45 protein-coding genes, 1 tRNA gene and 1 pseudogene are annotated in these 51,113 nt (G+C 73.8%); 20 read left to right on the top strand and 27 right to left on the bottom strand.

The features are described 5' to 3' along the window. Positions 1-326: 326 nt before the first annotated feature. Positions 327-920 carry a histidine phosphatase family protein gene (locus V2J85_RS37295; RefSeq protein WP_261951282.1) on the top strand — a complete coding sequence of 198 codons (594 nt, stop codon included), beginning with the start codon at positions 327-329 and terminating at the stop codon, positions 918-920. A 131-nt stretch (positions 921-1,051) separates the two neighbouring features. Here the strand turns inward: V2J85_RS37295 and V2J85_RS37290 are convergent, their stop codons facing one another. Beyond that, positions 1,052-2,527: an NsdA family TPR-like regulatory protein gene (locus V2J85_RS37290; RefSeq protein WP_330824054.1), complete on the bottom strand. Its 1,476-nt coding sequence runs from the start codon at positions 2,525-2,527 to the stop codon at positions 1,052-1,054. 244 nt (positions 2,528-2,771) lie between these two features. Between V2J85_RS37290 and V2J85_RS37285 the strand changes: the two genes are divergently transcribed. Further along, positions 2,772-3,239, top strand: coding sequence for a hypothetical protein (locus V2J85_RS37285; RefSeq protein ID WP_330824053.1), 468 nt, complete (start codon positions 2,772-2,774; stop codon positions 3,237-3,239). 142 nt (positions 3,240-3,381) lie between these two features. Here the strand turns inward: V2J85_RS37285 and V2J85_RS37280 are convergent, their stop codons facing one another. Continuing rightward, the gene (locus tag V2J85_RS37280) at positions 3,382-4,680 is read right to left on the bottom strand and encodes an NAD(P)-binding domain-containing protein (protein WP_330824052.1); all 1,299 of its coding nucleotides are present in this window, start codon (positions 4,678-4,680) and stop codon (positions 3,382-3,384) included. Between the two features lie 410 nt (positions 4,681-5,090). On the opposite strand from V2J85_RS37280, the gene V2J85_RS37275 reads away from it, so the two are divergent. Next, positions 5,091-6,116: a glycoside hydrolase family 26 protein gene (locus tag V2J85_RS37275; RefSeq protein ID WP_330824051.1), complete on the top strand. Its 1,026-nt coding sequence runs from the start codon at positions 5,091-5,093 to the stop codon at positions 6,114-6,116. A 17-nt stretch (positions 6,117-6,133) separates the two neighbouring features. Here the strand turns inward: V2J85_RS37275 and V2J85_RS37270 are convergent, their stop codons facing one another. The 9 genes from V2J85_RS37270 to V2J85_RS37230 form a co-directional block, all read right to left on the bottom strand. Next, positions 6,134-7,267, bottom strand: coding sequence for a GNAT family N-acetyltransferase (locus V2J85_RS37270; protein WP_261951287.1), 1,134 nt, complete (start codon positions 7,265-7,267; stop codon positions 6,134-6,136). Next, positions 7,264-7,962: a YveK family protein gene (locus tag V2J85_RS37265; RefSeq protein ID WP_330824050.1), complete on the bottom strand. Its 699-nt coding sequence runs from the start codon at positions 7,960-7,962 to the stop codon at positions 7,264-7,266. The genes V2J85_RS37270 and V2J85_RS37265 overlap by 4 nt, the downstream gene beginning before the upstream one ends. Before the next feature lie 8 nt (positions 7,963-7,970). Beyond that, positions 7,971-9,260, bottom strand: coding sequence for a glycosyltransferase (locus V2J85_RS37260; RefSeq protein ID WP_261951289.1), 1,290 nt, complete (start codon positions 9,258-9,260; stop codon positions 7,971-7,973). Next, positions 9,257-10,042, bottom strand: coding sequence for a polysaccharide deacetylase family protein (locus V2J85_RS37255; protein WP_330824058.1), 786 nt, complete (start codon positions 10,040-10,042; stop codon positions 9,257-9,259). The genes V2J85_RS37260 and V2J85_RS37255 overlap by 4 nt, the downstream gene beginning before the upstream one ends. Before the next feature lie 91 nt (positions 10,043-10,133). Then, positions 10,134-11,810: a lipid II flippase MurJ gene (locus V2J85_RS37250; RefSeq protein WP_419836868.1), complete on the bottom strand. Its 1,677-nt coding sequence runs from the start codon at positions 11,808-11,810 to the stop codon at positions 10,134-10,136. Beyond that, entirely contained in the window at positions 11,750-13,126 is a 1,377-nt protein-coding gene (locus V2J85_RS37245; RefSeq protein WP_330824049.1) for an O-antigen ligase family protein, read from the bottom strand. The genes V2J85_RS37250 and V2J85_RS37245 overlap by 61 nt, the downstream gene beginning before the upstream one ends. Continuing rightward, positions 13,123-14,622 carry an exopolysaccharide biosynthesis polyprenyl glycosylphosphotransferase gene (locus V2J85_RS37240; RefSeq protein ID WP_330824048.1) on the bottom strand — a complete coding sequence of 500 codons (1,500 nt, stop codon included), beginning with the start codon at positions 14,620-14,622 and terminating at the stop codon, positions 13,123-13,125. The genes V2J85_RS37245 and V2J85_RS37240 overlap by 4 nt, the downstream gene beginning before the upstream one ends. Beyond that, the gene (locus tag V2J85_RS37235; protein WP_330824056.1) at positions 14,619-15,758 is read right to left on the bottom strand and encodes a glycosyltransferase family 4 protein; all 1,140 of its coding nucleotides are present in this window, start codon (positions 15,756-15,758) and stop codon (positions 14,619-14,621) included. Before V2J85_RS37235 ends, V2J85_RS37240 begins: the two co-directional genes overlap by 4 nt. Before the next feature lie 125 nt (positions 15,759-15,883). After that, the gene (locus V2J85_RS37230) at positions 15,884-16,054 is read right to left on the bottom strand and encodes a hypothetical protein (protein WP_261951293.1); all 171 of its coding nucleotides are present in this window, start codon (positions 16,052-16,054) and stop codon (positions 15,884-15,886) included. A gap of 245 nt (positions 16,055-16,299) precedes the next feature. On the opposite strand from V2J85_RS37230, the gene V2J85_RS37225 reads away from it, so the two are divergent. Continuing rightward, the gene (locus V2J85_RS37225) at positions 16,300-16,650 is read left to right on the top strand and encodes a chaplin (RefSeq protein ID WP_261951294.1); all 351 of its coding nucleotides are present in this window, start codon (positions 16,300-16,302) and stop codon (positions 16,648-16,650) included. A 167-nt stretch (positions 16,651-16,817) separates the two neighbouring features. Further along, a complete protein-coding gene (locus V2J85_RS37220) occupies positions 16,818-17,678 on the top strand; it encodes a spermidine synthase (RefSeq protein WP_330824047.1) in 861 nt (286 codons plus the stop codon). A 33-nt stretch (positions 17,679-17,711) separates the two neighbouring features. Here the strand turns inward: V2J85_RS37220 and V2J85_RS37215 are convergent, their stop codons facing one another. Then, positions 17,712-18,281 (bottom strand): hypothetical protein, encoded by a 570-nt coding sequence (locus tag V2J85_RS37215; RefSeq protein WP_261951296.1) that lies wholly within the window; start codon positions 18,279-18,281, stop codon positions 17,712-17,714. A 109-nt stretch (positions 18,282-18,390) separates the two neighbouring features. On the opposite strand from V2J85_RS37215, the gene V2J85_RS37210 reads away from it, so the two are divergent. The 3 genes and pseudogenes from V2J85_RS37210 to V2J85_RS37200 form a co-directional block, all read left to right on the top strand. Continuing rightward, a complete protein-coding gene (locus tag V2J85_RS37210) occupies positions 18,391-19,083 on the top strand; it encodes a response regulator transcription factor (protein ID WP_261951297.1) in 693 nt (230 codons plus the stop codon). 13 nt (positions 19,084-19,096) lie between these two features. After that, positions 19,097-20,500 (top strand): sensor histidine kinase, encoded by a 1,404-nt coding sequence (locus V2J85_RS37205; protein WP_261951298.1) that lies wholly within the window; start codon positions 19,097-19,099, stop codon positions 20,498-20,500. Positions 20,501-20,826: 326 nt separating this feature from the next. Next, positions 20,827-21,729 (top strand): annotated as a pseudogene (locus V2J85_RS37200) (chitinase); the annotation flags it as partial. 93 nt (positions 21,730-21,822) lie between these two features. On the opposite strand, the gene V2J85_RS37195 reads toward V2J85_RS37200, so the two are convergent. Further along, a complete protein-coding gene (locus V2J85_RS37195) occupies positions 21,823-22,758 on the bottom strand; it encodes a helix-turn-helix domain-containing protein (protein ID WP_330824046.1) in 936 nt (311 codons plus the stop codon). 159 nt (positions 22,759-22,917) lie between these two features. Here V2J85_RS37195 and V2J85_RS37190 point away from each other — a divergent pair, with 159 nt between their 5' ends. Then, complete coding sequence (locus V2J85_RS37190) at positions 22,918-23,568, top strand: NAD(P)-dependent oxidoreductase (RefSeq protein ID WP_261951300.1); 651 nt, start codon at positions 22,918-22,920, stop codon at positions 23,566-23,568. A gap of 63 nt (positions 23,569-23,631) precedes the next feature. Here V2J85_RS37190 and V2J85_RS37185 read toward each other — a convergent pair. The 3 genes from V2J85_RS37185 to V2J85_RS37175 form a co-directional block, all read right to left on the bottom strand. Continuing rightward, positions 23,632-23,707, bottom strand: a tRNA-His gene (locus V2J85_RS37185). Positions 23,708-23,866: 159 nt separating this feature from the next. Further along, the gene (gene orn / locus V2J85_RS37180) at positions 23,867-24,520 is read right to left on the bottom strand and encodes an oligoribonuclease (protein ID WP_261951301.1); all 654 of its coding nucleotides are present in this window, start codon (positions 24,518-24,520) and stop codon (positions 23,867-23,869) included. Between the two features lie 5 nt (positions 24,521-24,525). Continuing rightward, positions 24,526-25,794, bottom strand: a complete 1,269-nt coding sequence (locus tag V2J85_RS37175) for a helix-turn-helix domain-containing protein (protein ID WP_330824045.1) — start codon at positions 25,792-25,794, stop codon at positions 24,526-24,528. Positions 25,795-26,817: 1,023 nt separating this feature from the next. Between V2J85_RS37175 and V2J85_RS37165 the strand changes: the two genes are divergently transcribed. Continuing rightward, complete coding sequence (locus V2J85_RS37165; RefSeq protein WP_261951304.1) at positions 26,818-27,339, top strand: universal stress protein; 522 nt, start codon at positions 26,818-26,820, stop codon at positions 27,337-27,339. Between the two features lie 315 nt (positions 27,340-27,654). Here V2J85_RS37165 and glmS read toward each other — a convergent pair whose 3' ends face one another. Together glmS and V2J85_RS37155 are read right to left on the bottom strand one after the other, a co-directional pair. After that, positions 27,655-29,481, bottom strand: a complete 1,827-nt coding sequence (glmS, locus tag V2J85_RS37160) for a glutamine--fructose-6-phosphate transaminase (isomerizing) (RefSeq protein WP_261951305.1) — start codon at positions 29,479-29,481, stop codon at positions 27,655-27,657. Positions 29,482-29,585: 104 nt separating this feature from the next. Next, entirely contained in the window at positions 29,586-29,873 is a 288-nt protein-coding gene (locus V2J85_RS37155) for a hypothetical protein (RefSeq protein ID WP_261951306.1), read from the bottom strand. 182 nt (positions 29,874-30,055) lie between these two features. Between V2J85_RS37155 and V2J85_RS37150 the strand changes: the two genes are divergently transcribed. Beyond that, entirely contained in the window at positions 30,056-31,648 is a 1,593-nt protein-coding gene (locus tag V2J85_RS37150) for a beta-N-acetylhexosaminidase (protein ID WP_330824044.1), read from the top strand. A 468-nt stretch (positions 31,649-32,116) separates the two neighbouring features. On the opposite strand, the gene V2J85_RS37145 is transcribed toward V2J85_RS37150, so the two are convergent. Genes V2J85_RS37145 through V2J85_RS37130 form a run of 4 tightly spaced genes read right to left on the bottom strand, consistent with a single transcriptional unit; the run spans position 32,117 to position 37,855 of the window. Then, positions 32,117-33,271 carry an acyl-CoA dehydrogenase family protein gene (locus V2J85_RS37145; protein WP_330824043.1) on the bottom strand — a complete coding sequence of 385 codons (1,155 nt, stop codon included), beginning with the start codon at positions 33,269-33,271 and terminating at the stop codon, positions 32,117-32,119. Between the two features lie 2 nt (positions 33,272-33,273). Then, the gene (locus V2J85_RS37140; RefSeq protein ID WP_330824042.1) at positions 33,274-34,215 is read right to left on the bottom strand and encodes a hydroxymethylglutaryl-CoA lyase; all 942 of its coding nucleotides are present in this window, start codon (positions 34,213-34,215) and stop codon (positions 33,274-33,276) included. Then, complete coding sequence (locus V2J85_RS37135) at positions 34,212-36,194, bottom strand: ATP-binding protein (protein WP_330824055.1); 1,983 nt, start codon at positions 36,192-36,194, stop codon at positions 34,212-34,214. The genes V2J85_RS37140 and V2J85_RS37135 overlap by 4 nt, the downstream gene beginning before the upstream one ends. Before the next feature lie 17 nt (positions 36,195-36,211). Continuing rightward, a complete protein-coding gene (locus V2J85_RS37130) occupies positions 36,212-37,855 on the bottom strand; it encodes a carboxyl transferase domain-containing protein (RefSeq protein ID WP_261951311.1) in 1,644 nt (547 codons plus the stop codon). A gap of 133 nt (positions 37,856-37,988) precedes the next feature. On the opposite strand from V2J85_RS37130, the gene V2J85_RS37125 reads away from it, so the two are divergent. From V2J85_RS37125 to V2J85_RS37115, 3 genes are all read left to right on the top strand, one after another. Next, positions 37,989-38,633: an SACE_7040 family transcriptional regulator gene (locus V2J85_RS37125; protein WP_261951312.1), complete on the top strand. Its 645-nt coding sequence runs from the start codon at positions 37,989-37,991 to the stop codon at positions 38,631-38,633. 120 nt (positions 38,634-38,753) lie between these two features. After that, a complete protein-coding gene (locus V2J85_RS37120) occupies positions 38,754-39,911 on the top strand; it encodes an acyl-CoA dehydrogenase family protein (RefSeq protein WP_330824041.1) in 1,158 nt (385 codons plus the stop codon). A gap of 8 nt (positions 39,912-39,919) precedes the next feature. Then, positions 39,920-40,783, top strand: coding sequence for an acyl-CoA thioesterase (locus V2J85_RS37115; RefSeq protein WP_261951314.1), 864 nt, complete (start codon positions 39,920-39,922; stop codon positions 40,781-40,783). Positions 40,784-40,951: 168 nt separating this feature from the next. On the opposite strand, the gene V2J85_RS37110 is transcribed toward V2J85_RS37115, so the two are convergent. Next, entirely contained in the window at positions 40,952-41,149 is a 198-nt protein-coding gene (locus V2J85_RS37110) for a hypothetical protein (protein WP_261951315.1), read from the bottom strand. Further along, positions 41,146-41,340: a hypothetical protein gene (locus tag V2J85_RS37105; protein WP_261951316.1), complete on the bottom strand. Its 195-nt coding sequence runs from the start codon at positions 41,338-41,340 to the stop codon at positions 41,146-41,148. The genes V2J85_RS37110 and V2J85_RS37105 overlap by 4 nt, the downstream gene beginning before the upstream one ends. A gap of 203 nt (positions 41,341-41,543) precedes the next feature. Here V2J85_RS37105 and V2J85_RS37100 point away from each other — a divergent pair, with 203 nt between their 5' ends. The 5 genes from V2J85_RS37100 to V2J85_RS37080 all read left to right on the top strand — a co-directional run bounded on the left by V2J85_RS37100 (position 41,544) and on the right by V2J85_RS37080 (position 44,882). Further along, a complete protein-coding gene (locus V2J85_RS37100; RefSeq protein ID WP_261951317.1) occupies positions 41,544-41,777 on the top strand; it encodes a hypothetical protein in 234 nt (77 codons plus the stop codon). Between the two features lie 435 nt (positions 41,778-42,212). Then, complete coding sequence (locus V2J85_RS37095) at positions 42,213-42,770, top strand: DUF3291 domain-containing protein (protein ID WP_261951318.1); 558 nt, start codon at positions 42,213-42,215, stop codon at positions 42,768-42,770. Positions 42,771-42,990: 220 nt separating this feature from the next. Further along, positions 42,991-43,251 carry a hypothetical protein gene (locus V2J85_RS37090; RefSeq protein WP_330824040.1) on the top strand — a complete coding sequence of 87 codons (261 nt, stop codon included), beginning with the start codon at positions 42,991-42,993 and terminating at the stop codon, positions 43,249-43,251. A 132-nt stretch (positions 43,252-43,383) separates the two neighbouring features. After that, entirely contained in the window at positions 43,384-43,848 is a 465-nt protein-coding gene (locus V2J85_RS37085) for a MerR family transcriptional regulator (RefSeq protein WP_330824039.1), read from the top strand. 8 nt (positions 43,849-43,856) lie between these two features. Then, on the top strand, positions 43,857-44,882 hold the full coding sequence (locus tag V2J85_RS37080; protein WP_330824038.1) for an aldo/keto reductase: 1,026 nt from the start codon (positions 43,857-43,859) through the stop codon (positions 44,880-44,882). Positions 44,883-45,193: 311 nt separating this feature from the next. On the opposite strand, the gene V2J85_RS37075 is transcribed toward V2J85_RS37080, so the two are convergent. Continuing rightward, a complete protein-coding gene (locus V2J85_RS37075; RefSeq protein WP_261951322.1) occupies positions 45,194-45,991 on the bottom strand; it encodes a phosphatase in 798 nt (265 codons plus the stop codon). 252 nt (positions 45,992-46,243) lie between these two features. Between V2J85_RS37075 and speB the strand changes: the two genes are divergently transcribed. Then, positions 46,244-47,236 (top strand): agmatinase, encoded by a 993-nt coding sequence (speB, locus tag V2J85_RS37070; RefSeq protein ID WP_261951323.1) that lies wholly within the window; start codon positions 46,244-46,246, stop codon positions 47,234-47,236. Between the two features lie 106 nt (positions 47,237-47,342). On the opposite strand, the gene V2J85_RS37065 is transcribed toward speB, so the two are convergent. After that, on the bottom strand, positions 47,343-49,613 hold the full coding sequence (locus tag V2J85_RS37065; RefSeq protein ID WP_330824037.1) for an SUKH-4 family immunity protein: 2,271 nt from the start codon (positions 49,611-49,613) through the stop codon (positions 47,343-47,345). Between the two features lie 40 nt (positions 49,614-49,653). Further along, the coding region (locus V2J85_RS37060; protein WP_330824036.1) for a nucleic acid/nucleotide deaminase domain-containing protein at positions 49,654-51,113 on the bottom strand (1,460 nt) is incomplete at its 5' end.

The following is a 51,113-nucleotide window of genomic DNA, read 5'->3' as shown; positions in this document are numbered from 1 at the left end:
GGGCGGGGCGCGGGAGGGGCCGGAGGCTCCCCCCGCCCCCTCCCCCTCTCCCCCTTCGGGGGAGGGGGCGGGGGGTGGGTTCGGGGGTGGGGGGAAGCGGAGGCGCAGCGCACGGCCCCGGCGGGCGAGCGCGAGGTGCCTGCGCCCTGACTGCGGACGACCTGCGCCCTGACCGCGTACGACCTGCGCCCCCGAGCACGGACGCCCTGCGCACCCGGCCGCGGACAAAACGCCCCCATGGGCGATGATGGAAAGCCCGCGGTCAATGCCGCCCGCGCCGATAGATGATGAGTACGTGGCCGAGCGATCGGCGAAAGGTGCGACCCATGGCAGCGCGCATAATCCTGGCCCGGCACGGGAAGACCGAGTGGTCCGTTTCCGGCAGGCACACCGGGCGTACGGACATCCCGCTGCTGGACGAGGGCCGGCGCGGCGCGAAGCTGCTCGGGGAGCGGCTGCACCACGCGCCCTGGGACGGCCTGCCGGGCGTCGAGGTCCGCACCAGCCCCCTGGTGCGCGCGAAGGAGACCTGCGAGCTGGCCGGTTTCGGCGACCGGGCGCAGGAGTGGGACGCGCTGATGGAGGTCGACTACGGCGCGTACGAGGGGCTGACGCCCGCCCAGATCAAGGCGGGGCGGCCGGGGTGGCTGATCTGGCGGGACGGTGTGCCCGAGGGCGAGACGCTGGCCGAGGTCTCCGCACGGGCGGACGAGGTCGTCGCCTGGGCGCGGTCGGCCGACCGGGACGTGCTGGTCTTCGCGCACGGGCACATCCTGCGCACCCTCGGCGCCCGCTGGCTGGGCCTGGACATCTCGTTCGCCGCCCGCATCCGGCTGGAGCCGACGTCCCTGTCGGTGCTCGGCTGGGCCTACGGGGAGCCGGCGATCGAACGCTGGAACGACACGGGCCACCTGGGCTGACCCGCCCCCTCCGATTCGCCCACCGGTGCGCGCGCCCGCAGGCCCGTACGACGGCCAGCCCGCACGTCCGCCGTCCGCCCGCCGGCACGACCGCGGGTCCGCACGACCGCAGCCCCTGCCCGTAGTGGGACCTAGCCCACCCCGACCACCTCCGCCGCCGCCTCGCCATCACCCGCCGCCTCACCATCCCCCGCACCCGCACTCGCACCCGCCGTCGCGTGCCGGGACAGGAAGTCGGCGACCGGGGGGAGGGTGTGGTGGGGGCGGAGGGTGTGGGCGGTGGTGGCGAGCAGGGTGCGGATGCGGGCGGAGCGGACCTCTTCGAGGAGGGCCAGGACGCGCAGGCCGGCCGCGGCGGCCTCCTCGGGGGCGCCGTCGGCGGCGAGGTCGGCGGCCAGTTCCGCGGTGAACAGCGCGATGTTGCGGGTGAAGTGCGGGTCCTGGAGGGCCACCGCGCGGTGCGCGTGCTCGGCGGCGCGTCCGGCGTCGCCGAGGGCCGACCAGCACTGCGCCGTGAGGCCCGCCAGTTCGGCCTCGCCGTAGAACGTCATCCACTCGGGGTCGCCGTCCCGCGGCCCGGCGGCGAACAGCCGCTCGGCACGGGCCAGCGCCTGTTCGCAGCCGGGACGGTCCGCCAGCCCCGCCCAGCCGCCCGCCTCGCGCAGCGCCAGCAGGGACAGCAGCCGCGGCGAGGCGAGGTGCTTGGCGGCCTGCTGCCCGGCCTGCGCGGCGCGCACCGCCTCGCGCGGGCGGGCGGCGTCCCGGGCGAGGAAGGCGGTGTTGCAGAACGCGTGCGCCTCCAGGGCGGCGTCGCCGCAGACCCGGGCGGTGGCCAGCGCCTCGGCGTAGTGGGAGCGGGCGTCGTCGAAGCGGCCGGAGTCGTGGGCCAACCAGCCGACGGAGATGGCGAGTTCACCGGCGCCGGTGTGCAGCCGGTCGGAGACCGAACGGTGCCGGACATCGGCCTCCAGCAGGTCGTAGGCGGCGCGCAGCGGCTGGGTGGCGCGGTGGTAGATGCCCTCCGCGCCGTGCCGGTCGTCCAGCAGCCGGATGTACCGGACGGCCTGTTCGACGGCGGTGGCCTCGGCGGCGCCGGCGCGGCCGCCGGCCGGTGGGCGCGGCGGGGGCACCCGGTCGGATGCGGCAGCGGCCTCGATGGGGTGCAGGGCGGCGAAGCCCAGGGCTGCCGCCGGGCCGCCGGTGATGAACGCGCGACGCAGCACGTCGCTCTCCTCGCAGATCTGGATACGGGTATCGCGGTGGTCGGGGTCGGTTGCCAGGGGCGCGGCGCTGACCGCCGCCGTACGCGCCCCCCGTCCGCGTACCGCCTCGCGCGGCGCGAAGCCCATGTCGGGCAGCGTCAGCCCGGGGAACATGTGCCGGAACACCCGCTCGTAGGCGTAGTTCGGACACCGGATCTCCCCGGACTCGACGCGACCCACATAGCGGGCGTCGCACGAGACCTGCTCACCGATCTCACGGGCGGACCGTCGGACCGCCGCCGCGAACTCGCCCGGGGACAGCCGGCCGCGCAGCTGTCGGAAGGCGGTGTTCGGGCGGGCGGGTACGGTACGGGACGACGCTGATCGTGCTGCTGGCGACGCCATGGCGGACCCTCACCGTGCCCTCTCCGTGCCATCTGTGTGGCGATGCCGCGTCTGGCGGTGCGGCGGGACGACCGTACCGGCTGTGACGACACCGATACGCACAGTTTGGCTACAAACCGGATATCTCACGCGTGATCTGCCATGAACTGCCATCCTTTGCAGCGTTACGCCGCCGTAGCTGTTGACACGCCCGACCGTTGAATTCGGTGTAAAGGGACTGCAGGTGCAGGAGGAGGGGTTTTCCGTGTGGGAGACCGGCGTGAGCAGGGGCGGCAACGGTTCCGCGGGCCAGGCCGGCGGCTCGCGGAGGCAGGTCGTGCCGGGCGGGACGGCCGCCGTTCCGGTGCAGCCCTGCGACCTCGTGACGGTGCCCGCCCGGCAGGGGCTGGAGGCCGTGGACATCCTGCGGCTGCGGGACGGGGTGGGCCCGGTGCTGCACGACGGGGCCTGCGACACCCTCGGCTTCCTCGTACCGCCGGGCACGGCCGCCGGCTGGGACGTGCCGGGCAGTGCCTGCACCCAGACCTACGGGCGGGGGGTCCTGCCGGGCGCCGCGGGCGGTGACGGCGAACCGGCCGAGCCGCCGGTGACCGGGACCGGCTGGCTGGTGCCGCCGGAGGGCGCGGGGGCGGCCGCCACGGACCCGGTCGTGCTGCGGGCGGCGCTCGGGGAGGCGGCGCGGACGATCGCGGCGGTCGACCGCTGTCAGTGACCCCCGCGGGGGAGCGTGGCGGAGCGACGGACCCACCGCGACGGAGACCCACAGCGACGGATGAACGACGTGCAGGGGCTGCCCGGTTGTGCCGGGCGGCCCCTGCCGTGTGCCGTTCCGGTGTGTCGGGCGGCGGGCCCGTCTAGACGGCGGGCTCGTCGGCCGGGGCGTCCGGGACCGGGCCGCCCGCGGGAGCCGGGGTGGTGGCCCCGGCCGGGCGGGGGATGGTGGCGGTGCCCTGCCGGTCGCCGAGCCTGCGCCGTACGCCGCGGACCACCCGTGCCGCGGTGAAGGCCGCGCCGTGGACGAAGCGCATCGACGGGCCGAAGGACGGCGCGGTCAGCAGGCCGGCGAAGAACAGGCCGGGCCAGGAGGACTCGAATCCGGGGCTCAGTTCGGGGGCACGGCTGCCGCCGATCGTCCGCAGGGTCGTGCGCACCCGGGGGTGGAGCAGCCGCAGCCGTCCCACGTCAGGGGTGAAGCCGGTGGCGGCCACCACATGGTGGGTGTCGAGGGTTTCGGTACTCCCCTCCGTATGGGTGAGATGGAGCCGCACGCCGTCGCCGTGCGGGACCGCGGCCCGGAGCCGGTGATGGAGCAGGAGTGGTACGGCGGATTCGAAGCGTTCGCGCAGCCACCAGGCGCCGGCCGGGGCCAGCGCGTTCTCGGCGAGCCGTACCCGGGTCGGCGACGGCAACCGGCGTACCGCCCAGGGGAGTTGGGACCACGCCCAGTTCGGCCAGCCGGTGCCGAGGGCGCTGTGCGGGTCGCGCGCGGCGCGCAGCCGGCCGCGGTCGAGGGGCTGCGGCGGGGCGTTCCAGCGCAGCCGGTCGGCGCGGGCGACGACGTGGGCGCGGGCGCCCTGCTCGGCGAGCAGGGTCGCGGTCTCCAGGGCGCCCTGGCCGGAGCCGATGACGGTGACGTGCCGGCCGGTGAAGCGGGACAGGTCGTGGTGGTCGCTGCTGTGCGAGGCGAGTTCGGCGGGCAGGTCGAGCAGCGGCCAGGGGCGGTGGGCGAACGGCGGCAGGCCGACGGCGAGGACGACCGTGCGGGCCGCGATCAGCTCGCCGGTGTCCGTCGCCACCCGGAAGCCGTCGTCGCCGTCCGGGCGGACCGCGGTGACGGTGGTCTCGTCGATCTGCGGTACGGCCCGTTCGGCGAACCACCTGCCGTACGCGGTGAAGGTGTCGAGGGGCAGCGGGACGCCGTGCTCGGCGGTCAGGTCGTGGGCGGCGCAGTAGCCGGCCAGGGTGTGGCCGCCGGTGGGGGAGGAGAGGCTGGAGGCCCAGGGCTCGGATTTGAGGAGCATGCCGGCGGGCATGTGGTCGCGCCACGAGGCCATCGGCCGGCCCAGGACCCGCAGCCGCAGTCCGGCCGCCGCCGCGTGTGCGGCGATCGAGAGTCCGTAGGGGCCGGCGCCCACCACCACGAGGTCGTACATGGGTGTCTTCCTGCTCTTTCTGGTTGCTGATTTCCGGTTGCGGGTTGCGGGTTGCTGGTTGCTGGTTACCGCTCGTCGGTCGTCGAAGGGGTTGGCGTCGAGCCGCAGCAGCACGACGGGCACCTCGGTGTCGAGCGGCGGGCCGGCCGGCGGCGTGCCGGGCGACGGCGTGCCGGGCGGGGCATGGCGCGGAGTCCTTCGCTTCGCTGTTCGACGGACCTTCGATGGGCCTTCCATGGGCGTTCGATGGACCGGGTGGGGGACCGGGGGGCGCCAATGGGCTACCGGAATGCGTTCCGGCGCGGCGTCCGGGCTATCTCCTTGGTGCCGTCTTGGGACGCGTCCTGAACGGCCGTCATGTGTCAGCGCACCGGACCGCGGGCGTCCGCGGAGGAGCCACCGGAGGCACCATGTCCCAGCGCAACCGGCGGAGGGCGGCAGCCACCGCGGCCGGCGCGCTGCTGGCGTGCCTGCTGGCCGCCGCCCCGGTGGTGTCCGCGGCCGGACCGCCGCCCCCGGTACCGCTGGGGGCGTTCCTCGGGTCCGACGCCCGCGGGGTGCGGCGGATGACGGCGCTCCGGCAGTGGCTCGGCGGCACCGACGTCCGGGTGGGCCACACCTACCTGCCCGGGAACAACTGGTCGGACATCGAGGGCGACCCGGCGTTCCTGTGGCCGTGGACGGTCTGGCGGCACGGGGCGCCCGGCCGGCTGTTCGTCCTGAACGTGCCGATGATGGCGCCCGACGAGGCGCGGCTGCCGGACGCCGAGGTGCGCCGGCTGCTCGGCACCGCCGCGGCGGGAGCCTTCGACGGGCACTTCCGCACCCTCGCCCGGCGCCTGGTCGGTGCGGGCCTGCCGGACACCGTGCTCACCCTCGGCTGGGAGATGAACGGCATCACCTACACCCACCGCTGCGCGCCCGAACCCGCGGCGTGGAAGGCGTACTGGCGGCGGATCGTCGCCGTGATGCGGGCGGTGCCGGGGCAGCGGTTCCGGTTCGACTTCGCGCCGAGCCGGGGGCGGGACGCGATCGGCTGGACCCTCTGCTACCCGGGCGACGACGTCGTGGACGTCCTCGGCATGGACTCCTACGACCAGCCGGCCGGGGAGAGCTTCGACGCGATGGTCCGCGAACCGTACGGGCTCAAGGCCCAGGTGGACTTCGCGGCTGCGCACCGGAAGCCGATCTCGTACCCGGAATGGGGCCTGTTCCGCAACGGCGACAACCCCGGCTTCGTGACCCGCATGCTGGACTGGATGGCGCGGCACCCGCCGCTCTACCAGACGATCACCGACTACTGCCCGCACGGCGTGTGGCAGTGCCGGGCCAACCCGCGCGCCGCGCAGGCGTACCGGCAGGTGCTGTACGGCGTGCCGGACGCGGCCGGGCCCACCGGGACGCCGCCGCCCGTTCCGGCGCGGCCTGTCGGATAAGCGGTGGTCCGGGGAGGTCATGGCCGGCCGGCGCCGCTCGCCCGTACGGCGCCGAGCCGGGTCCGCAGGCCGCGCAGCGAGGTCATCCGCCCGCGGGCCAGGCCGGCGGCCCACGTCCGGCAGGTGATCCGGGCGGCGTACAGCCCGAGCGCGGGCGCCTGCGCGCGCCGGGCCAGCAGCAGCCGCTGGTTGGTCACCGGCACCGGCCGCCAGTGCAGCTTGTACGGCTCGGTGCCGCGCAGCAGGCTCAGCGCGCCGCGGCCGGTGTCCACCACGTGGCGCGCGTCGTGGCGCATCAGCATCGTGGTGATGTCGACCTTCCGGACGCGGAGTTCGGGATCGGCGCCGTAGAGGTAGCCGCCGGCCAGGTCGGCGGACATCAAGAGGATGTCGGCGGCCATCACCCGGCCGTCCAGCCGGTACTCGGTCAGCACCGCGTCGCCGCTGCCGACCATCTCGCGGGTGGCGCGCGCCAGATGGGCGGCGAACCGGGGCCGCAGGTGCTCCGGCGTCACGCCCCGGCCCTGCCACTGCAGGCCGTGCAGCCGCAGCATGTTGCGCACCGAGGAGGGCACGTCCCCGGCCGGGACGGTGCGTTCCTCGATGCCCAGCGCGTCGAGCCTGCGGAGCTTGGCGCGGGCCCGGCGGGCCCGGGGCCCGGCCAGCCGGCCCACCAGGTCGTCCATCGGCATCCCGGGCAGTTCCAGGGTGACCGAGTCGGCGAGCCGGCGGCGCGGGCCCGGCCAGGCCGCGTACAGGTGCTCGGCGGCGGCGCCCGGCCGCACCTCGCGCAGGTCCACCAGCGCGCCGCGGGCCGCCCGGTGCACCCCGGCGGCGAGTTCCGCGGCCGCCGGCCCGGGGCAGGAGTCGTCCAGCAGGACGTCGGAGAAGTCCGAGATGGAGCCGCCGAGCGGCACCAGCACGGGCAGCGGACGGTAGGTCAGCATCAGCGGCGCCGCCGCCACCAGCCGCCCGCCGCGGCGCACCAGCACGATCCGCAGCCGCCCCGGCGTCCCGTACGACAGCCACCACGAGTGCAGCCAGGAGTGGCTCTGGAACGGGGTGGCCGCCCGGCAACGGCCGTGCAGCGCCCGCCAGTCGACGGCCAGCGCGGCGAACGCGGCCGGGTCGCGGCAGACCGTCGTGGTCATCGCACCGCGTCCTCGGCGGCCGGTACGGCGCCCGCCTCGACCGCGGCGTGGGCCGGGGCCGGGACCGATCCGCCGGCCCGTACCGCGGGGCGCCGCTCGCGCGGCCGGACCAGCAGCACCAGCCCGCCCAGCAGGCCGCCCGCCGCGCCGCCCACCGCGGTGGCCAGCGGCGCGGACGGCGAGACCGGGTCGTCCGGGGCCGAGGCGCGGGCGAAGACCAGCAGGTGGGCGCCGGTGCGGGCGGCGGTGCGGTTGCCGGTACGGGCCAGCGAGCGGGTCACCGCGTTGGCGAGGCCGGCGGAGCCGGCCGGGGTGCGCGCGGTGCCGGTGATCTCGATCATCGGGGCGTCCGGTGAGGTCGCCGCCCGGATGCCGCCGCGCAGCGTGCCGAGCGGCAGGCCGGAGTCCCGGTGCGCGTCGGCCAACACCGCGCCGCTGGTGGCGATCCGCCCGTACGCCTGGGCGAAGCCGAGCGCGGCGGCCGGGTCGGCGCCCTTGCCGGGCACCACGGCGACATAGCCGGTCGCGGCGTACCGCGGCGGTTCGACCGCCTGGTACACCGCCCCGCCGGCCGCGCCGAGCAGGGCGCACAGCGGCACCGGCCACCAGCGGGGCAGCGGGCCGAACCGGTCCCGCAGCCGGCGCAGCGCGCCCCGCGGCCGGCCGGTGGGGGCGTGGTTCACGGTCCCGTGCACGGCGCCGCCTACCGGTTGGTGAGCGTGGACGGGGCGGGCGCCGGGGACGGGTCCGGGAGCGCGACCACCCCGGAGGGGTGGCCCGGTCCGGCCGGTGCCGGCGCGGCGGCGCGCCACCGGGTCGCGGCGGTGGCCAGGGCCTCCTCGTAGACGTCCATCAGGGCCTCGGCGCTGCGGGCGATGTCGTAGCGGCGCACCACTGGCGGGACCGGTAGCCGGCCCGGTCCCTGCCGCCTCAACTCCCGTAGTGAGGTGGCCAGTTCGTGTACGCCGGGGCTGAAGCGCCGGGCGCCGGGGGCCTGGTCCTCGGGCAGTTCGTCGACCGCCGGGCAGCTGCCGTACAGGACGTGCAGCCCGGACGCCAGCGCCTCCAGGACGGCCAGGCCGAACGCCTCCTCGGGGGACGGGGAGACGAAGACGTCGATGGCGGAGAGCAGGCCGGGGATGTCCGGCCCGGCGCCGGGCGGTGGGGCGTCGGTGCCGCCGGTGCGGGCCCAGGCGTCGGCCCGGCCGGCGGCCAGCGCGCCGAACGCGCCGTCCCGCGCGCCGAGGAGATGGATCCGGTCGCCCGAGCCGAACTGCTCGGCCATCCGCCGCAGCATGTCCCGCTCCGGCCCCTCGCCGGCCAGCAGCAGGTGCACGCCGGGGAGCTGGGTCACCGCGCGGACCAGGACGTCGAACCGCTTGCCGGGCACCAGCCGGCCCACCCCGCCGACCACGAACGCGTCCACCGGCAGCCCGAGGCGGGTGCGGACCAGCGCCCGGGCGGCCGGGTCGAAGGCGAAACGGTGCGCCTCGATGCCGTTGGGGACGACGTGGATGCGCTCGCCGGGCACGCCCCAGCGGCGCAGCCGGGCCGCGACGGTGTCCGACACCGCGACGGTCGCCGAGCCCAGCCGTTCGGTGGCCCGGTACAGCCCGCGCACGCCGCGGGTGAGCCGGCGGCCCTCGATGACCGCGTCGCCGAGGGAGTGCTCGGTGGCGACCACCGCCCGGACGCCGGCCAGCCGGGCGGCGATCCGGCCGTAGACGCAGGCCCGGTACAGATGGGTGTGGACGACGTCGTGGCCGCCGGCGCGGATCAGCCGGGCCAGCCGGGGCAGGGCGGTCAGATCGCGGTTGCCGGTCATGCCGAGGTGGGTGACGGGGGTGCCGTCGGCCTCGATGCCCGCGGCGACCGGGCCGGGATCGGTCAGGGTGACGACCTCGCACGTGGCGGGCAGCCGGCGCAGCATCAGCCGCAGCTGCTGCTCGGCGCCGCCCACGTCGAGGCCGGTGATGACGTGCAGGACTTTCACCGGAGGCCTCCAGGAGTAGCGGTAGCGGCCGGGGATTGCGGGTTTCCGGGCCCGGACGGTGTCGCGGGGCCGGGGAAGGGGGTCTCGTCGAGGGGCAGGGCGCGGCGGCGCAGCGGGTGCAGGGCCCGTTTGAGGGAGAGCCGCCAGGGGGTGTCGGCGGCGCCGATGTGCACCCGGGGCAGGGCGTGCCGGCCGGTGAGCGGGCCGGGGTCGAGGGCGCAGGCGTAGGCGTAGCCGGCCGCGCGCACCGCCGCGACGGCCCGGGCGTCGACCCCGTCGTACGGGTAGCAGAAGCCGTCCGGGGCGTGGCCGGTGAGCTCGGCGAGCCGGGCCCGGCTGACCGCGGTCTCCCGCTCCCGGGTGACCGGGTCGGCGGTGGTGAGGTCCTGGTGCAGCAGCCCGTGCGAGCCGACCTCCATCCCGGCGGCGGCGACCGCGCGGATGCCGTCCTCGGTCAGCAGCGGTTTGCGCGGGCCCCTGGGGTCCCAGGAGTTGAGCCCGCCGGCCCGGCCGGGCAGCACGAACACCGTGGCGGTGCAGTCGTGCCGGCGCAGCAGCGGCAGCGCGCCGGTGAGGAAGTCGGCGTAGCCGTCGTCGAAGGTCAGCCCGACCAGGCCGGCGCCGCGCCCGGCGGCCCGGGCCCGCAGCAGCTCGCCGACCGCCACCCCGCGCAGCCCGCGGTCGCGCAGCCAGCGCAGCTGACGGTCCAGCAGGCCGGGGGAGACGGTGATCCGGTAGGGATCGTCCGTGCGGCCGGCGGTGTCGGTGACCGAGTGGTACATCAGGATCCAGGGCGGGCCGCCGCGGCCGGTGCGGAGACGGACGGCGGTGCGGCCGGGGGCCGGTGGGGCGGGGGCGCGCTGCGGCGGCGGTTCAACGGGCATGGGCGAGCTTTCCTTTGACGACGACGAGCAGGTGCCGGACCTCGGGGGCCCGAACGGCGAGGGCGGTGCCGGCGAAAAGGGCCGGCACCAGCAGCGCGCCGGCCGCCGCGCCGGCCAGCGGGTCGGCGGGCAGCGCGGCGAGCGGGCCGCCCACCGCGACCGCCGCGGCGGCGGCGACGGCCAGCCGGCCCAGTCCGGCGGCGATCCGGCGCACCGGGACGGCGACGACCCGGGTGCCGAGTCCGTGCAGCAGCAGGACGGCGGTGGTGGTGATGCCCGCGGCGTTGGCGGCCGCGAGGCCGGGCGCGCCCCACCAGCGGGCCGCGGGCAGCCCGGCCCCGGCGGTGACCAGCAGCCCGGCGGCCATCGCGCCGGCCGGGTACCAGGTGGGCCGGCCTTCCGCGAAGAACGGCCGGATCAGCGCCCCGGCCAGGCTGTGCCCGAGCAGCCCGAGCGCGTACACCCGCATCACGGCCGCGGTGGCGGCGGTGTCGGCGGCGGTGAACGCCCCGCGCTCGAAGAGGACGCCGGTGATCTGCGGGGCGCAGGCGGCCACGTACGCGGCGCCCAGCAGCACCACCAGCCCCGCCAGCGTCAGGTCCCGGACCACCCGGCGGCCGGCCCGCGCGGGCTCCCCGTCGGCGACCGCCCGGGCCACGACCGGGAAGGTGACGGTGCAGATCATCAACGACAGCACCATCGGCATCTGGGCGACCTTCTGCGCGTAGTTGAGGTGCGAGATGGCGCCGGCCGGCAGACCGGAGGCGAGGAACCGCTCGACGAGGACCTGTGCCTGCCGGCCGACGGCGAAGCAGACGACCGGCGCCAGCAGCCCGGCCACCGGCAGCCCGGCCGTCCCGCCCGCGACCGCCCGGCGGAGCCGTGGCGGCGGCAACGCCCGTACGAACGACGGGAGTTGGACGGCCACCATCAGCGCGCCGCCGAGCGCCACCCCGGCCGCGGCGGCCCGCACCCCCCAACGGGCGTGCAGCGCCAGCATCGTGCCGATGATCGTGAGGTTGTAGGCCACGTAGATCGCGGCGGGCGCGGCGAAGCTGCGGTGGGCGCGCAGCGCCGCGCTGAGGTAGCCGGCGACGCCGAAGGTGAGGACGGTCAGCGCGGTCAGCCGGGTGCAGTCGACCGCCGCGGCCGGGTCGGCGAGCCCCGGCGCCAGCAGCCGGACGAGCAGCGGGGCGCCGGCCGCGAGCAGCGCGGAGCCGCCGGCCAGCGCGGCGCACAGCCGGGGGAGGGTGGCGCCGAGCAGGGCCCGTACCGGGTCGGCGTCGGCGTCCCGCGATCCGGGGGCCGCGGCCCGCGCTGCCAGCGCCCGGCTGAACGCGGGCACCAGCAGCAGCGCCATGGCGTCCTCGATCAGCAGCGTGGCCGCCGTCTCGGGCACCGTCCAGGCGACCAGGAACGCGTCGGTGGCGCCGCCCGCGCCGAACAGCCGGGCCAGGGTCTGGTCGCGCAGCAGACCGCCCAGCGCACCGGCGGCGGTGAGCCCGGCGGTGAGCGCGGCGGCCCGCGCCAGGAAGCGGCCGAGCGGGGCGGAGGCACCGGGCGCGGCCGGCGCGCCGCCCCGGCGCACGGTGGCGGGGGCCCCGGTCACCGCGCCGCCGTCCCGCCGCCCGGCACCGGCCACCGGCCGGGCGCCAGCGCCCACCAGCCGACCAGCCCGAGCGCCACCGCGGTCAGCACCGTCGACGGCCCGCCGATGTCGGCGGAGAGGAAGTCGACGGCCTGCCAGACCAGCAGTCCCGTCGCGGCGAGCCCGCAGTCCGTGGCGCGCCGCCCGCGGCGGGCCGCGCGCAGCCGCCGCACCCCGCCCACCAGCAGCACCGCCCAGCCGCCCACCAGCGCGGTCACGCCGATCAGCCCCTGCTCGGAAAGCGCCAGCAGGTACATGTTGTGCGGGGAGAGCAGCGGCTCACGCCGGAAGGCGACCCCGGCGCCCGCGGTGTCGCCGCCGGACGACAGGCCGAGCGAGGCGTGGCCGTCCCGTTCGGCGGGGAATTCCTTGAGCCCGGCGCCGGTCAGCGGGTGGTCGCGCCAGATGCCGGCCGCGGCGGCCCAGAGCGCGTAGCGGTCGGTGACCGAGCGGTCCGGGGCGTCGGAGACCGCGCCGATGCTGGCGATGCGTTCGCCGAGCAGATCGGAACCCGTCCCGGCCCCGGCCAGCACCACGGCAGCGGCGGCCAGTACGGCCAGCGCCGGTACGGCGACCCGGGCGCCGGCCGCCAGCAGGACGGCCGCGCCGGCCACCGCCGTGGCGATCCAGGCGCCCCGGCTGAACGACACCGCGAGCGGCACGGTCAGCACCGCGGCGCAGGTCAGGGCGGCCGGCCGCTGCCAGCGCGGGGCCCGCGGGCCGGGTGCCAGGCCGAGGGCGAGCGCCGCCGTCAGGCCGTAGCCGACGGCCGTGGCCATCCCCATGACGTCCAGCGGCCCGAAGGTGCCGACCGCCCGCACCTCGCGCCCCATATAAGAGGCACCGGTCGCGGTCAGGTACTGGTGCACGCCGATCGCGCCCTGCACCAGGGCGAGCAGCACCAGGGCACCGGCCAGCACCCGGAAGTCCCGGGCGTCCCGCAGCGTCAGCAGCAGCGCCGCCGGTACCAGGACGAAGATCTGCAGATGGCGGACGAGACCGGGCAGGCTCGCGGCCGGGTCGGCGGAGGTGACGGTGGCCAGCGCGAGCGCGGCGACCGGCGCGCCCAGGACCAGCGCCGCGGTCCGGCCGAGCGGCCGGGGCCGGTGCCGCAGCAGCCGCAGGCCGCACACGACCACCAGGACCGCGGAGGCGGCGTCGGCCGGGGTGACCGTGCCGGCCGCGGTGACCGCGGCGGTGTCGGCGGGCGCGCACAGCAGCAGCACCGTCGCCAGCGCGGGGAGCAGCGGCGCGCCGTGCCGGACCGGTGCCCGGGCCCGGTCCGCGGCGCACCACGGCCCGGCCGGGACGGACGCCGCCGCGCCCGCGCTCATCCGCGCTCCCGCCGCAGCAGCGCACCGGCGGTGCGCAGCAGGATCCGCAGGTCCTGTCCCAGCGACCAGCCGTCGATGTAGAGGTTGTCGAAGCGGGCCCGGTCCTCGATGGAGGTGTCACCGCGCAGCCCGTGCACCTGCGCGAGCCCGGTCAGCCCGGCCGGCATCCGGTGCCGGGCCGCGTACTCGGGGTACTGCCGGCTGAACCGCTCCACGAAGAACGGGCGTTCCGGGCGCGGCCCGACCAGGCTCATGTCGCCGCGCAGCACGTTCCACAGCTGCGGCAGCTCGTCCAGCGCGGTGCGCCGCAGCAGCCGGCCGACCCGGCTCGTCCGGCCGTCGTCCTCCGGCACGGTCCAGCTGGTGGCGGGGTCGTGGTCGTCGTCGGGGCGCAGGGTACGGAACTTCAGCAGGGTGAAGGGGCGTCCGCCGCGGCCGATCCGCTCCTGCCGGAAGAGCACGCCGGGCCCGTCGGCGAGCCGTACCGCCAGCGCACAGCCCAGCAGCAGCGGGGCCGCGGCCAGCAGCGCCGGTCCGACGAGGGCCAGGTCCAGGGCCCGCTTCCGCCGGCCGCCGAGCCGCGGCGGGGTGGTGTCCAGCGGGCGGCAGGCGAACCCCCACAGGTGGTCGGTGCCCGGCTCCGGCGGCCGGCCCTCGCGGCCCGCCGCGGCGCCGGCCAGCCAGATCGCCGAGCCCTGGTCGACGAAGCGCCGCAGCAGCGCGGCGGTGTGCGGATCGCCGTACGGCGGCACGGTGAACACCGCGTCGCGGACGGTGTTGCCGATGACGGACCGGGTGATGTCCTGGAAGGACGTCAGCCGGGGCAGCCGACGGGCCGCGCCGCCCGTGGACACCTCGGCCGGGCCGGGCACCACCGGGGCCGGCGGTACCAGGCCCACCGGGCGCATGCCGTACTCGGGGTGGGCCAGCAGCGCGGCGGCCAGCTGCCGGGCGGCCGGATCGGGGCCGACGACCAGCGTGGCGCGCGGTCGGCGGCGGGCCAGGTTGCGGCGCGCCCGGTGGACCATGGACCGGCCGCCGCACACCAGGAGGGAGTGCGCGGCCACCGTGGACCCGAGCGCGGTGAGCGGCAGCGCCCGCCCGGGTGTGACGGCGGCGAGCAGCGCGGCCGCCGCGCACCAGCACACCAGGGCCCGGCCCAGCAGCGCGGGCAGATCCTCGAGGACGCTGGGGGCCGGGCCGGGGCGGTAGAGCCCGGCCCGGACGTGGAGCAGCAACAACGCCGCCACGAGGGCGCCGAGCACGGCCGGCCGGATGTCGGGGCCCAGGGCGAACGGTGCCGCGCCGACGACGGCGAGCACGTCGACGGCCACCAGCGGGACCACCCGCCGCCGCCGGCCGCGGCCGGCCCGGGGCGGGGGCAGCGGCTGCCACCGGGGGCCGCGCGGCGGGTGGACCACGGGCGCCGCCGGGCGGGCCGCCGCGGGCGGCCGGACCGGGGCGGAGGGGTGCGCGTCCGCGCGCTCGGTCGTCATCGTCCGCTCCGCTCCCCGCGCCCCGGGCCGGCTGCCCCGAGCAGTTCGCGGTACAGCGCCACGACCGCGGCCGCGGTGCGCCGTACGTCACCGGCCGCCCGGGTGTGCGCCAGGGCCCGGGCGCCCAGTTCGGTGCGCAGCCGAGGCCGGGTCAGCAGCCCGCGCAGCGCCTGGGCGAGCGCGGCCGGGTCGCCCGGCGGCACCAGGCAGTGCGCCGCGGCGCCCGGCGGCAGGGCCTCCCGGGCGCCGCCGACGTCGGTGACCACGACGGGCCGGCCGCAGGCCATCGCCTCCAGCGGGGCCAGCGCCATGCCCTCCCAGCGCGACGGCAGGACGGCCAGATCGGCCGCCCGGTACCAGGGGACGGTGTCCGCGGCGGCGCCCGCGAACCGCACGCCGGGCGGCGCCCCGGTCCGCAGCCGCGCCCGGTCCGGGCCGTCACCGACCAGCACCAGCACGGCGTCCGGGACCGCGGTGCGCACCGCCGGCCAGGCCCGCAGCAGCGTCCGCTGGTCCTTCTGCGGGCACAGCCGCCCCACGCACACCACCAGCGGGGCGTCCGGTGCGAGTCCGGCGAGCGCGGGCAGCGAGCGGCGCAGCGCGTGGCGGGCCGCGGCGTCGTCGTACGCGGGGGAGCAGCGGTGCAGGTCCACGCCGTTGCGGACCACCGCCCACCGGCCGGGCACGCCGGCCGCTTCGCCCCGCCGCCGCTCCGCCTCGCTCACGCACAGCACCCGGTGCGTCCAGCGCGCGGCGTACCGCTCCCAGCCGACCGCCAGCCGCGCCGCCGTCCCGCCGGCCGCTTCGAAGGACCAGGCGTGCGGCTGATGGACCGTCGGGATCCGGCCCCGGACGGCCAGCCGGGTGGCCAGCCCGGCCTTGGCGCTGTGCGTGTGCACGAGGTCCGGGGACAGCCGCCGGATCAGCCGGGCCAGCCGCCCGGTCTCGCCGGGCAGCGCCGGACCGGGGGCGCGGCGGGCGGGCCAGGGGGCTACCTCGGCGCCCGCCGCCGCGGCGTCCCGCAGCAGTGCGCCGTCCGGCGGCGCGGCCACCACGGTCCGCAGGCCCGCGGCGACCTGGGCGCGCACCAGGTCGGCGACGACCCGGGCCACCCCGCCGTCGACGGGCTGGGAAATGTGGAGCACCGTTGGCCGCTCACGGGACCTCAGCTCTTGCGCCGCCACGCACCGCTCCCCTGATCACCGGGCCGACAGAACTCTTTTCCGGCGGAATTTGCCGTGGAATTCCCGCAGCGCGCCGCTCAGCGCCGGGTATCGGTCTGCACGAAGAGCGCGCCGAGCAGATATCCCGGCCGGTGCGCGGAGAAGCGGAAAGTGAGCCGGTCGCCGCCGGACCGCAGGGCGGCCGGCAGTGCCAAGGCCGCCGGCGCGCATACGAGGCCGCGCCCGGTGCGGTCCGTCGACTTCCGCATGTCTTCCTCTCCGACTTCTATCAGTCAAACAGGAGAGCACTCTGACAGAAATCATGTTGGAAACCGCGGCAGGCACGCGCGCATCCGGGCCGGCGATCCCGAACGGCGGAATGACGCACTGAAATGGCGGAACGATCTTTATGCCAATAGGGTTAACCACCTCCTGTAGGGGTGGACGCCCGCGTCTCTGACGTATTTCGTTCGTTGTGACCGGTGCCCCATTCGCGAACTGAAAGGAGAATGGGATGAAGCGGTTTATCAAGACCGCCGCTATGGCCTCGGCCAGCTGCGCGCTCGTACTCAGCGGCGCAGGGATCGCATCCGCCAGCGGGGACGGCCACAACGGCCACAACGGCCGTCACGGCCGCCACCACGGCCACCACCACGGTCGTCACTTCGAGCGTTACGACCACCGTGGCTTCTACGGCCACCACAGCGGTGCCAACGCCTATGGCTTCGCCGCGGGCTCCCCGGGCATCCTGAGCGGCAACAACGTTCAGGTGCCGATCAACATCCCGATCAACATCTGCGGCAACAGCCTCAACATCGCCGCGCTGTTGAACCCGGCATTCGGGAACGTCTGCATCAACAGGTGACCCGACCGCCGGTCCGTACGGACCTCGGACCGGCACCGGGTCGTGGTGTAGTCGGCGGATCTCCCCTGACTTCGGTCTGGGGTGGTCCGCCACTCCGCCTCTCCACCGTCCGCCCGCCCGCCCGACCTGCGTCGGCGTCCTCGGGGGCACCGGCGATACTTGACCGCATGGCGAAGAGCAGGCGCGGGCGCGGCGGCGTGGAGACCGTCACCGAGACGGTGGACGGCGGGCTCGCCGAGCTGCGGCCCGACCGGGACCGGCCGCGCGGCTGGACCCTGCTCCTCGACGGCGCCCCGCAGTCCCACGTGGACCTCGACGACCCCCGGCGCCTGGACTTCTCGTACCAGCGGCGGCTCGGTCACATCGCCGACCTCGCCGGACCGCCCGGACAGCCACTGCGCGTCGTCCACCTGGGCGGCGGCGCACTGACCCTCGCCCGCTACGTCGCCGCGACCCGCCCGCGCTCGACCCAGCAGGCCGTGGAGATCGACACCCCGCTGGTGGAGTTCGTCCGCCGGCAGCTGCCGTGGGACCGCACCTGGCGGATACGGATACGCGGCGGCGACGCCCGCGCGGGCCTGGCCAAGGTCCCGGACGGCTGGGCCGACCTGGTCATCGCCGACGTCTTCCGCGGGGCCCGCACCCCGGCGCACCTGACCAGCACCGAGTTCGTCGCGGACGTCCGGCGAGCGCTGCGCCCCGGCGGCCATTACGCGGCCAACCTCGCCGACGGCCCGCCGCTTACCTTCCTGCGCGGCCAGATAGCCACCGTCCACACGGTCTTCCCCGAGCTCTGCCTGATCGCCGACCCCGCGGTGCTGCGCGGCAAGCGCTTCGGCAACGCCGTCCTGCTGGCCGCCGACACCGCCCTCCCGGTCGCCGAGCTGACCCGCCGCGCGGCCACCGACCCGCAGACCGGCCGGGTCGAACACGGCAGGGCGCTGGCCGACTTCACCGGCGGCGCGGCCCCGGTCACCGACGCCACGGCCGTCGCGTCCCCGGCCCCGCCGGCCGGCACGTTCGCCTGAGGGGCGCGTGCCGGCGGTGCCCGCCGGGACGGCTCACGTCGCGTTGTTGCTGGTCTCCACCGTCGGCGGATGGCCGTTCCAGGTGCAGATCACCGAGGTGTGCCCGCCGCCGCCCGTGAAGTCCACCCGGATCCACCCCTGCTGCTTCCACACCTGCATCTCCCAGCCCGAGTTCGGCGTCGCCGACACCAACTCGGCCGCGGAGCCGCCCAGATCGAAGACCACCCGGCCGCCCGAGGTGGCGTAGCTCTTGACCCGGCCGTCGGAGGCGCCGTACGGGCCGCCCGGCGCCGTGGTGGGCGGGCGTTGCGAGCGGGTGCCGCCGGTGTGCGAGGGCGCGGCCGACGGGCCGGTGGTGGACGGCCGGTGCGAGGCCGGGGCGGACGGTTTGGGGCGGTGGGTGGAGGAGGCGCGGGGCGTCCCGTCGCCGTCGGCCTGCGCCCCCGAGGAGGACACCTGGTCGGAAAGGGGCAGCGCGCGCGGCGCGTCGTAGGCGGTGCCGGACAGCACGGTGTGCACGCCGAACCACGACAGCGTGACCGCGGCGCCGGTCGCCAGCGTCCAGGCCGCCGCGTGAACCAGTCCTCGTTGCATCCGGCTCATACTGCACCACCGGACACCCCCGTCGCAGCCCGCGAGAGTGGGTGGAACGCACCGCTCCGGCGTCAACCTCCGGTAAAGAACCTCCCTCCGATGGCGTACGGTGCCGCCCATGGCACGTGTGCTCGTGGTCGAGGACGACCAGTTCGTACGCTCGGCCCTCATCCGGCATCTGACCGAGGCGGCCCATACGGTACGCAGCGTCGGGACCGCCCTGGAGGCGCTGCGCGAGGTGGCGCACGTCGGTTTCGACGTGGTCATCCTCGACCTGGGCCTGCCCGACCTGGACGGCGGCGAGGCGCTGAAGATGCTGCGTGGCATCACCGACGTCCCGGTGATCATCGCCACCGCCCGGGACGACGAGGCCGACATCGTGCGGCTGTTGAACGACGGCGCCGACGACTACCTCACCAAGCCGTTCTCCGTCGAGCACCTCTCGGCGCGGATGGCGGCCGTGCTGCGCCGCTCCCGGGCCGGTGCGGCCGGCGCGGAACCCCCCTCACGAGTGATCCGGGTCGGCGGGCTGTCCATCGACCCGCTGCGCCGTCAGGCCGAGCTCGACGGTGCCCCGCTGGACCTCACCCGCCGGGAGTTCGACCTGCTGGCGTTCCTCGCCGGGCGGCCGGGCGTCGTCGTCCCCCGCAAGGAACTGCTCGCCGAGGTCTGGCAGCAGTCCTACGGCGACGACCAGACCATCGACGTCCATCTGTCCTGGCTCCGCCGGAAATTGGGGGAAACCGCGGCGAAGCCCCGTTATCTGCACACCCTGCGGGGTGTCGGTGTGAAGCTGGAGCCACCGCGATGAAGGGCCGTGCGCTGTGAGGTGGGCCCTGGTCAAGGTGGCGCTGGCGGTCACCACGATGGTCGTGGTGGCGTTCGCCGTGCCCCTCGGACTCGTCGTCAAGGAGATGGCCAGCGACCGCGCGTACTCCAACGCCGAGCGGCAGGCCGCCACGATCGGCCCGGTGCTGGCCATCACCACCGACCGCACCCAGCTGGAACGGGCCGTGGCCAGCGCCGAGACCGGCCCCGGCGGACGCATCGGTGTCCACGTCCCGGCGAACGGCAAGAACGGCAGGCCCGCCGAAATAGGCACCCGGCGCGCCGCCCCCGCGGACGTGGCCGCCGCCGTCAAACTCGGCCGGGCCTCCATCTCCCCGGTCCCCGGCGGCACTTCCCTGCTCCAGCCGACCGCCGTGGCCTCCGGCATCGCCGTCGTCGAGGTGTTCGTCCCGGACGACGCGCTCACCAACGGCGTCACCACCTCCTGGGTCGTGCTGGCCGGCGTCGGCCTGGCGCTGGTCATCGGCTCGGTCGCGGTCGCCGACCGGCTCGGCACCCGGATGGTGCGCCCCGCCGAACGGCTCGCCGGCGCCGCCCACGACCTCGGCCACGGCCAACTCGGCGTCCGCGTCCAGGAGGACGGCCCCAAGGAACTGCGGGCCGCCGCCACCGCCTTCAACTCCATGGCCGACCAGGTCGTCCAGCTGCTCGCCAACGAACGCGAACTGGCCGCCGACCTCTCGCACCGGCTGCGCACCCCGCTCACCGTCCTCCGGCTCAACGCCGCCTCCCTCGGCGACACCCCGGCCGCCGAACAGACCCGCTCCGCCGTCGCCCAACTGGAGCGCGAGGTCGACCAGATCATCCGCACCGCCCGGGAACAGAAGGCACACACCCAGCAGGCGGCGGCCGCGGCCGGCTGCGACGCCGCCGAGGTGATCCGCGAGCGGATGGCCTTCTGGTCCGCGCTCGCCGAGGACCAGGGACGCACCGCCCGCGTGGCCGGCGCCGACCGCCCGGTCCGCGTGCCGGTCGCCCGCCCCGAACTCGCCGCCGCCCTCGACGCGATGCTCGGCAACGTCTTCCGGCACACCCCCGAGGGCACCGCCTTCGCTGTCGACGTCCACAACGCCGAGGACGCGGTGATCGTGCTGGTCTCGGACGCCGGCCCGGGCATCGCCGACCCCGAGGCGGCACTGCGCCGCGGCCACGGCGGAGGCGGTGAGGGCTCCACCGGGCTCGGGCTGGACATCGTCCGCCGGCTGGCCGAATCCACCGGCGGTGACGTCCGCATCGGCCGCTCCGTCCTCGGCGGCACCGAGGTGCGCGTCTGGCTCGCCCTGGACGGCCGGCGGGGCCCGCGCGGCACCCGCCGCGGCCACCGGCTGCGCCGCACGCTGCGCACCCGCGGCCGGCGGCCCGCCCGCACCGCCTCCTGAGCGTCCGTCACCGGGCATAGGCCGGGGGTCTTAACCACCGCCTTCCGCTTCCTTAAGGCCGCCATAATTCCGCCAACGTCCGTACGGATCCCGGCATTTGTCCGTTTCGCTGTCGCTAGCGTGCGAGGCACACCGACTTCCCCCGGTGCACCAGCCACCCCCCACGTGACGACAGGCAGGCCCCGATGAGTTCCTCCGCACACCGCCGGCGCAAGAGCCGCACCAGCAAGCTGATCCTCACCGGCGCGGCCGCCGCGGTCGCGGCCGGCGGCGCGTTCGCCGTCGCCGGCTCCGCGCTCGCCGACAAGGCACCGCGCACCCCCCGCACCAAGGCCGCGGCCGGCTTCGCCCCGTACGTCGACACCTCCCTCTTCCCCGCCTACGACCTGGCCGGCACCGCGCGGAAGACCGGCGTGAAGAACTTCAACCTGGCCTTCATCACCTCCGGCGGCGGATGTACGCCGAAGTGGGGCGGCGCGGTGGACCTCGGCAACGACCCGGTGGCCAAGCAGATACCCGCGCTGCGCAAGGCCGGCGGCGACGTCCGGGTCTCCTTCGGCGGCGCCAACGGCTCCGAGCTCGGCGTCGCCTGCAGCTCCGCCGACCAGCTGGCCGCCGCGTACGGCAAGGTCATCGACCAGTTCAAGCTCACCCGGGTCGACTTCGACATCGAGGGCGGCGCGCTGCCCGACACCGCCGCCAACACCCGTCGCGCCCAGGCCGTCGCGCGCCTCCAGAAGAGCCACCCGGGACTGGACGTCTCCTTCACCCTGCCGGTCATGCCCGAGGGCCTGACCCAGGACGGCGTGAACCTGGTCGCCGACGCCAAGAAGAACGGCGTGAAGATCTCCGCCGTCAACATCATGGCGATGGACTACGGCTCCTCCTACAACGGCGACATGGGCACCTACGCCACCCAGGCCGCCACCGCCACCCAGGGCCAGCTCAAGAAGGCCCTCGGCCTGAGCGACGCGGCCGCCTGGAAGACCGTCGCGGTGACCCCGATGATCGGCGTCAACGACGTCCAGAGCGAGGTCTTCAAGACCGACGACGCCACCCAGCTGGTGACGTTCGCCAAGAGCAAGCACCTGGGCTGGCTGTCGATGTGGTCCGCGACCCGCGACCAGGCCTGCGCCGGCGGCACGTCGAACTCCGCCCAGCCGACCTGCAGTTCCATCGACCAGCGCCCGCTGGACTTCACCAAGGCCTTCGGCGCGTACACCGGCTGACCCCCACCGGCGGTCCGGCCCCCAACCGGGGCGGACCACCGTCCCACGGGGGCGTCTCCGTAAATCCCGCCGGGCTGACGGAGGAGACGCCCCTCACGCGGGGCGCAGCGGGCCTCCCCCCACCCGCTGCGCCCCGCCCCGTACCGCCTCCCGGAAGGCGATCGGGGTGCGGCCCGTCCGGCGCTGGAAGAACTTGCTGAAGTTCGTGGCGTCGGCGAAGCCCAGCCGGTCCGCGATCCGGGCCGCGGACTGGTCGCCGTGCGCCAGCAGCCGCTTGGCCTCCAGCACCACCCGGCGGTCGATGAACTCCTTCGCCCCGACCCCGGCGGTGGCCTCGGTGGCCCGGGACAGGGTGCGCGGCGCGTACCCCAGCGCACGGGCGTAGTCGCCGACCCGGCGGCTGCGGGTGAAGCCCCGCTCCACCGCGTCCCGGAACCGCAGATAGGTCTCGCCCGCCGGGCAGCTCCCCGCGTCCCCGCCCGCCCCGTCCGGATGCGCGGCCCGTAGCACCAGTACGGCCAGCAGATGCCGCAGCACCTCCAGATGGATCTCCAGCGGCAGCCCGCCCAGCGCACCGAACTCGTGGTGCAGCTGGCCCATCGCCTCGGCCACCCGGCGCGCCGCCGCGCCCCGCGGATGCCGTACGGGCGGCCCGTACCAGTCCTCGATCCGGGCCGCGGCCGCGGTCGCCGGGTCCAGGAAACCCGCCTCGAAGAGCACCAGCCGCCCCTCCGCGCCCGTGAGATCGCCGAAGTGCTGCACCTGCCCGGGGCGCGACCACAACAGGTCGCCCGGTGCCAGCGGGTGCTCGCGGAAGTCGACGCTGTGCACCAGCCGGCCGCGGTCGAGCAGCAGCAGGTGGTGGAAGCCGGGCCGGTGCGGGGTGGACAGCTGGCAGGCGTCCGCCCGCTCCCGCAGCTCGGCGAGGGTCAGCACCTCCACGCCCGACGGCCGCCCGGCCGGCGCGAAGAACGCCACCTCCCGGATCTCCGGAACCGGCTCCTCGCCCCCCTGTCGCTTTCTGACCATGCCCGGTCCCTCCGCTACCCCGAAAACCCCCGTTGGTGGCCCTAGCGTAGGAGACGTCAGCGAGACCGCTGACCGAAAACGGAAGTCCGCACCCGGACCCACCGGCCACCCCGTACGACCGGCCCACCCCGGTCACACCGCACAGCTGGGAGATCCACCATGTCCACGATCGCTCTCTACGGCGCCACCGGCACGATCGGCAGCCGCATCCTCGACGAGGCGCTGCGGCGCGGTCACCAGGTCACCGCGGTCGTCCGCGATCCGGCGAAGCTCACCACGAGCCACCCGGCCCTCACCGTGACCACCGGGGACGTCCTCGACCCGGCCTCCGTCGCCGCGGTCGCCGAGGGCACGGACGTCGTGGTCAGCGCGGTCGGCGGCGGCGACGGACCGGGGCACCTCGCCACGATCAAGCCCGCCGCCGAGTCCCTCGTCGCCGGGCTGCGCACCCTCGGCGCGGCGGCGCCCCGGCTGATCGCGGTCGGCGGCGCCGGCTCGCTCCGTAGGCCCGACGGCAAGCAGGTCTGGGACGCCGAGGGCCTGCCGGAGTTCCTGCTCCAGATCATGCACGCGCACGGCGACGCGCTGGACCTCTACCGCTCGGTCTCCGACGTGCGCTGGACCAACCTCAGCCCGGCCGCCACCATCGCGCCCGGCGAGCGCACCGGCACCTACCGCACCGCCACCGACGACCTGATCACCGACGCCGCCGGCGAGAGCCGGATCTCCGCCGAGGACTACGCGGTCGCCCTCGTCGACGAGATCGAGCGCCCCCGGCACATCGGCGAGCGCTTCACCGTCGGCTACTGAGCGGCCCGCCGCCGCTGCCCCGGCAACACGAAGGCCCCCGATCAGAGATCGGGGGCCTTTCAGTGGGGTGAGTAACGGGACTTGAACCCGCGACATCCTGGACCACAACCAGGTGCTCTACCAGCTGAGCTATACCCACCATGACCGGTGCTGTGTGGTTCTTTTTCCCCACCGGCTGAGAAAAAGTGTACAGGGTCTTCAGGGGTGCTCGCGCCCAGGTTTCCGGCCGGGGGAGCGTGGGCGTGTCTTCCGGGTCACCGCGGCTGCGGCGACGACCCGGAAGACGGCCCGGGGTGGGTCACGACGACGGCGCGGACTGCGGCGAGACCGGCGGTGCGGACTCCGGCGCCGGCTCGGCCGGCACCACGTGCTTGGCGGCGATGGCCTTCGCGGTGTCCGAGTCGGGGCCGGGCTGCGGCACGAAGACCGCCTCCCGGTAGTAGCGCAGCTCCGCGATGGATTCACGGATGTCCGCCAGCGCCCGGTGGTTGCCGTTCTTGTCCGGACTGTTGAAGTAGGCACGCGGGAACCAGCGCCGGGCCAGCTCCTTCACGGACGACACATCGACGATCCGGTAATGGAGGTGACTCTCCAGCGCCGGCATGTCGCGCAGCAGGAAGCCACGGTCGGTGCCGACGGAATTGCCGCACAGCGGCGCCTTCCCCGGCTCCGGCACATGCTGCTTGATATAAGCGAGCACCTGCGCCTCGGCCGCCTCCAGCGTCGTCCCGCCGTCCAGCTCCGCCAGCAGCCCGGAGGCGGTGTGCATCTGGCGCACCACCTCCGGCATGGTGCGCAGCGCCTCGGCCGGGGGGCGGATCACCACATCCACCCCGTCGCCCAGCACATTCAGCTCCGAGTCGGTGACCAGTGCGGCCACCTCGATGAGCGCGTCGTTCGCCAGCGAGAGACCGGTCATCTCGCAGTCGATCCACACCATGCGATCGTTCATACATCTCACCCTACGGGGCGCTCGCGCTGTCCGGGGAGCACGGGGCGGCCCGCAGCCCGGCCGACCGCGGTCTCCGGCAGCCTCGGGGCGTACGCGTCCGACTGCGGTTTGGCCGCCTCGGCCGCCTCCGCCAGGCCGTGACCGGCCAGCGCGGCCGCGGAGAACCCCGCACCCGCCCCCAGTGCCGCCCGCTCGCGCTCCGGCCGCTCGGCCCGCTCGGGTCTGAGCGCGGGCTCGGGCGCACCGTTCTGCGGCCGGCGCGCGCGGTAGGCCGCGCGGTAGGCGGCCGGCGAGGCCCCCAGCTGGCGCCGGAAGTGGCCGCGCAGCGCGACCGGCGACCGGAACCCGCAGCGGCCGGCGACCTCGTCCACCGAATAGTCGGAGGTCTCCAGCAGCCGCTGGGCCTGCAGCACCCGCTGGGTGATCAGCCACTGCAGCGGCGCGCTCCCGGTGAGGGAACGGAACCGCCGGTCGAAGGTGCGCCGACTCATGTACGCGCGCGCGGCGAGCGTCTCCACGTCGAACTGCTCGTGGAGGTGCTCCAGCGCCCAGGCGACGACCTCGGCGAGCGGGTCGGCGCCGATCTCCTCCGGTAATGACCTGTCCAGGTAGCGCTGGTGGCCGAGGTCGGAGGCGGTGCGCCGGGGCGGCACCACCAGCCGGCGGGCCAGCGCGTTCGCGGCGTCCGCGCCGTGGTCGGTGCGCACGATGTGCAGGCACAGGTCGATGCCGGCGGCGGTGCCCGCGGACGTCAGCACGTCGCCGTCGTCGACGAACAGCTCCCGCGGGTCCACGTGGACGGACGGATAACGCTTGGCGAGCGTCGGCGCGTACATCCAGTGGGTCGTGGCCGGCCGGCCGTCGAGCAGTCCGGCCGCGGCGAGGACGAACGCCCCCGTGCACAGCCCGACGATCCTGGCCCCCTCTTCGTGCGCCCGGCGCAGCGCGTCGAGCGCGGCGGGCGGCGGGGCCTGGGTGATGGAACGCCAGGCCGGTACGACGACCGTCCCGGCACGGGAGATCGCCTCCAGCCCGTAGGGGGCGGACAGCTCCAGCCCCCCGGTCGTGCGCAAAGGTGCATCTTCGCCCGCGCACACAAGTAGCCGGTACCTCGGAACCCCGGCGTCCTGTCGGTCGATGCCGAAGACCGAGAGCGGAATGGAGCTCTCGAAAATAGGGCCGCCGCTGAAGAGAAGCACCGCGACTATTTCGCGGCGCCGTCGGGCGGCGAGCTTGCGTGCGGCATCTGGTACGGCAGCGGAGTCCTGGCTCATGGCACTTAAGCCCCCCTCGGTCGTCTCGCCCTCTCGGTCCTGCACAGCTCCCCCGCCGTCACTACCAAGATCGAATCTACTGTGTTCCGTGAGGATGGAGTGCCAAGTTCACCACCCGCTGGTATGTCGATATGGCAACTTGGCGCGAAGCATTCGATCACGAAGCGTTCCACTCGTCGGCCCTGCAAGGGAAGTACGCGTCTCGGCTCTGCCCGTTCGCAGTAGGACACAACCATGCCCAGCGGTCCTTTCCTCCCTGCTCACACCAGGGTTGGGGGGTGTGGGGAGCAAGGTGCGGGCGCTGGCCGGAAGTTGGCTGAAAACGGTCGTGCGCGGACTTGTAGGCGCCTCAGTCGACCGGCGTACGCCGTTCGCCGTGCCGCCCGCCCCTGCGCGCCCGCGCCCCGGAACGTCCGCTTCTGTCCCGTTGTCGTCCGGCGGCGCGCCTGCGGAGTCCGGCCGCGGACCGTTCGGACCGCCGCAACAGGGCGCGGCAGGCGCCGGTCACCAGGGCGAGACCGGCGGCGGTGCCGGCCGCGCCGGCCCACGAGGCGCCACTAATGATCAATACGAAGGGGACCAGGGCGCAGCTGAACGCTCCCCAGCGCACGACATCGCTCACTGGGTCGGGTGATCTGTCGGGCGGCAACGGCACCTCGTGCTCCCCTCGGGCGGGCTGCTACTACAACGCCGCCGACGATCTTGGGTCACCGCGAGGGGTACGTACGGGGGCAGGACGGGGCATTGCCATCCGCGCCACGCTCCGGCATGCTCCGGGGAACGTTCGAGGCCCCCGGTCCACCTCGTCCGGGCGCCCGGTGCCCGCGGCGGGCTCTGGGCAGCGGGGGAGTGGCGCCGTACTCTTGGGGTATCGGCTTGGGAAGATGATTCCCAGTCGTATCGTTCCTCTTTGAACTATGGCTCCCGGTCCTCGATCGAGCCAGCTCAGTCAACTGCCGGATCAAGTCAATCGCCGTTCCCCGTTCGCCCCTCCGCAAGAGGACGTCCTCGCCGAGACACCCCATGGCCGGTCACGAAATCCCCGAACCCGCGGACCGCAAGCAGGTCGCCGATCCGATGGCGGACCTGGAAGCGGCGGAAAAGACGCGCCACTCCTGCGATCCGGCATTCCGGCACGGCGTCGTGGTCGGCTTCGACGGCTCCATGTCGAGCGAACGGGCGTTGGCGTATGCAATCGGTATCGCGCGGCGCCACGGCGCCGGGCTGATCATCGTCCACGTCGCCAACCGGCTCCCGACGACGGTCTGGGCGGGCTGCGAGCCCCCGGTCTTCGTCGACGTACCGGACCACCGCACCGAGGTGCTCGGGCTGGAGCTGGCCTGCGCGGACCACCTCTCCGAGGTGCCCTGGATCCTGGTCGAGCGCGGCGGGGACATCTGCCACGAGCTGGAGGAGGTCGGCCGGGAGTACGAGGCCGACGCGATCGTGGTCGGCTCGACGCACGGCATCGTCGGCCGGATCTTCGGCTCGGTCGCGGGACGGCTGGCCCGCCGGGCGCAGCGCCCGGTCATCGTGATCCCCTGACGGATCGGTTCTTCTCCCCGCCTCCCGCGCACAGTTGAGGAGGCGTCAGCAACGGCCCGCGTCGGCGGTTCCTCCTCTCTCGTGAAGCGGAAGAGGTGGATTGTGCGCCAAAGAAGGGTAGAAAACGGTCACGTGGGCGCGCCGCAACCACGGGCCCGGCGGCCGCGCGCACGGCAACTGCGTGCTGCCGGCCGGGAAGTGACGGTTCCCAGGCGGTGGCATCCCGCCGGCGTTTTGGGCGACGCCGGCGCAGGGGAGGCGGCGGCGTCGCGCGCGTAATGGTGGCACGCGCGCGACGCGGTCGCCGGTGGGCGACTACTCCACCGTCACCGACTTGGCGAGGTTGCGGGGCTTGTCGATGTCCCGGCCGAGGGCCAACGCCGTGTGGTAGGCGAGCAGTTGGAGCGGGATGCCCATCAGGATCGGGTCCAGCTCGGGCTCGTTCTTCGGGACGATGATGGTGTCGTCGGCCTTCTCCTGGTCCTGGTGCGCGACGGCCAGGATGCGGCCGCTGCGGGCCTTGATCTCCTCCAGGGCGGCGCGGTTCTTCTCCAGCAGGTCGTCGTCCGGGACGATGGCGACGGTCGGCATGGCGGGCTCGATGAGCGCCAGCGGGCCGTGCTTGAGCTCCGAGGCCGGGTAGGCCTCGGCGTGGATGTAGGAGACCTCCTTGAGCTTCAGGGAGGCCTCACGGGCCACGGGGTAGCCGCGCACCCGGCCGATGAACATCATCGACTTGGCGTCCGCGTAGGCGGCCGACAGCTTCTTGATCTCTTCCTCGCCCTTGAGGATCTCGTCGATCTGGCCGGGCAGCTTGCGCAGGCCCTCGATGATCCGCTTGCCGTCCGCGACGGACAGGTCGCGGATACGGCCCAGGTGCAGGGCGAGCAGCGCGAAGGAGACCACCATGTTGGTGAAGCACTTGGTGGACACCACGCAGACCTCCGGGCCGGCGTGCACGTAGATGCCGCCGTCGGTCTCCCGGGCGATCGCCGAGCCGACCACGTTCACCAGGCCCAGGACCCGGGCGCCCTTGCGCTTGAGCTCCTGGACGGCCGCCAGCACGTCGTAGGTCTCACCGGACTGGGAGACCGCGACGTAGAGGGTGTCGGGGTCCACGACCGGGTCGCGGTAGCGGAACTCGGAGGCCGGCTCGGCGTCCGAGGGGATGCGGGCCAGCTCCTCGATCATCTGCGCGCCGATCTGGCCGGCGTGGTACGAGGTGCCGCAGCCGAGGATCTTGACCCGGCGGATGGTGCGGGCCTCGCGGGCGTCGAGGTTGAGGCCGCCGAGGTGCACGGTGGAGAACCGGTCGTCGATCCGGCCGCGCAGCGCGCGGTCCACCGCGTCCGCCTGCTCGGAGATCTCCTTGTGCATGTAGGTGTCGTGGCCGCCCAGGTCGTACGACTCGGCCGCGTACTCGACCGTCTCCGGCGTCGCGGTCGTCCGCGAGCCCTCGGTGGTGTACGTGCGGTAGTCGTCGGCCTTGAGGGTGGCCATCTCGCCGTCGTCGAGGGTGACGACCTGGCGGGTGTGCGAGACCAGCGCGGCGACGTCGGACGAGACGAACATCTCGTGCTCGCCGATGCCGAGCACGACCGGGGAGCCGTTGCGGGCGACCACGATCCGGTCGGTGAAGTCGGAGTGCAGCACGGCGATGCCGTAGGTGCCCTCGATGTGCCGCAGCGCCTCGCGGACCTTCTCCTCCAGCGTCTCGGCCGGGGAGCGGCCGATGAGGTGCGCGAGGACCTCGGTGTCGGTCTCGGAGGCGAAGACGACGCCGTCGGCGGTCAGGCGGGCGCGCAGCTCGGCGGCGTTGTCGATGATGCCGTTGTGGACGACGGCGATCTTGCCCTCGGCGTCCAGGTGCGGGTGGGCGTTGTCGTCCGTGGGCGCGCCGTGGGTGGCCCAGCGAGTGTGCGCGATGCCCGTGGTGCCGGCGAACCGCTTCGGCAGCCGGGCCTCCAGCTCCCGGACCCGGCCCTTGGCCTTGGCGGTCTTCAGGCCCGCGGACTTGCCGGTGCCGCTCGCGTGGAGGGCGATGCCGGCCGAGTCGTAACCGCGGTACTCCAGGCGGGCCAGGCCCTCCAGGAGCAGGGGAGCAACATCACGTTTGCCGATGTAGCCGACGATCCCGCACATACAGTGACCCTCCGAGAAAGACGTGTGTCGGTTGTGGTGTGCCCGGTGCCTGCCGGGCGCCTGTGCCGTGGACCGGCCCGCCGTGGACCGGCCGGCCGTGGACCTCAGCCGTAGACGAGGCGGCGCAGCTGGCGGGCGGAGAGATCGGGCGGGGCCACGGCGCGGTGCGGCATCTCGTGGCGGATCCGTTCGAAGATCTCCTCGTTGCGCAGCCCCTGGGACTGCAGCTCCCGATGGCGTCGGCGGACGAACTCCTCCGTCGTCTCGTCGAAGTACGCCAGCACGTCCAGCACCACCCGGGTGGCCTCACCGCGCTGCAGCGGTGTGCTGCGCACCAGGTGTTCCACCAGGTCTTCGTGTGGCGCATCAGCGCGGTTCCGGCGTTCGAGCACCCGTCGATACTGCGGGGCGCCGTCGGGATTCGCAAGAAATCTGCCCGATATCGGGCACGTCCCCGGTTTGGGTGCGGGAAAGTGGTCTACACCTTGACCCCGTTCCAGGCTCGCGGTACGCATGGTCACCGCTCGGTCGCTCCATGCCATGACATGCCCGACGCTCGCCGAAGGGACCGTCGATGAGACGACGCAGACTGCTGGGTCCGCTGCTGGCCGTGGCCGCGGCGCTGGGAACCGCCGCCGCACCGCCCCCCGCCGCACGGGCCGCCGCCCCCACCGTCCCCCTCGACCGGGTCGTACCCGCCCCGGCATCCGTGCACGAGGGCGGCACCCCGTACACGATCGGCGCCGGCACCCGCATCCGCGTGCCCGGCGGCTCCGGCGACGTGCGGCGGATCGCCGGCTATCTGGCGGGCCTGCTGCGCCCCTCCACCGGCTACGCCCTGCCGGTCACCACCAAGGACGGCGACGGCATCGTGCTGCGGCTCGGCGGCCGGGGCACCGCCGAGCTGGGCGCGGAGGGCTACCGGCTGCGCGCCGACGGCCACGGCGTGACGATCGGCGCCCGCCGGCCCGCCGGCCTCTTCCACGGCATCCAGACCCTCCGCCAGCTGCTGCCCCCGGCCGCCGGGGAACACCGCGAGCAGGCCGGGCCCTGGAGGATCGCCGGCGGCACCGTCACCGACACCCCGCGCTACGGCTACCGCGGCGCGATGCTCGACGTGTCCCGGCACTTCTTCACCGTCGACCAGGTGAAGCGCTACATCGACCAGCTGGCGATGTACAAGATCAACAAGCTGCATCTGCACCTCTCCGACGACCAGGGCTGGCGGATCGCCATCCGCTCCTGGCCGCGGCTGGCGACCTACGGCGGCTCCACCCAGGTGGGCGGGGGCAAGGGCGGCTACTACAGCCAGGACGACTACCGCGAGATCGTCCGCTACGCCGCCGACCGCTACCTCACCGTCGTCCCCGAGATCGACATGCCGGGCCACACCAATGCCGCGCTGGCCTCGTACGCCGACCTCAACTGCAACGGCGTCGCGCCGCCCCTCTACACCGGCACCAACGTCGGCTTCAGCTCGCTGTGCGTCCCGAAGAAGGTGACCTACGACTTCGTCGACGACGTCGTCCGCGAGCTCGCCCGGCTCACCCCCGGCCCGTACCTCCACATCGGCGGCGACGAGGCGCACTCCACCAGCCACGCGGACTACGTCACCTTCATGGACAAGGTGCAGCCGGTGGTCGCCAAGTACGGCAAGACCGTGATCGGCTGGCACCAGCTGACCGGCGCGCACCCGGCGAAGGGCGCCCTCGCCCAGTACTGGGGCTACGACGCCACCGGCGCGGCGGAGCGGCAGCAGGTCGCCGACGCGGCCCGGAACGGCACCGGGCTGATCCTCTCGCCCGCCGACCGCGCCTACCTCGACATGAAGTACGACAAGGACACCCCGCTGGGCCTGTCCTGGGCCGGCTACGTGGGCGTCCGGCGGGCGTACGACTGGGACCCGGGCAGCTACCTCCAGGGCGCGCCCGGCGAGGCGATCCGCGGCGTCGAGGCACCGCTGTGGTCCGAGACCCTCTCCACGTCCGCGCACATCGAGTACATGGCCTTCCCGCGGCTGCCCGGCATCGCGGAGCTCGGCTGGTCCCCCGCGGACACCCACGACTGGGCCTCGTATCGCGAGCGGCTGGCCGCCCAGGGCCCCCGCTGGGACGCGCTGGGCATCCACTACTACCGCTCACCGGAAGTCCCCTGGCCGACGGCGTGACGGGGCGCGCCACGACGTAGCGGTGCGCGCCACGGCGTAACGGTGCGCGCCACGACGTAGCGGTGCGCGCCACGGCGTAACGGTGCGCGCCACGACGTAGCGGTGCGTGCCACGGCGTAACGGTGCGCCGCACGACGTAGCGGTGCGGCGCACGGCGTAAGGCGCCCGCCGTACGCGCCACAGCGCCCGCCACGCCCGCCGCAGCGCCCGCCGTACGCGCCACAGGCCACGCCCCTGTACGCGCCACAACGTGATGGGCCTCGGAATTCCACCGGAGCCCACCACGTTGTGGCCCCACAGGGGGCGCTCGTACCCCCTACGGGATCTGTTTGGCCCCGCCCTAAGGGACCTGAAGGGCCTAAGGGGCCTGAAGGACCTGAAGGACCTGAAGGACCTGAGGGACCTCAAGGGCCTGAAGGACCTTCGGGATCTGGGGAAGCTGAAGGATCTGAAGCCCCCGCAACGGACCTAGAACCCCAGCTCCCGTGCGATCAGCATCCGCTGCACCTCGCTCGTGCCCTCGCCGATCTCCAGGATCTTGGCGTCCCGCCACATCCGGGCCACCGGGTACTCGTTCATGAAGCCGTACCCGCCGTGGATCTGGGTGGCCTCGCGGGCGTTGTCCACCGCGATCTCGGAGGAGTACAGCTTCGCGAGCGCCGCCTCCTTCTTGAACGGCTCGCCGTGCACCAGCCGGGAGGCGGCGTCCCGCCACGCCAGCCGGGCGGTGTGCGCCCGCATCTCCATGTCGGCGAGCTTGAACTGGATCGCCTGGTTGGCGCCGATCGGCTTGCCGAAGGCGTGACGTTCCTTCGCGTACGTCACCGACTCGTCCACACAGCCCTGCGCCAGGCCGGTGGCCAGCGCCGCGATGGCGATCCGGCCCTCGTCGAGGATCCGCAGGAACTGGGCGTAGCCGCGGCCCTCCTCACCGAGCAGGTTGCCGGCCGGCACCCGGACGTCCGCGAACGACAGCTCGCGGGTGTCCGAGGCGTTCCAGCCGACCTTGGAGTACGGGGCGGCGACCGTGAAGCCGGGGGTGCCGGACGGCACGATGATCGAGGAGATCTCCGGGGAGCCGTCGGCCTTGCGGCCGGTGACCGCGGTGACCGTCACCAGGCCGGTGATGTCCGTACCGGAGTTGGTGATGAAGCACTTGCTGCCGTTGATCACCCATTCGTCGCCGTCCCGCACCGCGGTCGTGCGGGTCGCGCCGGCGTCCGAGCCGCCGTCCGGCTCGGTCAGGCCGAACGCGCCGAGCATCTCGCCGCTGCACAGCTTGGGCAGCCACTCGCGCTTCTGCTCCTCCGTGCCGAAGCGGTACAGCGGCATGGCGCCCAGCGAGACGCCCGCCTCCAGGGTGATCGCCACCGAGGAGTCGACCCGGGCGAGCTCCTCCAGGGCGATGCCGAGGGCGAGGTAGTCGCCGCCCATCCCGCCGTACTCCTCGGGGAACGGCAGGCCGAACAGGCCCATCCGGCCCATCTCCTGCACGATCTCGTACGGGAACGCATGCTGCTCGTAGTACTCGCCGATCTTCGGGGCGACGACGTCATGCGCGAACGCCTCGACCGTACGCCGGAGTTCCTCCAGCTCTTCGGGCAGACGGTGGTCCAGGGACATGGTCACTCCTTGTGGGAGAGGGCACGCAGGGTGCGCGAGGGGCTCGGGCGGCCCAGGACACCGGCCATCCACACGCTCGTGGCGGTGAGCCGGTCGAGATCGACGCCGGTCTCGATGCCGAGGCCGTGCAGCATCCACACGAGGTCCTCGGTGGCGAGGTTGCCGGTGGCGCTCTTGGCGTACGGGCAGCCGCCGAGGCCGCCCGCCGACGCGTCGACGGTGCTGACGCCGTGCTGCAGCGCGGCGAGGGTGTTGGCGAGGGCCTGCCCGTAGGTGTCGTGGAAGTGCACGCCCAGCTTCGAGGTGGGCACGCCCGCCTCGTTGAGGGCGGCGAGGAGGTGCTGGACGTGGCCGGGGGTGGCCACGCCGATGGTGTCGCCCAGGCTCAGCTCGTCGCAGCCCATGTCGAGCAGCGCCCGGCACACCCGGACCGTCTGCGCGACCGGCACCGGGCCCTCCCAGGGGTCGCCGAAGCACATCGACAGATAGCCGCGGACGTGCACCCCGGCCTCCTTGGCGCGGGCGACGACCGGGGCGAACATCACCAGTGCCTCGTCGACCGTGCGGTTGAGGTTGGCCTTGGCGAACGATTCGGTGGCGCTGCCGATCACCGCGATCCGGCGCGCGCCCAGTGCCAGCGCCCGGTCCAGGCCGCGGTCGTTGGGCACCAGGACGGGCAGCCGGTGCGGGTCGAGGTCGCCCAGCAGCGGGAACAGCCGCTCGGCGTCGGCGAGTTGGGGCACCCACTTGGGGTGCACGAAGCTGGTCGCCTCCACGACCGGCAGCCCCGCGTCGACGAGCCGGTGGACGAACTCGGCCTTGATCTCCGTGGGCACGACGGCCTGCTCGTTCTGCAGGCCGTCGCGCGCGCCGACCTCATGGATGCGCACCCGGGCGGGCAGGCCCTCCGCGGCGACCTCCATCGGCAGTCCGGCGACGGTCATGACGCCACCTCCCCGTCCGTGCCGTCGGCGCCGTCCAGGGGTGCGATCACGGCCAGCACCTGGTCCATGGCGACCGTCGAGCCGACCGTCACGTCCAGTTCGGTCACCGTCCCGGCATGCGGGGCGGAGATCACGTGTTCCATCTTCATCGCCTCCACCACCAGCAGGCCCTGGCCCGCGGTGACCTCGTCGCCGACCGCGACCTTGACGACCGTGACGGTGCCCGGCATCGGAGCGGCCAGGGTGTCCGCGCCGTGCGCCCCGGCGGCCCCGCGCAGCGCGGCCGCCACCGGGTCGTGGTCGGCGACCTGCCAGGCGTCGCCGTCCCTGCCGAGCCAGTCGCCGCTGCGGTGGAAGGTGTGCACGATGCCGTCGACGGTGATCCGGACGCGGTCCGGTGCGACCTCGGCGGTGTCCTCCGGGCCGCCGGGCCGGACGTCGCGGGCCACCGGGTCGTGGCCCGGCACCCGCAGCCAGTGGCGCACCGGCGCGGGCTCGCCGCCGAGCCGGAAGCCGCTGGGCGCGGCGAACGGGTCGCGCCAGCCGGCCTCGTCCACCGCCGGCGTGAGGGCGGCCTGCCGCACCGCCGCGGCCGCCGCGTACACCTCGTCCGGTACGCCCGCCTCGATCAGGCCGGCCGCCTCGCGCTCCACCAGCCCGGTGTCCAACTCGCCGGAGACCACGTCGGGGTGGGCCAGCAGCCGCCGCAGGAAGCCGGCGTTGGTCGTCACGCCGAGGGTGACGGTGTCGGCCAGCGCGGCCCGCAGCCGGCGCAGCGCGCTCGCCCGGTCCGGGCCGTACGCGATGACCTTGGCGAGCATCGGGTCGTACCGGCTGCCGACCTCGCCGCCCTCGGTGAGGCCGGAGTCGGTGCGGGTCCCGCCGCCCTGCACCTCGTGCAGCGAGAGGACCGTGCCGCCGGTCGGCAGGAAGTCGCGGGACGGGTCCTCGGCGCAGAGCCGGGCCTCGACCGCGTGCCCGGTGAGCGTGATGTCGTCCTGGGCGTAGGGGAGGTGCTCGCCGGCGGCGATCCGCAGCTGCCACTCCACCAGGTCCAGGCCGGTGACGAGCTCGGTGACCGGGTGCTCCACCTGGAGGCGGGTGTTCATCTCCATGAAGTAGTAGGCCGAGGGGTCCTTGCCCGGGACGATGAACTCGACGGTGCCGGCGCCGCGGTAGCCGCAGGAGCGGGCCGCCTGCACGGCCGCCTCGCCCATCGCGGCGCGGGTCGCCTCGTCGAGCAGGACCGAGGGGGCCTCCTCGATGATCTTCTGGTGGCGCCGCTGGAGGGAGCACTCGCGCTCGCCGAGGTGGAGGACGGTGCCGTGGCCGTCCGCCAGGACCTGGATCTCGATGTGCCGGGGCCGGTCGATCCAGCGCTCCACGAGGAGGGTGTCGTCGCCGAAGGAGGAGCGTGCCTCGCGGCGGGCGGCGGCGATCTCCTCGGCCAGCAGCGCCTCCTCGCGCACCAGCCGCATGCCCTTGCCGCCGCCGCCCGCGGACGGCTTGAGCAGGACGGGCATGCCGATCTCCCGTGCCGCGGCGGCGAGTTGGGCGTCGTCCAGGCCGCTGCCGGAGGAGCCGGGGACGACCGGGACGCCGGCCGTGCGGACCGTCTCCTTGGCGCGGATCTTGTCGCCCATCAGCTCGATGGCGTCGGCCGGCGGGCCGAGGAAGACCAGGCCCGCCTCGGCGCAGGCCCGGGCGAAGGCGGCGTTCTCGGCGAGGAAGCCGTAGCCGGGGTGGACCGCCTGGGCGCCGGTGCGGGCGGCCGCGTCCAGCAGCCGCTCGACGGACAGATAGCTCTCGGCGGCCGGGGCCGGGCCGATCCGTACGGCCGTGTCGGCCTCGCGGACGTGGCGGGCCCCGGCGTCCGCGTCGCTGAAGACGGCGATGGAGCGGATGCCGAGCGTGCGGAGCGTGCGGATGACGCGGACCGCGATCTCGCCGCGGTTGGCGATCAGGACGCTGTCGAACATGGTCGTGGGCATTCCTCTCACATCCGGAAGACGCCGAACTGCGGCTCGCCCAGGGGGGCGTTGGCACAGGCGGTCAGGGCGAGGCCGAGGACCTGGCGGGTTTCGAGCGGGTCGATGACGCCGTCGTCCCACAGCCGGGCGGTGGCGTAGTAGGCGTTGCCCTGGGTCTCGTACTGCGCGCGGACGGGGGCCTTGAAGGCGTCCTCCTCCTCGGCGCTCCACTCCTCGCCGCGGGCCTCCATCTGGTCGCGCTTGACCGTGGCGAGGACCGAGGCGGCCTGCTCGCCGCCCATCACGGAGATCTTGGCGTTGGGCCACATCCACAGGAAACGGGGGGAGTAGGCCCGGCCGCACATGGAGTAGTTGCCGGCGCCGTACGAGCCGCCGATGACGACCGTCAGCTTGGGGACCCGGGTGCAGGCCACGGCCGTGACCATCTTCGCGCCGTGTTTGGCGATGCCGCCCGCTTCGTAGTCCCGGCCGACCATGAAGCCGGAGATGTTCTGGAGGAACACCAGGGGGATGCCGCGCTGGTCGCACAGCTCGATGAAGTGGGCGCCCTTCTGGGCGGATTCGGAGAACAGGATGCCGTTGTTGGCGACGATGCCGACCGGGTGGCCGTGCAGGTGCGCGAAGCCGGTGACCAGCGTCGTGCCGTACTCGGCCTTGAACTCGGCGAACCGCGAGCCGTCCACGATCCGCGCGATCACCTCCCGCACGTCGTAGGGCGTCCGGGAGTCCACCGGCACCGCGCCGTACAGCCCGGCCGGGTCGACCGCGGGCTCCTCGACGGGCCGCACCGTCCAGGGCAGTGCGGGCCGCTCGCCGAGCGTCGAGACGATGGTGCGGACGATGCGCAGCGCGTGCGCGTCGTCCTCGGCGAGGTGGTCGGTGACGCCGGAGGTGCGGGAGTGGACCTCGCCGCCGCCCAGTTCCTCGGCGGTGACGACCTCGCCGGTGGCGGCCTTCACCAGCGGCGGCCCGCCCAGGAAGATCGTGCCCTGGTTGCGGACGATCACGGCCTCGTCGCTCATGGCGGGGACGTACGCGCCGCCGGCCGTGCACGAGCCGAGGACGGCCGCGATCTGCGGGATCCCGGCGCCGGACATCCGCGCCTGGTTGTAGAAGATCCGCCCGAAGTGCTCGCGGTCGGGGAACACCTCGTCCTGCATCGGCAGGAAGGCCCCGCCGGAGTCGACCAGGTAGACGCACGGCAGGTGGTTGTCGAGGGCCACCTCCTGGGCGCGCAGGTGCTTCTTGACCGTCATCGGGTAGTACGTGCCGCCCTTGACCGTGGCGTCGTTGGCGACGATCACCACCTCGCGGCCGGAGACCCGCCCGATGCCGGCGATCACCCCGGCGGCCGGCGCGGCCCCGTCGTACATCCCCTCCGCGGCCAGCGGCGCCAGCTCCAGGAACGGCGAGCCGGCGTCCAGCAGGGCGTCGACCCGGTCGCGGGGCAGCAGCTTGCCACGGGCGGTGTGCCGCGCCCGGGCCTTCTCGCCGCCGCCGAGGCGGGCCGCCGCGAGCCGTTCGCGCAGTTCGGCGGCGAGCTCGCGGTGCGCGGCCTCGTTGGCCCGCCAGGAGTCGGAGGCCGGATCGTCCCTCGGACTCCGGCCGAGGGACGCCCCGTCGCCTCCCAGCACCGGTGCCTGCTCCATCACTACGAGCCCCCTTGCTCGGTCGTCCGCCCGGCCGCCGCGGTGCGCGGCCGCCGGGCATCCGGGTTAATGGGCGTTAACGTCATTTCCTTCAGGTTAACGACCACTAACCCGGCTGTCTACAATCGACGGCATGAGTAATGCGCAGGCCCCCGCCCCGACCAGCCGCCGCGAGCAGATCCTGAAAGAGGCCGCCCGGCTCTTCGCCGAGCGCGGGTTCCACGGCGTCGGCGTGGACGAGATAGGGGCGGCCGTGGGCATCTCCGGCCCCGGGCTCTACCGCCACTTCGCCGGCAAGGACGCGATGCTCGCCGAGCTGCTGGTGGGGATCAGCGAGCGGCTCCTCGCGGGCGGGCGGATGCGGGTCGCGGAGGGCGGCGAGGACCCCCGGGCGGTGCTGCACGCCCTGATCGACGGCCATATCGACTTCGCGCTGGACGACCGTCCGCTGATCACCGTGCACGACCGCGAGCTGGACCGGCTGCGCGAGGCCGACCGCAAGCGGGTGCGCCAGCTGCAGCGGCAGTACGTCGAGCTGTGGGTGGAGGTCGTCCGCCGGGTCCACCCGGGCCCCTCGGAGTCCCAGGCCCGGGCCGCCGTGCACGCCGTCTTCGGCCTGCTGAACTCCACCCCCCACCTGGGCCGGCCCGGCTCCCTCCCGGGTCGCACGGAGATGGCGGAGCTGCTGCACCGGCTGGCGCTGGGGGCCTTCGGGGCGGTGGCCGGGGGGCCGGCGGAGGCGCCGGCCGCGGGGGGACCGGTGGCCGCGGGCGCGTAGTGCGCTGCCGCACACCTTGTGGTTGAGGTCTGGACAGTCCAGGTGACCGGCCGGTAGCTTTTCGCTGAGCAAGCGCTTAGCCATGCGTTTGGCCGGTGATCTGGAGGAGGCGACGTAACCATGCGCCGTACGGTGTTCAACGAGGACCACGAGGCGTTCCGCGAGACCATACGCGCCTTCATCGAGGGCGAGGTCGTACCGGTCCACGACGAGTGGTTCGCGGCCGGCCAGGTCCCGCGCGAGTTCTACTACAAGCTCGCCGAGCTGGGCGTCTTCGGCATCCGCGTCCCCGAGGAGTACGGCGGCGCCGGCATCGACTCGCACAAGTTCGAGGCCGTGATGTACGAGGAGACCGCCCGCGCCGGCGTCACCTTCGGCGGCTCCGGAGTGCACGTCCTCCTCGGCCTGCCGTACATCCAGATGCTCGCCACCGACGAGCAGAAGAAGCGCTACCTGCCGAAGTTCGTCACCGGCGAGGAGATGTGGGCGCTGGCGATGACCGAGCCGGGCACCGGCTCCGACCTCGCCGGCATGAAGACCACCGCCAGGCTCAGCGAGGACGGCACGCACTACGTCCTCAACGGCTCCAAGACCTTCATCACCGGCGGCGTGCACGCCGACCGCGTCATCGTCTGCGCCCGCACCGACGCGCCCACCGCCGAGGACCGCCGCCACGGCATCTCCCTCTTCGCCGTGGACACCACGTCCGAGGGCTACTCCATCGGCCGCAAGCTCGACAAGCTCGGCCTGCGCACCTCCGACACCGCCGAGCTGGCCTTCGTCGACGTCAAGGTCCCCGTCGAGGACCTGCTCGGCGAGGAGAACAAGGGCTTCTACTACCTCGGCCAGAACCTCCCCTCCGAGCGCTGGGGCATCGCCTTCGGCGCGTACGCGCAGGCCAAGGCCGCCGTCCGGTTCGCCCAGCAGTACGTCCAGGAGCGCACCGTCTTCGGCAAGACCGTCGCGTCCTTCCAGAACACCAAGTTCGAACTGGCCGCCTGCCAGGCCGAGGTGGACGCCGCCGAGGCCGTCGCCGACCGCGCCCTGGAGGCCCTCGACGCCGGCGAACTGACCCCCGCCGAGGCCGCCTCCGCCAAGCTCTTCTGCACCGAGGTCGCCCACCGCGTCATCGACCGCTGCCTCCAGCTGCACGGCGGCTACGGCTTCATGAACGAGTACCCGATCGCCCGCCTGTACGCCGACAACCGCGTCAACCGCATCTACGGCGGCACCAGCGAGGTCATGAAGTCCATCATCGCCAAGTCCATGGGCCTGTAAGAGCAGCCGTGAACGACGCACTCCGGTCCCTGCTCGATCTGCTCGACCTGGAGCGGATCGAGCAGGACATCTTCCGCGGCCAGAGCCGGGCGGCCCTGGTGCCCCGGGTCTTCGGCGGGCAGGTCGCCGCCCAGGCGCTGGTCGCGGCCGGCCGCACGGTCCCCGAGAACCGGCCGCCGCACTCCCTGCACGCGTACTTCCTGCGCCCCGGCGACCCCGGCGCGCCCATCGTCTACACCGTCGACCGGATCCGCGACGGGCGGTCCTTCACCACCCGCCGGGTCGTCGCCGTCCAGCACGGCCAGCCGATCTTCCACCTCTCCGCCTCCTTCCAGGAGTACGAGGAGGGGCTGGACCACCAGACGGACATGCCGGCCGCGCCCGACCCGGAATCCCTGCCCACGGCCGCCGAGATGCTGCCCCGCCACCTCCCGGCGGACATCGCCGAACGGCTGGTCGAGGCCCGCGCCGCGGTCGACCTGCGGTACGCCGACACCCCGCCCTGGGGCACCGTCGGCCACCCGCGCGCCCCGCGCTCCCAGGTCTGGTTCAAGGCCAACGGCAAGGTCGCCGACGAGCCCCTGCTGCACGTCTGCCTGGCCACCTACGTCTCCGACATGACGCTGCTGGACTCGGTCCTGCTCGCCCACGGCCGCGGCGGCTGGGCCGTCGGCGACGTCGTCGGCGCCTCACTGGACCACGCCATGTGGTTCCACCGCCCCTTCCGCGCCGACGAGTGGCTCCTCTACGACCAGGAATCCCCCTCCTCATCGGGCGGCCGCGGCCTGGGCCAGGCCCGCATCTGGACCCAGCACGGCCAACTCGCGGTCTCGGTGATCCAGGAGGGGGTCGTGCGGGTGCCGCGGGGGTAGCGGAGCGGCCGGGTGGGGGGCTGGACCGGGGGCTGGGCGGGGGCGGGCGTTGAGCCGGGGAGTGGCCGTGCTTGTGCCTTGCGGTGGTTGTACGGCCCTAGGGGTGTCATCGGCCGCTTAGGGCATGGCACCCCCACCACCCACCCCCACCGGGGGAGCGAGCCGTCCTCACTGGAAGTCCCCCGCCGCGATCCGCTCAACTCGGGTCCGCCGCACCGTCAAGGAGGCCGGGTCGTTCACCGGCCACTCCTTGACTCCCGGCCTCCGCAGGTAGAAGACGCCCTTGCGGATATCGGTGACGACAGCCAGCCGCTCCGGGTCGTACGCGACCTCATCGCCAACTCCCGGCAGTTTCCACGGATTCACCGGGCGGCCTCAGCATCCGTGCAGACGCCGATCCGGGCGGCGCACGGCCGGCACACGTGCAGGCCGTCCGGACCGGCGGTCTTCTCCCGCGCCAGGCTGTAGCCGAAGTGGCAGCAGGGGCAGGCACTACCGGTGATCTCGTCGACCGTCCATGTATGCGCGGCCGGAACGGCGTCCCACCCCGTGGTCATGACACACCTCCGAGACCAGGTAGGCGGCCCCTCCTCCATAGGGTACGAGTACGTGCCCGGTATGACAGGGCACGCGGCGGTGAGGTCCTGGAGTGGGTGCGTGGGGCTGGCCGTGGTCAGTGAGGGGGCTGTCCTTGGCGTCACTCAGGGCTCCGGAACCATCGTTACGGGCGGCGTTGACAGTGAAAGGCGGATGCGGCGCGATGGCCGGACTGGTCTATTTCAAGAAGGCCGTTGAGGACGCCGACACCGTTGTCTATTCGTTCGGCGAAGATGCCTCTGAGATGACGCGGCAGCTGATCGTGGACAAGAGGAATCGCCGGTCGCGGCCAGGCGACGGAAGGGCGGACTATGCATTCCTCAAGGCATCGCGAAAGATCAATTCAATGTACGACCAAGTAAGCGAATGGCCTGAATGCGGAATGAGTGCCAGCTGATTTTTGCTGCGTGCGGCACCACCTGTGCACGCACCCGCAGTCGGTGCTCGGTCTTGTGGCCGTAGGTCATCTTCTTCAACCGCACGCGTTCGGCGGCACTCGGGCCTATCGGACAGGGGGTGCGGACGGGCATGGCTGGCGAACCGATCGGCCGAAGCGGATCACTGGTACCCCGCAGCCTGCCCCGCCCGTCACCCCCAGCCCCCGAAATGGCCGGTGCACGAGGGCACTTGGGCAGGGAAAACGCAACTTCGACATGGGCCGCAGAGGCAGCTACCTTCACCTGGTCTTCGGCGATCGCCCGCGGTCGCACAGGAGTTCCTTCAGGCTGAGCCACCCGCGACGGGATGAGTTGGTCACGCGCCATGAATCCTCGCCCCCGTGCGTAAGCCAGAACCGGGTCCACACCAGGCACCCCCAATCAGGGAGAGACGCATGCCTCATCTTGCGCTGTACACATTCGGTGTCCTGAAGTCACCTCTCACCGATCCCGGACCTCTCACGCGCGAATTGCACGACAGCGGCGAGGTCATCTACCGGAAGATCAGCCAGCACCCCGGGTACCTCGGTCGTGCGGAAGCGGCAGACCGCGGTCGGGGCACACACTTCGACTTGGACTGGGGTGCCTGGGGAGAGTTCGCCGTACCGACCTGGTACGACAAGGGCCATACGGCGGAATCCGCCGCCCTGGACGCGACCCTCTCACTCTGGACCGACCTGCGCTACGCCTTCGACGCCGTCTACACCGGTGTGCACCGTGAGGCGCTGAACAGGCGTTACGACTGGTTCGAGAGGACAGGACAGCCGAATTACGTGTGCTGGTGGGTCTCCGACGGCGTGATACCCACCTGGCAGGACGGGGTTTCCAAGCTGGAACACCTCCACGACCACGGCTCCGCGCCGCACGCCTTCACCTTCCACCACTCGTTCGCCCCGGACGGAACTCCGACCAGGATCAAAGACATCGGGCCGAAGAGCGACCAGGCTCGCTGACAAGGACTGTGTACGCGAGGCAAGTCGCCCCACCGCCCGATAGTCGTCAGCGGCCCCCGTCGCCATCCGTGCGGCGACGGGGGCCCCGCCGTGCGGGCCGAATCCGCCTGAGTTTCTGGAGCGGTTCATCCCCTTCGCGTATGCCACCCACTCCGGCTCGCATTACGCCCTGTGGCGGTGCGACGACCGAACCGACCTCGCCGCCCTGCCCGTCGTCTTGGTGGGCGACGAAGGAGACCTTTACGTCGTCGCGCGAAACCTGCCGGAACTGTTCCAGCTTCTCGCCATCGACAGTGTGTTCCTCGACCCGGACGAGGTCGAGGAACACAGCGATGGCCACCAGGAATTCCTCGTCTGGCTGGACCGGAACTCCGGGCTGGGGGCGCCGGAAGACCTCGACGCGCTCTGGGCCGAACAGAAGGCATGCGACGAGCAGTTCCGGACGTGGGCGAGCCGTTTCGTCGAGTTGGACGACTACTGAAAGCTCCATCCCGGATCGCGCTCGTCATGATGGTGCTGCCTGTCGCCGGTAATGGCTGGTGTGGGCCCAGCTCCAACTTCGCGGCACCACGCGCTTGCTTCAAGTGCACTTGAAGGTCCTAACGTTGCCGGCATGCCGGTGATCGACAGCACGCCCGTGACCTCCCCGCCCGTGGACGTTTGTGTGGCCGCGGGGACGGAGCATCCGCGGCCCGACGGCCAGGACCGTTACACGATCAGTGAGGTCGCGGCGTACACGGGGCTCAGCGCGCCCACCCTGCGGTGGTACGAGGAGATCGGGCTGCTGCCGGACGTGGAGCGGTCGCACAACGGCCAGCGCCGTTTCGGCAACCGGGACCTGGACTGGCTCGCCTTCGTGCGCAGGCTGCGGCTGACCGGGATGCCGGTCGCGGACATGGTGCACTTCGCGCAGCTGGTGAAGCGGGGCGAGGAGACCTTCGACGAGCGGCGGCAGATCCTCGAACGGACCCGGCGCGAGGTCCTCGCGCGGATGGCGGAGCTGCAGGACACCGTTGCCGTACTCGACGCCAAGATCGACTTTTATGCGGGCGCCCACCAGGCGTCGGAAGGGGCCTGAGCGCCATCATGAGCAACGCCATCGAACGGATCCGTAAGGTCGAGCTGGGCAACGGCGGCCCCCTCGTCGGCGTCCAGGGCTTCGGCGCCATGGGCATCAGCGCCGCCTACGGGGAGACGGACGACGCGGCCGCCCGCGACACCCTGGAGGCCACCGTCGAGGCGGGCGTCACCCTCATCGACACCGCCGACATGTACGGCGTCGGTGCCAATGAGGAGTTCCTCGCACCGTTCGTCGCCGCGCACCGCGACGAGATCACCCTGGCCACGAAGTTCGGCATCGAGTACCGCGCGGACGACCCGAAGTACCGGGCCATCCGTAACGATCCCGGCTACGTCAAGAAGGCCGTCGAGGCGAGTCTGCGTCGTCTGAACGTCGAGGTCATCGACCTCTACTACATGCACCGGCGCGATCCTGCCGTTCCGCTGGCCGAGTCCGTCGGTGCCATGGGCGAATTGGTGCGGGAGGGGAAGGTCAAGTACCTCGGCCTGAGTGAGGTCACCGGTGCCGAGCTGCGCGAGGCGCACGCCGTGCATCCGATCACCGCCCTGCAGACGGAGTGGTCGGTCTTCAGCCGGGACGTCGAGCGCAGCGCGGTGGGCGCGGCCGCCGAGCTCGGGGTCGCCTTCGTGCCGTACTCGCCGCTCGGCCGGGGCTTCCTGACCGGTGCCTTCACCGACGCGGGCAAGGAGCTCTCCGGCGGCGACTTCCGGCAGTTGATGCCGCGCTACACCGGGGACAACGCCAAGGCGAACGCCGCTCTGCTGGAGCCCCTGCACGAGATCGCGGCCGAACACGGCGCCACCACGGCGCAGATCGCGCTGGCCTGGTTGCAGCACCGGGCCGAGGTGCACGGCCTGACCGTCGTGCCGATCCCCGGGACCCGTAAGCGCAGCCGCCTGCTGGAGAACGCCGGGGCCACCCGGATCACCCTGACCGCCGGGCAGTTGGCCCTCCTGGAGCCGATCGCCGGACAGGTGGCGGGCGAGCGCTACGCGGACATGTCCCTCACCTCGGCGGCGCGGGAGGACTAGGTGCGGCGCCCTTAGCCCGTAGGGGTCACGAGCGCCCCCTGCGGGGCCACAACGCGGGGGCGGGCGGCGATATTTCCTGGGGCAGGGGCAGGGGCAGGGGCAGGGGCAGGGGCAGGGGCACAGGGCACGGGGGGCAGAGGGGCAGGGAAAGGGGCGGAGGGACGCGGGCACGGCCGGCCCGTGGGGTCCGGGGGCCGGGGCCGGCGGGGCGCGGGCACACACACGCACCATGGGGCGCGGGCACGCACGCGCGCAATGGGGCGCGGGCACGCGCGCGCAGAATGGGGCGCGGGGACGCACGTGCCCAGGGTTCAGGCCAACCCCGCCGCGTCCAGCAAGTACGCCGTCAGGGGGTCGTAGTAGCGGGGGCTGCGGACGTGGTCGTCTAGGGGGATGGTGACCTGGAGGGTGCCTTCGGCCTCGGCGAGGAAGAGGGCCGGGTCGTTGGAGTCGGCGAAGCCGATCGCGTCCAGGCCGCGTTGGCCCGCGCAGCCCGCCCAGCCGTGGTCGGCCACGACCAGGTCCGGCAGCGGGCGGCCGGCCCGCTCCAGGCCGTCGAGGATCGCGGCCATCGGCTCGGGGGAGTGGGTGTGCCACAGCGTCGCGCCGCGCTCCAGCATCGCCACGTCGGCGAACTGGAAGACCATGCCCTCGTCCGCCTGCAGCCCGTCCGGGATGACGACGATCTCGCAGCCGGCGGCGCGGAGTGCCGCGGCGGTGGCGCGGTGCACGTCGAGCAGGCCGCCCGGGTGGCCGGTCGCGAACAGCACCCGCTGCTCGCCGGCCGCCGCCTTGCGCAGCAGCGCCGCCGCCCGCTCCAGCGCGTCCACCGTCAGTTCCGGGTCGATGGTGTCCTGGCCCTGCCGGTGGTTCGGGTCGTCGCTCACCCCGCAGCGCTCCGCCATCACGGCCAGTACGTCCTGCTCGTCCGCCCACCGGTCGCCGAATTCCAGGCCGAACCAGAAGTAGCGGTCACCGTTGGCGAGCTTGCGGTAGTGGGAGAGGTTGTTCTCCCGGGGGGTGGCGACCTCCCCGGCGATCCGGGTGCGGACGAGATGGTCGACGAGTTCGGCGCGCGACGGAACGGCGGCTGCGGAGGCTATCGGCATAGCGCCATTGTGCCCGGACGTATGTTCCGGGGCGGGGGAGTTCCGTACCCCGGACGGAAGCGATCACGGACCGGAGCCGGGATGGGGACGGACCGGAGCCGGGCGGGAGCCGGGCGGGAGTCGGACCGGAGTCGGACCGGAGTCGGACCGGAGTCGGACCGGAGCTGGGCTGGACGAAATGTCGAACGGGCATCGTGTTCCGTCGCGGAAATGTCCATGGGCCTGAGGCCTCGCCGTCCCTAGTCTCGGCTCATGACCACCGCAGCCAGCGCTTCCCACGAGCCCGTCGGCCCCGTCGGCCCCGTCGACTCCTCCCGCATCCCCCGGTACGCCGGGCCGGCCACCTACGCCCGCCTGCCCCGCCTGGACGAGGTCGGCGGCCGGGCCGACGTGGCCGTCGTCGGCGTCCCCTTCGACACCGGCGTCTCCTACCGCCCCGGTGCCCGCTTCGGCGGCAACGCGATCCGCGAGGCGTCGCGGCTGCTGCGCCCGTACAACCCGGCGCAGGACGCCTCCCCGTTCGCGCTGGCGCAGGTCGCGGACGCGGGTGACATCGCCGCCAATCCGTTCAACATCAACGAGGCCGTCGAGACCATCGAGGCCGCGGCGGACGACCTGCTTGGCACCGGCGCGCGGATGATGACGCTCGGCGGTGACCACACCATCGCGCTGCCGCTGCTGCGGTCCGTCGCCAAGAAGCACGGGCCGGTCGCACTGCTGCACTTCGACGCGCACCTCGACACCTGGGACACCTACTTCGGCGCCGAGTACACCCACGGCACGCCGTTCCGCCGGGCCGTGGAGGAAGGCATCCTCGACACCTCGGCGCTCTCCCACGTGGGCACGCGCGGCCCCCTGTACGGCAAGAAGGACCTCACCGACGACGAGAAGATGGGCTTCGGCATCGTCACGTCCTCGGACATCTACCGGCGCGGTGCCGACGAGGTCGCCGACCAGCTGCGGCAGCGCATCGGGGACCGGCCGCTGTACATCTCGATCGACATCGACTGCCTGGACCCGGCGCACGCCCCCGGCACCGGCACCCCCGAGGCCGGCGGCATGACCTCGCGCGAGCTGCTGGAGATCCTGCGCGGCCTCTCCTCCTGCAACCTGGTCTCCGCCGACGTCGTCGAGGTGGCGCCGGCCTACGACCACGCCGAGATCACGGCCGTGGCCGCCTCGCACACCGCGTACGAGCTGACCACGATCATGTCGCGGCAGATCGCCGCCGCGCGGCAGGACTGAGCACCCGGCGGGACCGAGCACCTGGCGGGACCGAGCGCCCGGCGGGACCGAGCGCCCGGCGGGACCCAGCGCGGGGCGCGCCCGCGGCAGCACGGCGGACGGCCGGTCACAGAGGTGGCCGGCCGTCCTTCGTGACGAGTTCCCACGTGCCGTCCTCGAAGGGGTGGCCGCCCAGCACCGCGTCCCAGGTGTCGCTCTCGTCCACCGTCGGGTCGATCCGCCGGCACCAGGCGGCGAGCACCTGCTGGGCGTCGCGCCGGTCCGCGCGTGAGGGGTGGAACCCGCGGCGGTACGCGTCGAAGAGCCGGACCATGGCGAAGAACCGCGCGAGGGAGCCCGCGGCCGGTTCGGGAGCCGTGTCCCGGGGCAGCCGGAGCACCTGCCCGGTCGCGCCGTCCAGCGCCAGCGGGGCGTACATCCAGTGGCCGATCTCGTAGCGGACCCCGGACCGCTGCCCGTCGGTGCCGTCCTTCGGCAGCGGCTTCAGGCCGCCGTGGGTCTGCAGTTGCAGCAGTCCTTCCAGGCTCGGCAGCCCCACCTCGACGAGGAAGTCCCGGGTGCCGGGGTGGGTGATGCCGTCGGGCAGGTCGCCGGCCGCGTGCCGCCGGCAGGCACCGGCGCCGAACACCTCCTCCAGCCAGGGCCGGGCGCCGGCGTCGCCGTCCGCCGCGGCCAGCGCCTCGGCGGGCGGTTCCGGGGCCGCCAGCCGGGCGTGCGGCTCCAGCAGCGGCGCCGCGTGCCAGGCCGTGCCGTCGTCCTCCCCGTCCGCCCGGCAGACGGCCGCGAACAGCCCGCCCTCACCGGCCAGCACCCACAGGTTGTCGAGCCCGATGCCCTGCCCGACGGACAACGGGCAGCGCGGCGGTGGCGCGGACGGCTCCGGCTCGATCTCCCACTCCCCGTCCAGCCGCTCGGCGAACGCCCCGGACACCCCCTCCGGCACCCGGTCGTCGTAGACCCAGCCGGACTCGTAGAGCGGCTCCGGGACGACGGCGGGCGCACCGTGCGGCGCACCGGTGGCCGAGTCGAACTCCTGCCGGACGTACGCGTGGGCCGGGTCCGTCGCACGGTCCGTGGTCGCGTCCCGGGCGGCCAGCAGCGACAGCCCGTCCTCCGACCGGACCAGCGCCAACTCGTCGATCCGCCCCACCTCGCCGGGGACCGGGCCGAACCGCCCGTTGCCCCGCCACTGCGTCCACACCGTCTCGAACGGCATCCCGACCCCGGACCCGCTCAGCTGCCGGGCCAGGTCCGTACGTCCCGCGCAGAGCGCCGCGTGGTGCAGCCAGGCCGCCCACTCGCCCTGGCTCAGGGACCAGGCGCCCTGCGCCTGAAGCGACCGGACGTCGGCGAGCACCCCGCCGTACGGCACACCGGCCGGATACGCCACGGCGAGGGCGTCCCAGGCGGCCCCGGGGCGCACCTGGGCCAGCACCCGCCCGTCGGTGAGCAGTTCGCCCGCCGTGCCGGCCAGGGCCGCGTGGGCCGGCAGCGCGCGGGCCGCGTACCGGCCGACCGGACCGCTCTCGGTCCACGGCCGGGCCGGCCCGGAATCCGTCACGGCCGCCAGCAGCGCGGCCACGACGCGCCGCTGTTCCGCCTCGGACACCGGACAGGCCGCGCGCCACATACGGGCGAGGGACGGCGAACGGAACGCCAGCCGCCCGGCGTCCGGTTCCTCCTCACCCCGCGCGTCCCGCCCCGTCTCCCGTACCTCGATCACGTCGGGGAAGGCGGCGGCCAGTGCGCGGGCGTCGGCGGGCCCGGACGGCGCACCCAGCGCCTCGTGCAGCAGCCGGTACACCTCCACCGGGACGTCGGCGGTCTCGGCGGCGGCGAGGACACCCAGCGGGTGCCGGCCGTCCGCGCCGGTGGCGTCCGCGCTGCGGGCTTCCGGGCCTGCCGCGAGGGTCACCACCACGTCGCGCGCGGGCGGTTCGCCCATCCGGTCGCCGTCCCATTCCAGGGCCAGCCGGATCCGGGCCTCGGGTGCCCGCAGCAGGAGGAGGGACAGCGCCCGGGCGATCCGCCGGGGTTCCGAGGAGGTCAGTGTGGTGCCCGCCCACTGGGAGTTCACCAGGAACACGGTGTGGTCGCCGCGCAGTGCGCCGCGCAACCCGGGGCGGCCGCGCAGGAGTTCGTCGGGCCCGAGCTCCACGCCGAGGGCGGCGCACACCCGCAGCGCGACCTCGTCCGCCGTCAGGCCCGTGCAGTCGACCAGCGCGGCACCGGGGACCTGCGCGGCGCTCTCGCGCAGCAGCGCGGACTTCCCCGCGCCGCCGTCGCCGCCGATCACGAGCCGTGCGCGCCGCTCCACGGGCAGCGCCAGCCAGTCCCGGATCGCTGACCGCTCTCGGTCGCCGAGCTGGTGTGTCACGCGAAATCACTCCCACCGGTGCGGTGCTCGAAACCCTAGCTCAGGACAGCAGGCCCTTTCCGGCGAAGCCCAGCCACAGTCCCTTCAGACGATTGACGTACGCCTCGCCCTCGGCCGTGAACGCGGCCCGGGCGTCGTCCTTGATCTGCCGGATCTCGTCCTGCCGGCCTTCCGCACGCATCTCGGCCTCGTCCTCCACCCGGCCCCGGCGGAACCCGGTCCCGTAGTAGATGGGCACGTCCTTGGGGAGGTTGTGGCCCAGGTAGGAGGAGCAGTCGTTGCCGGACGCGGGGCCGCACGGTTCCCGTTCGGTGTACAGGCCCTGGGGCTGGAGCGGGGGCTTGCCGTCCGCCTCCCGCTGCCGGTTGACCTCGCCCAGGTAGTCCAGGACGTGCGGTTCGGAGTGCACGCCGGCCGACCACTCGGTGCCCATCGGCAGCGAACTGTCGGAGAGGTAGTGGGTCTGCCCGGTCTCCGGGTCGTGCACCTCCACCACCGCGTAGTTCCGGTTCGACCAGTCGCCCTTGTTGTCGCCGGTCAGTTCCTTGAAGACGTTCGCGGTGTATTTCCGTCCGTCTTCCTTGAACGTGTCCTTGAGCTCCTTGCGGACGTCGTTCCGGTCCGGCACGGACTGCTGCTGGTGGTAGTAACTGCCCGCGGACTGGTGGCCCTTGGCGTCCATGTTGGTGGCCAGTTTGTCCCTGGCCTCCTTCTGCCGGTCCTGCTTCTCCTTGCCCTCTTCGGTGCTGGGGTCGTGGTCCAGCGGGCGGTTCGACGGATGGTTGGGGTTGTCGACGTCCGGGTGGAGCGAGCCGACCTCCAGTTCGCGGTGGAACTTGAGCGACAGCCGGGTGATGGCGGCCACGGCGGCCATCTGCTGCGGGCGGGGCATCTCCGCGAACGGCGGGTGGCGGAGGGTGTTCTCCAGGGTTTCCCGGGTGATGCCGTTCGGGTTCCCGGGCGGGCCGCACTGCTGCAGCAGGTCGCGCAGTTGCCCGTTCCCGCCCCAGTGCTCGAGGTCGTTGTAGAGCCGGTCGAGGCTGACCTGCTCGACGTGGTGGGTCTCCCGCAGCGAGCCCTGGGAGTCCTCGGGCAGCAACCCCTGGTGCGTACGGTCGGGCGCGTCCCGGTTGTCGTCGTCGTGGTGCTGCCCGTCGTGCTCCTGGTCGTGCCCCTCGCCGTGTCCCTCGTCGTGCCCCTCGTCGTGGTCGAGCTTGGGCTTCTTGGCGTCGTGGCCCCCGTCGTTCCCGTCCGCGTCCGCGTCGTCGGGATGCGGGTGCTTGTCGCCGGCGGCGCCGGGTTCGGCGGCGGGGCGGCGGGGGGTGTCGGTGCGGGGATCGGTGGTGTGGTGGTCGGTGGTGTGGTGGTCGGACGGGGTGGGTGTGGGGGTGGTGGGGCGGCGGTCGGCGCCGAGGGGGATGGCGTGGACGCCGTTGCTGCCGTCGTGGAGGGGCCGGTCGCTGGTGCGGCCGGTCTGGGCGTCGACGTAGGTGATCTTGC

It is taken from the genome of Streptomyces bugieae (assembly GCF_036352915.1).
In the GTDB taxonomy this organism is placed as follows: Bacteria; Actinomycetota; Actinomycetes; order Streptomycetales; family Streptomycetaceae; genus Streptomyces; species Streptomyces endophytica.
This window is presented reverse-complemented; position numbering and strand designations above follow the sequence as displayed.

Excerpts from the sequence above, each read along its gene's own strand:
- V2J85_RS37270 (WP_261951287.1), bottom strand. The coding sequence starts at position 7,267 with ATGACCACGACGGTCTGCCGCGACCCGGCCGCGTTCGCCGCGCTGGCC.
- V2J85_RS37165 (WP_261951304.1), top strand. The coding sequence starts at position 26,818 with ATGGCCGGTCACGAAATCCCCGAACCCGCGGACCGCAAGCAGGTCGCC.
- V2J85_RS37240 (WP_330824048.1), bottom strand. The coding sequence starts at position 14,622 with ATGACGACCGAGCGCGCGGACGCGCACCCCTCCGCCCCGGTCCGGCCG.
- V2J85_RS37175 (WP_330824045.1), bottom strand. The coding sequence starts at position 25,794 with ATGAGCCAGGACTCCGCTGCCGTACCAGATGCCGCACGCAAGCTCGCC.
- V2J85_RS37105 (WP_261951316.1), bottom strand. The coding sequence starts at position 41,340 with ATGACCACGGGGTGGGACGCCGTTCCGGCCGCGCATACATGGACGGTC.
- glmS (WP_261951305.1), bottom strand. The coding sequence starts at position 29,481 with ATGTGCGGGATCGTCGGCTACATCGGCAAACGTGATGTTGCTCCCCTG.
- V2J85_RS37225 (WP_261951294.1), top strand. The coding sequence starts at position 16,300 with ATGAAGCGGTTTATCAAGACCGCCGCTATGGCCTCGGCCAGCTGCGCG.
- V2J85_RS37135 (WP_330824055.1), bottom strand. The coding sequence starts at position 36,194 with ATGTTCGACAGCGTCCTGATCGCCAACCGCGGCGAGATCGCGGTCCGC.
- speB (WP_261951323.1), top strand. The coding sequence starts at position 46,244 with ATGACCACCGCAGCCAGCGCTTCCCACGAGCCCGTCGGCCCCGTCGGC.
- V2J85_RS37190 (WP_261951300.1), top strand. The coding sequence starts at position 22,918 with ATGTCCACGATCGCTCTCTACGGCGCCACCGGCACGATCGGCAGCCGC.
- V2J85_RS37075 (WP_261951322.1), bottom strand. The coding sequence starts at position 45,991 with ATGCCGATAGCCTCCGCAGCCGCCGTTCCGTCGCGCGCCGAACTCGTC.
- V2J85_RS37210 (WP_261951297.1), top strand. The coding sequence starts at position 18,391 with ATGGCACGTGTGCTCGTGGTCGAGGACGACCAGTTCGTACGCTCGGCC.
- V2J85_RS37295 (WP_261951282.1), top strand. The coding sequence starts at position 327 with ATGGCAGCGCGCATAATCCTGGCCCGGCACGGGAAGACCGAGTGGTCC.
- V2J85_RS37085 (WP_330824039.1), top strand. The coding sequence starts at position 43,384 with ATGCCGGTGATCGACAGCACGCCCGTGACCTCCCCGCCCGTGGACGTT.
- V2J85_RS37220 (WP_330824047.1), top strand. The coding sequence starts at position 16,818 with ATGGCGAAGAGCAGGCGCGGGCGCGGCGGCGTGGAGACCGTCACCGAG.
- V2J85_RS37095 (WP_261951318.1), top strand. The coding sequence starts at position 42,213 with ATGCCTCATCTTGCGCTGTACACATTCGGTGTCCTGAAGTCACCTCTC.
- V2J85_RS37275 (WP_330824051.1), top strand. The coding sequence starts at position 5,091 with ATGTCCCAGCGCAACCGGCGGAGGGCGGCAGCCACCGCGGCCGGCGCG.
- V2J85_RS37125 (WP_261951312.1), top strand. The coding sequence starts at position 37,989 with ATGAGTAATGCGCAGGCCCCCGCCCCGACCAGCCGCCGCGAGCAGATC.
- V2J85_RS37230 (WP_261951293.1), bottom strand. The coding sequence starts at position 16,054 with ATGCGGAAGTCGACGGACCGCACCGGGCGCGGCCTCGTATGCGCGCCG.
- V2J85_RS37280 (WP_330824052.1), bottom strand. The coding sequence starts at position 4,680 with ATGTACGACCTCGTGGTGGTGGGCGCCGGCCCCTACGGACTCTCGATC.
- V2J85_RS37080 (WP_330824038.1), top strand. The coding sequence starts at position 43,857 with ATGAGCAACGCCATCGAACGGATCCGTAAGGTCGAGCTGGGCAACGGC.
- V2J85_RS37255 (WP_330824058.1), bottom strand. The coding sequence starts at position 10,042 with ATGTACCACTCGGTCACCGACACCGCCGGCCGCACGGACGATCCCTAC.
- V2J85_RS37150 (WP_330824044.1), top strand. The coding sequence starts at position 30,056 with ATGAGACGACGCAGACTGCTGGGTCCGCTGCTGGCCGTGGCCGCGGCG.
- V2J85_RS37120 (WP_330824041.1), top strand. The coding sequence starts at position 38,754 with ATGCGCCGTACGGTGTTCAACGAGGACCACGAGGCGTTCCGCGAGACC.
- V2J85_RS37100 (WP_261951317.1), top strand. The coding sequence starts at position 41,544 with ATGGCCGGACTGGTCTATTTCAAGAAGGCCGTTGAGGACGCCGACACC.
- V2J85_RS37130 (WP_261951311.1), bottom strand. The coding sequence starts at position 37,855 with ATGGAGCAGGCACCGGTGCTGGGAGGCGACGGGGCGTCCCTCGGCCGG.
- V2J85_RS37140 (WP_330824042.1), bottom strand. The coding sequence starts at position 34,215 with ATGACCGTCGCCGGACTGCCGATGGAGGTCGCCGCGGAGGGCCTGCCC.
- V2J85_RS37145 (WP_330824043.1), bottom strand. The coding sequence starts at position 33,271 with ATGTCCCTGGACCACCGTCTGCCCGAAGAGCTGGAGGAACTCCGGCGT.
- V2J85_RS37290 (WP_330824054.1), bottom strand. The coding sequence starts at position 2,527 with ATGGCGTCGCCAGCAGCACGATCAGCGTCGTCCCGTACCGTACCCGCC.
- orn (WP_261951301.1), bottom strand. The coding sequence starts at position 24,520 with ATGAACGATCGCATGGTGTGGATCGACTGCGAGATGACCGGTCTCTCG.
- V2J85_RS37195 (WP_330824046.1), bottom strand. The coding sequence starts at position 22,758 with ATGGTCAGAAAGCGACAGGGGGGCGAGGAGCCGGTTCCGGAGATCCGG.
- V2J85_RS37245 (WP_330824049.1), bottom strand. The coding sequence starts at position 13,126 with ATGAGCGCGGGCGCGGCGGCGTCCGTCCCGGCCGGGCCGTGGTGCGCC.
- V2J85_RS37215 (WP_261951296.1), bottom strand. The coding sequence starts at position 18,281 with ATGAGCCGGATGCAACGAGGACTGGTTCACGCGGCGGCCTGGACGCTG.